The sequence below is a fragment of the Streptococcus sp. HF-1907 genome (assembly GCF_015594605.1).
Lineage (GTDB): Bacteria > Bacillota > Bacilli > Lactobacillales > Streptococcaceae > Streptococcus.
The window spans coordinates 1-56,312 of record NZ_JADNQT010000013.1; the positions used below are offsets into that span (position 1 = coordinate 1).

The 56,312-nt window shown below is 40.6% G+C and carries 61 protein-coding genes, 2 tRNA genes and 5 pseudogenes; 63 read left to right on the forward strand and 5 right to left on the reverse strand.

Going from position 1 to position 56,312, the window contains the following annotated elements:
• From IYQ92_RS07445 to IYQ92_RS10345, 23 genes and pseudogenes are all read left to right on the forward strand, one after another.
• A pseudogene (locus IYQ92_RS07445) lies at window positions 1–118 on the forward strand (IS982 family transposase); the annotation flags it as partial.
• Between the two features lie 217 nt (window positions 119–335).
• The gene (locus tag IYQ92_RS07450) at window positions 336–1,850 is read left to right on the forward strand and encodes a CHAP domain-containing protein (RefSeq protein ID WP_195676078.1); all 1,515 of its coding nucleotides are present in this window, start codon (window positions 336–338) and stop codon (window positions 1,848–1,850) included.
• Between the two features lie 145 nt (window positions 1,851–1,995).
• Entirely contained in the window at window positions 1,996–2,964 is a 969-nt protein-coding gene (locus tag IYQ92_RS07455; RefSeq protein WP_195676079.1) for a ribose-phosphate diphosphokinase, read from the forward strand.
• Window positions 2,965–3,100: 136 nt separating this feature from the next.
• The gene (locus IYQ92_RS07460; protein WP_195676080.1) at window positions 3,101–4,276 is read left to right on the forward strand and encodes a pyridoxal phosphate-dependent aminotransferase; all 1,176 of its coding nucleotides are present in this window, start codon (window positions 3,101–3,103) and stop codon (window positions 4,274–4,276) included.
• Window positions 4,266–5,033, forward strand: a complete 768-nt coding sequence (recO, locus tag IYQ92_RS07465; RefSeq protein WP_195676081.1) for a DNA repair protein RecO — start codon at window positions 4,266–4,268, stop codon at window positions 5,031–5,033. The genes IYQ92_RS07460 and recO overlap by 11 nt, the downstream gene beginning before the upstream one ends.
• A 97-nt stretch (window positions 5,034–5,130) precedes the next feature.
• Window positions 5,131–5,994, forward strand: coding sequence for a CPBP family intramembrane glutamic endopeptidase (locus IYQ92_RS07470; protein WP_195676082.1), 864 nt, complete (start codon window positions 5,131–5,133; stop codon window positions 5,992–5,994).
• 105 nt (window positions 5,995–6,099) lie between these two features.
• Complete coding sequence (gene plsX / locus IYQ92_RS07475; protein WP_195676083.1) at window positions 6,100–7,092, forward strand: phosphate acyltransferase PlsX; 993 nt, start codon at window positions 6,100–6,102, stop codon at window positions 7,090–7,092.
• Between the two features lie 12 nt (window positions 7,093–7,104).
• Window positions 7,105–7,350 (forward strand): acyl carrier protein, encoded by a 246-nt coding sequence (locus IYQ92_RS07480; protein WP_195676084.1) that lies wholly within the window; start codon window positions 7,105–7,107, stop codon window positions 7,348–7,350.
• A 125-nt stretch (window positions 7,351–7,475) separates the two neighbouring features.
• Window positions 7,476–8,183, forward strand: coding sequence for a phosphoribosylaminoimidazolesuccinocarboxamide synthase (gene purC, locus IYQ92_RS07485; RefSeq protein ID WP_195676085.1), 708 nt, complete (start codon window positions 7,476–7,478; stop codon window positions 8,181–8,183).
• 119 nt (window positions 8,184–8,302) lie between these two features.
• On the forward strand, window positions 8,303–12,049 hold the full coding sequence (locus IYQ92_RS07490) for a phosphoribosylformylglycinamidine synthase (RefSeq protein WP_195676086.1): 3,747 nt from the start codon (window positions 8,303–8,305) through the stop codon (window positions 12,047–12,049).
• Between the two features lie 118 nt (window positions 12,050–12,167).
• On the forward strand, window positions 12,168–13,625 hold the full coding sequence (gene purF, locus IYQ92_RS07495) for an amidophosphoribosyltransferase (protein ID WP_195676087.1): 1,458 nt from the start codon (window positions 12,168–12,170) through the stop codon (window positions 13,623–13,625).
• A gap of 43 nt (window positions 13,626–13,668) precedes the next feature.
• Window positions 13,669–14,691 carry a phosphoribosylformylglycinamidine cyclo-ligase gene (gene purM, locus IYQ92_RS07500; RefSeq protein ID WP_195676088.1) on the forward strand — a complete coding sequence of 341 codons (1,023 nt, stop codon included), beginning with the start codon at window positions 13,669–13,671 and terminating at the stop codon, window positions 14,689–14,691.
• A 183-nt stretch (window positions 14,692–14,874) separates the two neighbouring features.
• On the forward strand, window positions 14,875–15,429 hold the full coding sequence (gene purN, locus IYQ92_RS07505) for a phosphoribosylglycinamide formyltransferase (protein WP_195676089.1): 555 nt from the start codon (window positions 14,875–14,877) through the stop codon (window positions 15,427–15,429).
• Window positions 15,430–15,486: 57 nt separating this feature from the next.
• The gene (purH, locus tag IYQ92_RS07510) at window positions 15,487–17,037 is read left to right on the forward strand and encodes a bifunctional phosphoribosylaminoimidazolecarboxamide formyltransferase/IMP cyclohydrolase (protein WP_195676090.1); all 1,551 of its coding nucleotides are present in this window, start codon (window positions 15,487–15,489) and stop codon (window positions 17,035–17,037) included.
• A 127-nt stretch (window positions 17,038–17,164) separates the two neighbouring features.
• On the forward strand, window positions 17,165–18,058 hold the full coding sequence (locus tag IYQ92_RS07515; RefSeq protein WP_195676127.1) for a lytic exoenzyme target recognition domain-containing protein: 894 nt from the start codon (window positions 17,165–17,167) through the stop codon (window positions 18,056–18,058).
• A gap of 144 nt (window positions 18,059–18,202) precedes the next feature.
• A complete protein-coding gene (locus tag IYQ92_RS07520) occupies window positions 18,203–19,555 on the forward strand; it encodes a LysM peptidoglycan-binding domain-containing protein (protein WP_195676091.1) in 1,353 nt (450 codons plus the stop codon).
• 373 nt (window positions 19,556–19,928) lie between these two features.
• Window positions 19,929–21,194: a phosphoribosylamine--glycine ligase gene (gene purD, locus IYQ92_RS07525; protein ID WP_195676092.1), complete on the forward strand. Its 1,266-nt coding sequence runs from the start codon at window positions 19,929–19,931 to the stop codon at window positions 21,192–21,194.
• 205 nt (window positions 21,195–21,399) lie between these two features.
• The gene (gene purE, locus IYQ92_RS07530) at window positions 21,400–21,888 is read left to right on the forward strand and encodes a 5-(carboxyamino)imidazole ribonucleotide mutase (protein WP_195676093.1); all 489 of its coding nucleotides are present in this window, start codon (window positions 21,400–21,402) and stop codon (window positions 21,886–21,888) included.
• On the forward strand, window positions 21,875–22,966 hold the full coding sequence (gene purK / locus IYQ92_RS07535; RefSeq protein WP_195676094.1) for a 5-(carboxyamino)imidazole ribonucleotide synthase: 1,092 nt from the start codon (window positions 21,875–21,877) through the stop codon (window positions 22,964–22,966). The genes purE and purK overlap by 14 nt, the downstream gene beginning before the upstream one ends.
• A gap of 15 nt (window positions 22,967–22,981) precedes the next feature.
• Window positions 22,982–24,415 carry a hypothetical protein gene (locus tag IYQ92_RS07540; protein ID WP_195676095.1) on the forward strand — a complete coding sequence of 478 codons (1,434 nt, stop codon included), beginning with the start codon at window positions 22,982–22,984 and terminating at the stop codon, window positions 24,413–24,415.
• Window positions 24,416–24,505: 90 nt separating this feature from the next.
• The gene (purB, locus tag IYQ92_RS07545; RefSeq protein ID WP_195676096.1) at window positions 24,506–25,801 is read left to right on the forward strand and encodes an adenylosuccinate lyase; all 1,296 of its coding nucleotides are present in this window, start codon (window positions 24,506–24,508) and stop codon (window positions 25,799–25,801) included.
• A gap of 165 nt (window positions 25,802–25,966) precedes the next feature.
• Window positions 25,967–26,872 (forward strand): helix-turn-helix domain-containing protein, encoded by a 906-nt coding sequence (locus IYQ92_RS07550; RefSeq protein ID WP_195676097.1) that lies wholly within the window; start codon window positions 25,967–25,969, stop codon window positions 26,870–26,872.
• Between the two features lie 64 nt (window positions 26,873–26,936).
• A pseudogene (locus IYQ92_RS10345) lies at window positions 26,937–27,062 on the forward strand (IS30 family transposase); the annotation flags it as partial.
• A gap of 313 nt (window positions 27,063–27,375) precedes the next feature.
• Here IYQ92_RS10345 and IYQ92_RS07555 read toward each other — a convergent pair.
• Window positions 27,376–28,038 (reverse strand): YoaK family protein, encoded by a 663-nt coding sequence (locus IYQ92_RS07555; RefSeq protein ID WP_195676098.1) that lies wholly within the window; start codon window positions 28,036–28,038, stop codon window positions 27,376–27,378.
• 108 nt (window positions 28,039–28,146) lie between these two features.
• On the opposite strand from IYQ92_RS07555, the gene ruvB reads away from it, so the two are divergent.
• The 35 genes from ruvB to rplQ all read left to right on the forward strand — a co-directional run bounded on the left by ruvB (window position 28,147) and on the right by rplQ (window position 49,638).
• Window positions 28,147–29,148: a Holliday junction branch migration DNA helicase RuvB gene (gene ruvB / locus IYQ92_RS07560; protein WP_195676099.1), complete on the forward strand. Its 1,002-nt coding sequence runs from the start codon at window positions 28,147–28,149 to the stop codon at window positions 29,146–29,148.
• 135 nt (window positions 29,149–29,283) lie between these two features.
• On the forward strand, window positions 29,284–29,715 hold the full coding sequence (locus tag IYQ92_RS07565) for a low molecular weight protein-tyrosine-phosphatase (protein ID WP_195676100.1): 432 nt from the start codon (window positions 29,284–29,286) through the stop codon (window positions 29,713–29,715).
• Between the two features lie 27 nt (window positions 29,716–29,742).
• The gene (locus tag IYQ92_RS07570; RefSeq protein WP_195676101.1) at window positions 29,743–30,108 is read left to right on the forward strand and encodes a hypothetical protein; all 366 of its coding nucleotides are present in this window, start codon (window positions 29,743–29,745) and stop codon (window positions 30,106–30,108) included.
• Entirely contained in the window at window positions 30,105–31,883 is a 1,779-nt protein-coding gene (locus IYQ92_RS07575) for an acyltransferase family protein (protein ID WP_195676102.1), read from the forward strand. Before IYQ92_RS07570 ends, IYQ92_RS07575 begins: the two co-directional genes overlap by 4 nt.
• Before the next feature lie 445 nt (window positions 31,884–32,328).
• Window positions 32,329–33,813, forward strand: a complete 1,485-nt coding sequence (gene thrC / locus IYQ92_RS07580; RefSeq protein ID WP_195676103.1) for a threonine synthase — start codon at window positions 32,329–32,331, stop codon at window positions 33,811–33,813.
• 77 nt (window positions 33,814–33,890) lie between these two features.
• Window positions 33,891–35,171, forward strand: coding sequence for an MATE family efflux transporter (locus tag IYQ92_RS07585; RefSeq protein WP_195676104.1), 1,281 nt, complete (start codon window positions 33,891–33,893; stop codon window positions 35,169–35,171).
• A 218-nt stretch (window positions 35,172–35,389) separates the two neighbouring features.
• Window positions 35,390–35,698 (forward strand): 30S ribosomal protein S10, encoded by a 309-nt coding sequence (rpsJ, locus tag IYQ92_RS07590; RefSeq protein ID WP_002885653.1) that lies wholly within the window; start codon window positions 35,390–35,392, stop codon window positions 35,696–35,698.
• A 106-nt stretch (window positions 35,699–35,804) separates the two neighbouring features.
• The gene (gene rplC / locus IYQ92_RS07595) at window positions 35,805–36,431 is read left to right on the forward strand and encodes a 50S ribosomal protein L3 (RefSeq protein ID WP_195676105.1); all 627 of its coding nucleotides are present in this window, start codon (window positions 35,805–35,807) and stop codon (window positions 36,429–36,431) included.
• 23 nt (window positions 36,432–36,454) lie between these two features.
• Entirely contained in the window at window positions 36,455–37,078 is a 624-nt protein-coding gene (gene rplD, locus IYQ92_RS07600) for a 50S ribosomal protein L4 (protein ID WP_195676106.1), read from the forward strand.
• Entirely contained in the window at window positions 37,078–37,374 is a 297-nt protein-coding gene (locus tag IYQ92_RS07605) for a 50S ribosomal protein L23 (protein WP_195676107.1), read from the forward strand. The genes rplD and IYQ92_RS07605 overlap by 1 nt, the downstream gene beginning before the upstream one ends.
• Window positions 37,375–37,391: 17 nt before the next feature.
• Window positions 37,392–38,225, forward strand: a complete 834-nt coding sequence (gene rplB, locus IYQ92_RS07610) for a 50S ribosomal protein L2 (protein WP_195676108.1) — start codon at window positions 37,392–37,394, stop codon at window positions 38,223–38,225.
• Window positions 38,226–38,317: 92 nt separating this feature from the next.
• Window positions 38,318–38,596 carry a 30S ribosomal protein S19 gene (rpsS, locus tag IYQ92_RS07615; protein WP_000533765.1) on the forward strand — a complete coding sequence of 93 codons (279 nt, stop codon included), beginning with the start codon at window positions 38,318–38,320 and terminating at the stop codon, window positions 38,594–38,596.
• A gap of 15 nt (window positions 38,597–38,611) precedes the next feature.
• Window positions 38,612–38,956: a 50S ribosomal protein L22 gene (gene rplV / locus IYQ92_RS07620; RefSeq protein ID WP_000818141.1), complete on the forward strand. Its 345-nt coding sequence runs from the start codon at window positions 38,612–38,614 to the stop codon at window positions 38,954–38,956.
• A 12-nt stretch (window positions 38,957–38,968) separates the two neighbouring features.
• A complete protein-coding gene (rpsC, locus tag IYQ92_RS07625; protein WP_195676109.1) occupies window positions 38,969–39,622 on the forward strand; it encodes a 30S ribosomal protein S3 in 654 nt (217 codons plus the stop codon).
• 3 nt (window positions 39,623–39,625) lie between these two features.
• On the forward strand, window positions 39,626–40,039 hold the full coding sequence (gene rplP, locus IYQ92_RS07630) for a 50S ribosomal protein L16 (protein WP_003062852.1): 414 nt from the start codon (window positions 39,626–39,628) through the stop codon (window positions 40,037–40,039).
• Window positions 40,040–40,048: 9 nt separating this feature from the next.
• Window positions 40,049–40,255, forward strand: a complete 207-nt coding sequence (gene rpmC / locus IYQ92_RS07635; protein WP_195676110.1) for a 50S ribosomal protein L29 — start codon at window positions 40,049–40,051, stop codon at window positions 40,253–40,255.
• A 27-nt stretch (window positions 40,256–40,282) separates the two neighbouring features.
• Window positions 40,283–40,543, forward strand: coding sequence for a 30S ribosomal protein S17 (gene rpsQ / locus IYQ92_RS07640; protein WP_195676111.1), 261 nt, complete (start codon window positions 40,283–40,285; stop codon window positions 40,541–40,543).
• Window positions 40,544–40,567: 24 nt separating this feature from the next.
• Window positions 40,568–40,936 carry a 50S ribosomal protein L14 gene (gene rplN / locus IYQ92_RS07645; RefSeq protein ID WP_000615920.1) on the forward strand — a complete coding sequence of 123 codons (369 nt, stop codon included), beginning with the start codon at window positions 40,568–40,570 and terminating at the stop codon, window positions 40,934–40,936.
• A 79-nt stretch (window positions 40,937–41,015) separates the two neighbouring features.
• Complete coding sequence (rplX, locus tag IYQ92_RS07650) at window positions 41,016–41,321, forward strand: 50S ribosomal protein L24 (RefSeq protein WP_195676112.1); 306 nt, start codon at window positions 41,016–41,018, stop codon at window positions 41,319–41,321.
• A gap of 26 nt (window positions 41,322–41,347) precedes the next feature.
• On the forward strand, window positions 41,348–41,890 hold the full coding sequence (gene rplE, locus IYQ92_RS07655; protein WP_195676113.1) for a 50S ribosomal protein L5: 543 nt from the start codon (window positions 41,348–41,350) through the stop codon (window positions 41,888–41,890).
• Between the two features lie 17 nt (window positions 41,891–41,907).
• Window positions 41,908–42,093, forward strand: coding sequence for a type Z 30S ribosomal protein S14 (locus tag IYQ92_RS07660; protein WP_001085697.1), 186 nt, complete (start codon window positions 41,908–41,910; stop codon window positions 42,091–42,093).
• A gap of 61 nt (window positions 42,094–42,154) precedes the next feature.
• Window positions 42,155–42,553, forward strand: a complete 399-nt coding sequence (rpsH, locus tag IYQ92_RS07665) for a 30S ribosomal protein S8 (protein ID WP_195676114.1) — start codon at window positions 42,155–42,157, stop codon at window positions 42,551–42,553.
• Window positions 42,554–42,667: 114 nt separating this feature from the next.
• Complete coding sequence (gene rplF, locus IYQ92_RS07670; RefSeq protein ID WP_195676115.1) at window positions 42,668–43,204, forward strand: 50S ribosomal protein L6; 537 nt, start codon at window positions 42,668–42,670, stop codon at window positions 43,202–43,204.
• A gap of 97 nt (window positions 43,205–43,301) precedes the next feature.
• Window positions 43,302–43,658 carry a 50S ribosomal protein L18 gene (gene rplR / locus IYQ92_RS07675; protein ID WP_079866051.1) on the forward strand — a complete coding sequence of 119 codons (357 nt, stop codon included), beginning with the start codon at window positions 43,302–43,304 and terminating at the stop codon, window positions 43,656–43,658.
• A 17-nt stretch (window positions 43,659–43,675) separates the two neighbouring features.
• On the forward strand, window positions 43,676–44,170 hold the full coding sequence (gene rpsE / locus IYQ92_RS07680) for a 30S ribosomal protein S5 (RefSeq protein ID WP_195676116.1): 495 nt from the start codon (window positions 43,676–43,678) through the stop codon (window positions 44,168–44,170).
• Between the two features lie 14 nt (window positions 44,171–44,184).
• Window positions 44,185–44,364: a 50S ribosomal protein L30 gene (gene rpmD / locus IYQ92_RS07685; protein WP_195676117.1), complete on the forward strand. Its 180-nt coding sequence runs from the start codon at window positions 44,185–44,187 to the stop codon at window positions 44,362–44,364.
• A gap of 124 nt (window positions 44,365–44,488) precedes the next feature.
• Window positions 44,489–44,929 carry a 50S ribosomal protein L15 gene (rplO, locus tag IYQ92_RS07690; RefSeq protein ID WP_195676118.1) on the forward strand — a complete coding sequence of 147 codons (441 nt, stop codon included), beginning with the start codon at window positions 44,489–44,491 and terminating at the stop codon, window positions 44,927–44,929.
• 20 nt (window positions 44,930–44,949) lie between these two features.
• Window positions 44,950–46,254: a preprotein translocase subunit SecY gene (secY, locus tag IYQ92_RS07695; RefSeq protein ID WP_195676119.1), complete on the forward strand. Its 1,305-nt coding sequence runs from the start codon at window positions 44,950–44,952 to the stop codon at window positions 46,252–46,254.
• 97 nt (window positions 46,255–46,351) lie between these two features.
• Window positions 46,352–46,990: an adenylate kinase gene (locus IYQ92_RS07700; RefSeq protein WP_195676120.1), complete on the forward strand. Its 639-nt coding sequence runs from the start codon at window positions 46,352–46,354 to the stop codon at window positions 46,988–46,990.
• 115 nt (window positions 46,991–47,105) lie between these two features.
• A complete protein-coding gene (gene infA / locus IYQ92_RS07705) occupies window positions 47,106–47,324 on the forward strand; it encodes a translation initiation factor IF-1 (protein WP_001040189.1) in 219 nt (72 codons plus the stop codon).
• 25 nt (window positions 47,325–47,349) lie between these two features.
• A complete protein-coding gene (gene rpmJ, locus IYQ92_RS07710) occupies window positions 47,350–47,466 on the forward strand; it encodes a 50S ribosomal protein L36 (RefSeq protein ID WP_002959355.1) in 117 nt (38 codons plus the stop codon).
• Window positions 47,467–47,483: 17 nt separating this feature from the next.
• The gene (gene rpsM, locus IYQ92_RS07715) at window positions 47,484–47,849 is read left to right on the forward strand and encodes a 30S ribosomal protein S13 (protein WP_027972207.1); all 366 of its coding nucleotides are present in this window, start codon (window positions 47,484–47,486) and stop codon (window positions 47,847–47,849) included.
• 17 nt (window positions 47,850–47,866) lie between these two features.
• The gene (rpsK, locus tag IYQ92_RS07720; protein ID WP_001118387.1) at window positions 47,867–48,250 is read left to right on the forward strand and encodes a 30S ribosomal protein S11; all 384 of its coding nucleotides are present in this window, start codon (window positions 47,867–47,869) and stop codon (window positions 48,248–48,250) included.
• A gap of 48 nt (window positions 48,251–48,298) precedes the next feature.
• Window positions 48,299–49,237 carry a DNA-directed RNA polymerase subunit alpha gene (locus tag IYQ92_RS07725; RefSeq protein WP_195676121.1) on the forward strand — a complete coding sequence of 313 codons (939 nt, stop codon included), beginning with the start codon at window positions 48,299–48,301 and terminating at the stop codon, window positions 49,235–49,237.
• A gap of 14 nt (window positions 49,238–49,251) precedes the next feature.
• Window positions 49,252–49,638, forward strand: a complete 387-nt coding sequence (gene rplQ / locus IYQ92_RS07730) for a 50S ribosomal protein L17 (protein ID WP_195676122.1) — start codon at window positions 49,252–49,254, stop codon at window positions 49,636–49,638.
• 207 nt (window positions 49,639–49,845) lie between these two features.
• Here rplQ and IYQ92_RS07735 read toward each other — a convergent pair.
• Window positions 49,846–50,301, reverse strand: a pseudogene (locus IYQ92_RS07735) (transposase); the annotation flags it as partial.
• Window positions 50,302–50,650: 349 nt separating this feature from the next.
• Window positions 50,651–51,130, reverse strand: a complete 480-nt coding sequence (locus IYQ92_RS07740) for a sigma-70 family RNA polymerase sigma factor (RefSeq protein WP_195676123.1) — start codon at window positions 51,128–51,130, stop codon at window positions 50,651–50,653.
• A gap of 425 nt (window positions 51,131–51,555) precedes the next feature.
• Here IYQ92_RS07740 and IYQ92_RS07745 point away from each other — a divergent pair.
• From IYQ92_RS07745 to IYQ92_RS07755, 3 genes are all read left to right on the forward strand, one after another.
• Window positions 51,556–51,627, forward strand: a tRNA-Gln gene (locus tag IYQ92_RS07745).
• A 10-nt stretch (window positions 51,628–51,637) separates the two neighbouring features.
• Window positions 51,638–51,721, forward strand: a tRNA-Leu gene (locus tag IYQ92_RS07750).
• Window positions 51,722–51,852: 131 nt separating this feature from the next.
• The gene (locus tag IYQ92_RS07755; protein ID WP_195676124.1) at window positions 51,853–52,635 is read left to right on the forward strand and encodes a DUF2971 domain-containing protein; all 783 of its coding nucleotides are present in this window, start codon (window positions 51,853–51,855) and stop codon (window positions 52,633–52,635) included.
• Here the strand turns inward: IYQ92_RS07755 and IYQ92_RS07760 are convergent.
• A pseudogene (locus IYQ92_RS07760) lies at window positions 52,632–53,474 on the reverse strand (tyrosine-type recombinase/integrase); the annotation flags it as partial. The gene IYQ92_RS07755 and the pseudogene IYQ92_RS07760 sit on opposite strands and share 4 nt — an antisense overlap.
• Window positions 53,475–53,512: 38 nt before the next feature.
• Window positions 53,513–53,986: pseudogene (locus tag IYQ92_RS10640) on the reverse strand (replication initiation factor domain-containing protein); the annotation flags it as partial.
• Between the two features lie 477 nt (window positions 53,987–54,463).
• Between IYQ92_RS10640 and IYQ92_RS07770 the strand changes: the two are divergent.
• Window positions 54,464–55,120, forward strand: coding sequence for a hypothetical protein (locus IYQ92_RS07770; RefSeq protein ID WP_195676128.1), 657 nt, complete (start codon window positions 54,464–54,466; stop codon window positions 55,118–55,120).
• Window positions 55,117–55,926 (forward strand): hypothetical protein, encoded by an 810-nt coding sequence (locus IYQ92_RS07775; protein ID WP_195676126.1) that lies wholly within the window; start codon window positions 55,117–55,119, stop codon window positions 55,924–55,926. The genes IYQ92_RS07770 and IYQ92_RS07775 overlap by 4 nt, the downstream gene beginning before the upstream one ends.
• Window positions 55,927–56,312 lie beyond the last annotated feature (386 nt).

Here is a 56,312-nt window from a genome sequence, read left to right on the forward strand (position 1 = left end):
AGAACTTTGTACGCTTTTCGATATGGAACAAACACTAGCTAGAGCAAAAACAGGATTGCAATTGAGGATAGAGCAAATCGTATTAGCTTATAATTTAAGATATTTTGAAATTAACTAGCACCACGGGTATATCTTGATATTATTTTTGAAAAGTTGTGATTCTAATGCTCTTACAATTAAAGGTTTTTAAAATTAGCAAAAAACCAATTTCAGTTTTATTTAGTATACAGACTATAAAAATTTCAAATAAAACTGTAACAGTCGCGTAATATACAAAGGGAGATTTTTTGGTACAATAGTATATGTCTTATCGTAAAGGAGTAGTTTTAATAATTATGAAAAAAAGAATTTTATCAGCTGTTCTTGTAAGTGGAGTTACTTTGGGAACTGCTACAGCTGTACATGCTGACGATTTTGATACTCAAATCGCTGCACAGGATGCTGTCATCAATAATTTGTCAAGTGAACAAGCTAAAGCCCAAGAACAAGTTTCAACTATTCAAGGGCAAGTAAGTAGTCTTGAATCACAACAAGCAGAGTTAGAAGCTCAAAACCAAGAACTTCAAGCTAAATCACAACAACTTGGTGCAGAGATTCAAACATTATCAGACAAAATTGTTGCTCGTAACGAATCTTTGAAAAAACAAGCTCGTACAGCACAAAAAGGTCACATGACAAGCTACATCAATACTGTTTTGAATTCAAAATCTGTATCTGATGCCATTAACCGTATTGTTGCTATCCGTGAAGTTGTTACTGCTAATGAAAAAATGTTGGCACAACAAGAATCAGATAAAGCAGCTCTTGAAGCTAAACAAGCTGAAAATCAAGAAGCTATTAATACTGTAAATGAAAACCAAGCAACAATTGAAAGTAATAAGAATGCCTTGGCTACGCAACAAGCTCAACTTGAAGCAGCTCAACTTGAATTGTCAGCTCAATTAGCGACAGCTCAAGATCAGAAAGCAAGCTTGCAAGAGCAAAAAGCTGCTGCTGAAGAAGCAGCACGTCAAGCCGCAGCCGCAGAGGCAGCCGCTAAAGCTAAAGCAGAAGAAGAAGCTAAACAACAAGCGGCATCTGTTGAAGCAGCAAAAGCTGCACTTGAACAATCTACAGTTGCAACAAGTGAGACTGCTCAATCAGAAACTCAAGCTGAATCAACAACATTTACAGCAGATTCAACAGCAACAAGTGAAGTAGCTCAATCAGAAACTCAAGCTGAATCAACAACATCTACAGCAGATTCAACAGCAACAAGTGAAGTAGCTCAATCAGAAACTGTTCAGTCAGAAGCAACAAGTGAAAATGCACAGTCTGAGACTGCGCAATCAGAAGCAGTTGCAACTGATGTTACATCAGAGGCAGCACAGTCAGAAACGACGAATAGTACGTCAGTTGTAGAGCAAACAACAGCGACATCAGAAGCAACAAGTGAAGTAGCCCAATCGACAGCTACAGCTATATCTGAGGCTACTGTAACAACTAAAACAAATCCAATCAACGATACAAGTAACACTTACCCAATCGGTCAATGTACTTGGGGGGTTAAATCTCTTGCATCATGGGTTGGTAACAACTGGGGTAATGCTAATCAATGGGGTTCTAGTGCACAAGCAGCTGGTTACTCAATCGGTTATACACCAGTAGCTGGTGCGGTTGCAGTTTGGCCAAACGATGGTGGTGGCTATGGTCACGTTGCTTTGGTAACATCTGTATCAAGCTCAAATGCTATCCAAGTTATGGAATCTAACTATGCTGGTAATATGAGTATCAGTAACTATCGTGGTACTTTTGATCCAACAGCTTCAACTTGGGGTGGATCAGTCTACTACATTTATCCAAATGCATAATCAGGAAAGGAGGGTGTTTCCCTCTTTTTCTATTGATTCATTTCGATTAGGTGTATAGGCTTTTTAAGGCTCAAGCCGTACTTTTCATTGAAATATTATGCAAAAAACGATAGAATAGTATAGGATTAAAACTTTGGAGGAAATCATGTCTTATTCTAATTTGAAATTGTTTGCACTGTCTTCAAACAAGGAATTAGCAGAAAAAGTTGCTGATACTATTGGAATCCCTCTTGGGAAATCGACAGTTCGTCAATTTTCTGATGGAGAGATTCAAGTTAACATTGAGGAGTCTATTCGTGGACATCACGTGTTTATTTTGCAATCAACAAGCTCACCGGTCAATGATAACTTGATGGAAATTTTGATTATGGTTGATGCTTTGAAACGTGCTAGCGCTGAGTCTGTTAGCGTTGTGATGCCTTACTACGGGTATGCACGTCAAGACCGTAAAGCACGTTCTCGTGAACCAATTACGTCTAAATTGGTTGCTAATATGTTGGAAGTTGCTGGGGTTGATCGTCTTTTGACTGTTGACTTGCATGCTGCTCAAATTCAAGGTTTCTTTGATATTCCTGTTGATCACTTGATGGGGGCACCACTGATTGCTGATTACTTTGATCGTCAAGGTCTTGTCGGTGATGATGTTGTTGTTGTCAGTCCTGACCATGGTGGTGTGACACGTGCTCGTAAATTGGCACAATGCCTTAAAACACCGATTGCTATTATTGATAAACGTCGTAGTGTGACTAAAATGAACACTTCTGAGGTTATGAATATTATCGGTAATGTTAAAGGTAAAAAATGTATCTTGATTGATGACATGATCGATACTGCGGGTACAATTTGCCATGCTGCAGATGCTCTTGCTGAAGCGGGGGCAACTGCGGTTTATGCTTCATGTACTCACCCAGTTCTTTCAGGACCAGCCCTTGATAACATTCAAAATTCAGCTATTGAAGAATTGATTGTTCTTGATACGATTTTCCTCCCAGAAGAGCGTTTGATTGATAAAATTGAGCAAATTTCAATTGCAGATTTGATTGCGGAAGCGATTATCCGTATTCATGAAAAACGTCCATTGTCTCCATTGTTTGAAATGGGTCATATGAAATAAGAATGAAAACCTAACTTCGGTTGGGTTTTTATTTAGTTAGGGGCTCTGCGATTTTCTTTGGCACAAGGAGAAATAGGGTGAAAATTTTCTGAATTTTATGTATAATAGATGTACTATTTGTTTGAGGAGTATGATTATGGATTTGACTAAGCGTTTTAATAAAAATTTAGATAAGATTGAAGTGTCTTTGATTCGTCAGTTTGACCAATCAATCTCTGATGTGCCAGGCATTATGAAATTGACTTTGGGAGAGCCTGATTTTACGACGCCTGAACATGTGAAGGAGGCTGCCAAGGCAGCCATTGATGCCAATCAGTCTCACTATACTGGAATGGCTGGTTTGCTTGGTTTACGTCAAGCGGCAGCCGATTTTGTCAAGACTAAATACAATCTGTCTTACAATCCAGATAATGAAATTCTGGTGACAATCGGAGCAACGGAAGCCCTGTCTGCCACACTGACAGCCATTTTAGAGCCAGGAGACACGGTCTTGTTACCAGCGCCAGCTTATCCAGGCTATGAACCTATCGCAAATCTTGTGGGAGCTGAGATTGTCGAAATTGATACAACGGCTAATGATTTTGTTTTGACGCCTGAGATGCTGGAAGAAGCTATCTTGGCGCAGGGAGACAAGCTCAAGGCGGTCTTGCTCAACTACCCAACCAATCCAACTGGCGTCACTTACTCACGTGAACAAATCAAGGCTTTTGCATATGTCCTCAAAAAATATGACATCTTCGTGGTGTCTGACGAAGTTTATTCTGAATTGACCTACAATGAAGAACCGCATGTGTCCATTGCAGAGTATCTGCCTGAACAGACCATTCTCATTAATGGTTTGTCTAAATCGCATGCCATGACGGGCTGGCGTATCGGGCTGATTTTTGCTCCAGCTGTTTTGGTAGCCCAACTCATCAAGAGTCACCAGTATTTGGTAACAGCGGCAGCAACCATGGCACAATTTGCGGCCATTGAAGCCCTATCAGTAGGAAAAGATGATGCGCTGCCAATGAAAAAGGAATATATCAAACGTCGTGACTATATCATTGACAAGATGACGGCACTTGGTTTCAAGATTATCAAGCCAGACGGAGCCTTCTATATCTTTGCCAAGATTCCTGCTGGTTACGAGCAGGATTCTTTCAAATTTTGTCAAGACTTTGCTCGCCAGCAAGCGGTAGCCTTTATTCCAGGTGTGGCTTTTGGGAAATACGGAGAAGGTTACGTGCGCTTGTCTTACGCGGCTAGCATGGAAGTTATCAAGACAGCCATGGAACGCTTGAAAGTCTTCTTGAAGTCTTATGCGAACTAGTCAGTCTTACGGCTTAGTCTTGTATAATCGCAACTACAAAGAGGATGACAAGCTGGTTAAGATTTTCACGGAGACTGAAGGAAAGCGAATGTTTTTCGTGAAACATGCTGGAAAGTCTAAACTGAATGCTGTCATTCAACCTTTGACAGTGGCAGATTTTATCATGAATATCAATGATAATGGTCTGTCCTACATTGCTGATTATCGGGGAGCCGATGTTTATCAGCACATTAACGAAGATATTTTTTGCCTCTCTTACGCTTCTTATGTCACAGCATTAGCGGATGCAGCGATAGCTGATAATGAAGTCGATGCTCAGCTGTTTGCTTTTCTAAGGAAGACCTTGGAATTGATGAATCAGGGGCTAGACTATGAAATTTTGACCAATATTTTTGAGGTTCAGATTTTGGAGCGATTTGGGGTGGCTCTTAATTTTCACGAGTGTGTCTTTTGTCATCGGGTTGGGCTACCTTTTGATTTTTCTCACCAGTATTCGGGGTTGCTCTGTCCTGACCATTACCATCAGGATGAGCATCGAAGTCACTTGGACCCAAATGTGCCTTATCTTTTGGACCGTTTTCAATCAATTCGATTTGATGATTTGCAGACGATTTCGGTTAAAGCGGATATGAAGCAGAAGATTCGTGCTTTTTTGGATGAGCTTTATGATGATTATGTAGGGGTTCATTTGAAGAGTAAAAAATTTATTGATGATTTGGGTAAATGGGGCGATATTATGAAGCCTAGGTCAGAGTAATTGAATCATAAAAAAGCAACAGGACAAAAATGTCATGTTGTTTTTTTGTGGAATGAGTTACTATTAAAGCAGATAAAATGAGTTGAGGGGAATGGCAATGAGACGTAGCTTGGTATTAACACGTGCCATTGAGGGCGATTTTTGGTTTAGCCCTGCTATTTGGGCAGTTATCATTCAATTATTGGGGCTTAGGCTGGTTCAGGCTGGAGTAAGCTCTATTGTGACGGTTGGGGATTTTTATCGTCTTCATGTGGCTTTATTCTGCTTTGTACCTGTCTTACTCTTTGCTTTTTGGTTTACGGCAACTTACCATGCGCGCTCGCTGGCCTCTTTAGGCCTGTCTTGGCGACGAGGAAGTAAAATGCTGAAGCTTGGTCTGGAGCTTGGTTTGGGATTTATGGTTGTGATTGTTAGCTTGAATATGTTATTCCAAACGGTGGTTATTTCCTGGTCTGGCTCTTTTAAATTGGGTAGTTTTATGGTTTTACTGCTTGCTTATGGCTTACAGAGCTTGACAGAGGAGGTATTATTTCGAGGCTTTGCTATGAATGGTATTGCCAAGCGAAAGGGGCATGTGATAGGGGCGTTGCTAAGTTCGCTTGCATTTTCCTTTATTCACTATCGTAATGCAGAGGTATCTTGGCTGGCTCTATTTAATCTGTTTTTGATTGGACTTGTTTTATCCCTGTTATTCTATCTTTCTGATAGTTTGTTATTGGTGACGGGGGTTCATACTATGTGGAATTTTTCTATGGGGTGTTTTTTTGGCAATAAGGTGAGTGGTGGTTATTCACCAGTTTCTGTCTTTCGAATGCAAGCACATCCTGAGAAAATTTGGCTAAACGGTGGTGGATTTGGCTTTGAAGGTGGGTTTATTTGCAGTTTTGTCATGATTGGACTAACAGTTCTTTTCTATTGTGTAGCACAGCAGAAGGCTAAACGAGAACGAGGAAACTTGTAACAAACGAGAACAGAGCTTCTTGTCAGCGCGGCTATTGCTCCTATATGAAAAATTCAGAATTCATGCTATAATATAGCCACAATCGTTTTTGTGAGGAGTTATACAATGAAGAAAATTGCTGTTGATGCTATGGGGGGCGATAATGCCCCTCAAGCTATTGTGGAAGGTGTAAACCGAGCAATTGCTGATTTTAAAGATATAGAGATTCAACTTTACGGGGATGAAGCTAAGATTAAAAAATATTTGACGGCTTCTGAGCGCGTGACGATTATCCATACGGATGAAAAGATTAATTCAGATGATGAGCCAGCTAAGGCGGTTCGTCGTAAGAAAAAAGCATCAATGATTTTGGGAGCACAGGCTGTCAAGGATGGGCAGGCAGATGCGATTGTTTCTGCTGGGAACACTGGTGCTCTTTTGGCTGCTGGTCTGTTTGTGGTTGGTCGTATTAAAGGTGTTGAACGTCCTGGTTTGATGTCAACCTTGCCAAGTATGAGCGGTAAAGGATTTGATATGCTTGACTTGGGTGCTAACGCTGAAAATTCGGCTTCTCATCTTCATCAGTACGGTATTCTTGGTTCTTTTTATGCTAAGAATGTACGTGGCATTGCTAATCCACGTGTTGGTCTCTTGAATAACGGTACGGAAGATACCAAGGGTGACCCGACTCACAAGGAAGCCTATCAATTACTTGCTAATGAAGCGTCAATCAATTTTATCGGTAATGTTGAGGCGCGTGAGTTGATGAATGATGCCGCGGATGTCGTCGTTACTGATGGCTTTACGGGAAATGCTGTGCTTAAAACTATGGAAGGTACTGGGATATCTATTCTCGGTAGTCTGAAATCGGCCATTAAAAATGGCAGCTTGAAGGCTAAGTTGGGTGCTTGGTTGCTTAAGGACAGTTTGTATAGCTTGAAAGATAGTATGGATTATTCTGGTGTAGGTGGAGCTGTTCTTTTTGGCTTGAAGGCGCCAGTGGTGAAATGCCATGGGTCAAGCGATGCTACCGCTGTTTATTCAACTTTGAAGCAAGTGCGTACGATGCTAGATACCAAGGTTGTTGACCAATTAGTTGAGGCTTTCACGAAAGAATAGGATGGGGATTATATGACAAAGGAAGAAATTTTTGACAGAATTGCGACTCTAATCAAGGAACAGTTGGGAAAGGTGGACTTGGTTGTGACACCTGAGACAAGTCTGAAAGACGATTTGGGTGTTGACTCGATTGCCTTAACAGAGTTTGTCATCACCTTGGAAGATGATTTTAATTTGGAAATTCCTGATGAGGATGTGGAAGATATGACTTCCATGGGAGATATGTTAGATTATCTAGCCTTGCGATTAGCAAAATAAGATAAAAACGTTCGTAAATTGCGGACGTTTTTATTTTTGATTGATTAAAAAGTATGTTTTATGTTGAATTTAAAAAATACTTGTGTTAGAATCTATTTAAATAAAAGCGAAAGGCGAACATAATTATGAAACAAGAGCTGATTTATTCAGGTAAGGCTAAAGATATTTATAGTACAGAGGATGAGCATTTGATTATTTCGGTCTACAAAGACCAAGCAACTATGCTTAATGGAGCTCGTAAGGAGACCATTGAGGGGAAAGCGGTGCTAAATAATCAAATCTCATCTCTTATTTTTGAGAAATTAAACGCTGCTGGCGTGGCAACACATTTTGTTGAAAAATTATCAGAAACCGAACAATTGAATAAAAAAGTTGATATTATTCCTTTGGAAGTTGTCCTTCGTAACGTGACAGCAGGTTCATTTTCAAAACGTTTTGGTGTAGAAGAAGGAATCGCTCTTGAAGCACCAATTGTGGAATTCTACTATAAAAATGATGACTTGGACGACCCTTTCATCAACGACGAACATGTCAAATTCTTGGGAATTGCTTCTGATGACGATATTGCCTACATCAAGGCTGAAACACGTCGTATCAATGAGCTTTTGAAGGACTGGTTTAATCAAATTGGTCTTCGCTTGATTGACTTCAAATTGGAATTTGGTAAAGATGTCAATGGCAAGATTATCTTGGCTGATGAGTTTTCTCCTGATAACTGCCGACTTTGGGATGCTGAGGGCCATCACATGGACAAAGATGTCTTCCGTCGTGACCTTGGTAGCTTGACAGATGTTTACAAGGTTGTGCTTGAAAAATTGCAGGGATTGAAATAAGAAGGGGAAGGAATTGAACCCGTCTGGGAAGTTCGGAAAAAAGATAGACCTTACTGAAAGCAAGATTTCAGAACTTCTTCTATTTTTCGGTCGCTTCCTTGTCGGACTTGGTATCTTTTATGGATAAACGTATTTTCGTTGAGAAAAAAGCTAATTTTCAAATTAAATCGGAATCTTTGGTTAAGGAATTGCAACACAATTTGCAATTGAAAACTTTGAAAGATATTCGTATCATTCAAGTTTATGATGTGTTTAACTTGGCAGAGGATTTGTTTGCGCGTGCTGAGAAACACGTTTTTTCTGAGCAGGTAACAGATACTATTTTGGATGAGGCTACTGTACAGGCTGATTTAGAAAAGGCAGCCTTTTTTGCCATTGAGTCTCTTCCAGGTCAATTTGACCAACGTGCAGCAAGCTCGCAAGAAGCTTTGCTCTTGCTTGGAAGCTCAAGTGATGTGGTTGTCAATACGGCTCAATTGTATTTAGTTAATGCAGATGTGGCTGCAGATGAACTAGCGGCTGTGAAACATTATTTGTTGAATCCTGTCGATTCACGTTTTAAAGATATTACGGTTGCTATTCGTCCGCAAGAATTTTCAAATTCTGATAAGACTATTCCAAATCTTGATTTCTTTGCAACCTACACAGCAGAAGATTTTACAGCTTACAAGGCTCAAGAAGGTTTGGCCATGGAAGTGGATGACCTTCTCTTCATTCAAGACTACTTCAAATCAATTGGTCGTGTACCAACTGAAACAGAATTGAAAGTCTTGGATACTTACTGGTCAGACCACTGTCGTCACACCACTTTTGAAACAGAGTTGAAATCAATTGATTTTTCTGAGTCTAAATTCCAAGCGCAATTGCAAGCGACTTATGACAAGTACATCGCTATGCGTAATGAACTTGGTCGTTCTGAAAAACCAGAAACGCTTATGGACATGGCGACAATCTTTGGTCGTTATGAACGTGCCAACGGCCGTTTGGATGACATGGAAGTATCTGATGAAATCAATGCCTGCTCAGTTGAAATTGAAGTAGGTGTCAATGGCGTCAAAGAGCCTTGGCTCCTTATGTTCAAAAATGAAACCCACAACCACCCAACAGAAATCGAACCATTTGGTGGGGCTGCGACTTGTATCGGTGGTGCCATTCGTGACCCATTGTCAGGTCGTTCTTATGTTTACCAAGCCATGCGTATTTCAGGGGCCGGGGACATCACAACTCCAATCGCTCAAACGCGTGCTGGTAAATTGCCACAACAAATTATTTCTAAAACTGCGGCGCACGGCTATTCTTCATATGGGAATCAAATCGGTCTTGCCACAACTTACGTGCGTGAGTATTTCCACCCAGGTTTTGTCGCTAAACGTATGGAGCTTGGTGCCGTAGTGGGTGCTGCTCCAAAAGGTAATGTCGTTCGTGAAAAACCTCAAGCTGGTGATGTGGTCATCCTCCTCGGCGGTAAAACAGGTCGTGACGGTGTCGGTGGTGCGACTGGTTCTTCTAAGGTTCAAACGGTTGAGTCTGTGGAGACAGCTGGCGCAGAGGTTCAAAAAGGGAATGCCATCGAAGAACGTAAAATTCAACGTCTTTTCCGTAATGGTGATGTGACACGTCTCATCAAAAAATCAAATGACTTCGGTGCAGGTGGAGTCTGTGTCGCTATTGGTGAATTGGCTGATGGTCTTGAAATTGATTTGGATAAGGTACCTCTTAAATACGCTGGTCTTAATGGAACAGAAATTGCCATCTCGGAATCCCAAGAACGTATGTCAGTTGTCGTTCGTCCGAGTGATGTGGACCAATTTATCGCAGAATGTGCTAAGGAAAATATCGATGCTGTTGTTGTGGCGACTGTCACTGAAAAACCAAATCTTGTCTTGACTTGGAATGGTCAAAAAATTGTTGACTTGGAGCGCAGCTTCCTTGATACAAACGGTGTGCGCGTGGTGGTTGATGCCAAGGTCGTTGATAAAGATGTTGCGCTTCCAGGACAAATTGACACGTCAGCTGAGATGCTTGAAGCCGATGCGCTAGCCATGCTTTCAGACCTCAATCATGCTAGCCAAAAAGGCCTTCAAACCATCTTTGACTCATCTGTCGGTCGTTCAACGGTCAACCATCCAATTGGTGGTCGTTATCAAATCACACCGACAGAGGCTTCTGTACAGAAATTGCCAGTTCAACACGGTGTGACTAAGACAGCCTCTGTCATGGCACAAGGGTTCAACCCATATCTTGCTGAGTGGTCACCTTATCATGGTGCGGCTTACGCAGTTGTTGAAGCGACAGCTCGCTTGGTAGCGACTGGCGCCAACTGGTCTAAGGCTCGCTTCTCATATCAAGAGTACTTCGAGCGCATGGATAAACAGGCAGAGCGTTTTGGACAGCCTGTTTCAGCCCTTCTTGGTTCTATCGAGGCTCAAATCCAGCTTGGTTTGCCATCAATCGGTGGTAAAGACTCTATGTCTGGTACTTTTGAAGAATTGACCGTGCCACCAACCTTGGTAGCCTTTGGTGTGACAACAGCGGACAGCGATAAGGTGCTTTCTCCTGAGTTCAAGGCTGCAGGTCAAAATATTTACTACCTAGCAGGTCCTGCTCTTGGTCAAGATATCGACTTTGATACTATCAAGGCTAACTTCACAGCCTTTGAAAAGATTCAGGCTGAGCATACTGTTACATCAGCGTCAGCCATTAAATACGGCGGTCTTCTTGAAAGTCTTGCCCTCATGACCTTTGGTAACCGTATCGGTGCTTCTGTCAATGTGGCAGAGCTTAACAAGGTCTTGACAGCGCAACTTGGTGGTTTTGTCTTTACATCAGATGAAGAAATCGCTGACGCTGTTAAAATCGGTCAAACAACCGCTGACTTTACAGTAACTGTCAACGATGTGGCTCTTTCAGGCGGCAAGCTCCTCTCAGCCTTTGAAGGAAAATTAGAAGACGTTTACCCAACAGAATTTGAGCAAAACACCGCACTTGAAGAAGTGCCAGCAGTAGCTTCAGAAGCTGTGATTAAAGCCAAAGAAACTGTTGAAATACCTTTAGTTTATATTCCGGTCTTCCCAGGAACCAACTCTGAATACGACTCAGCCAAAGCCTTTGAACAAGCTGGTGCAGCGGTCAACTTGGTGCCATTTGTAACCTTGAACGAAGCAGCTATTGCCAATTCAGTTGACACCATGGTTGCTAACATTGAAAAAGCCAATATCATCTTCTTTGCAGGTGGCTTCTCAGCAGCTGATGAACCAGATGGTTCTGCTAAATTTATCGTCAATATCTTGCTCAACGAGAAAGTTCGCGCAGCTATTGACGCCTTTATCGAAAAAGGCGGTCTCATCATCGGTATCTGTAATGGATTCCAAGCCCTTGTCAAATCAGGTCTGCTTCCTTACGGTAACTTTGAGGAAGCTGATGCGACTAGTCCAACCCTCTTCTATAACGATGCTAACCAACACGTTGCCAAAATGGTAGAAACACGCATTGCTAATACTAATTCACCATGGCTTGCGGGCGTGCAAGTCGGCGACATTCATGCTATCCCAGTCTCGCACGGTGAAGGAAAATTTGTCGTGACAGCAGAAGAATTTGCAGAGCTTCGCGATAATGGTCAAATCTGGAGCCAGTATGTTGATTTTAATGGTCAACCAAGCATGGATTCTAAATACAATCCAAACGGTTCTGTCAACGCCATCGAAGGGATTACTAGCAAGAACGGCCAAATCATTGGTAAAATGGGACACTCAGAACGCTGGGAAGACGGTCTCTTCCAAAATATCCCAGGAAATAAAGATCAACACTTGTTTGAGTCAGCTGTACGTTACTTTACAGGCAATAAGGCGAACGAAGAGAGCCACTAGTCGATACTTTTCGCCATGGAACTACTTGGATTTAAGAAATCATCTCCCAGATAATTTCTTCTCACGTCCTCACCAATTCAGAAAAGTGTCAAAAAAGATAAATTAGGAAAAACAAAAAATGACATACGAAGTGAAATCTCTCAATGAAGAGTGTGGGGTCTTCGGTATCTGGGGACATCCACAAGCAGCCCAAGTGACTTACTTTGGTCTGCACAGCCTGCAACACCGTGGTCAAGAAGGAGCAGGTATTTTAACCAACGATGAAGGAAAATTGAAACGTCATCGGTCAACAGGGCTTTTGTCAGAAGTCTTTAAAAATCCAGCTGATTTAGAAAAATTGACTGGGACAGCGGCTATCGGACATGTTCGTTATGCGACAGCTGGTGAAGCTTCTATTGACAATATTCAGCCTTTCCATTTCAAATTTTATGATAATAGTTTCGGTTTGGTTCACAATGGGAATTTGACTAACGCCCAAACTTTGCGTCGTGAGTTGGAAAGTCAAGGAGCGATTTTCTCATCAACATCAGATTCTGAGATTTTGGCACACTTGATTCGTCGTAGCCATCACCCAGAATTTCTCGGGAAGGTCAAGGAGGCTCTTAACACGGTTAAGGGAGGCTTTGCTTATCTTTTGATGCTTGAGGACAAGCTCATCGCTGCGCTGGACCCCAATGGTTTCCGTCCTTTATCTATCGGACGTATGAAAAATGGTTCATGGGTTGTTTCTAGTGAAACATGTGCCTTTGAAGTTATCGGTGCTGAGTGGGTTCGTGATGTGAATCCAGGTGAAATTGTCATTATTGATGATGATGGTATCACCTACGATACTTACACAACAGATACGCAATTAGCTATTTGTTCGATGGAGTATATCTATTTTGCTCGCCCTGACTCAACGATTCATGGAGTCAATGTCCACACGGCTCGTAAAAATGCAGGGCGTCTTTTGGCGCAAGAATTTGCACATGAAGCTGACATTGTTGTCGGAGTGCCAAATTCCTCACTTTCAGCAGCTATGGGGTTTGCAGAAGAATCAGGTCTTCCAAATGAAATGGGCTTGGTCAAGAACCAGTATACGCAGCGTACTTTCATCCAACCTACTCAAGAATTACGTGAGCAAGGGGTTCGTATGAAATTGTCTGCGGTGTCTGGCGTTGTCAAAGATAAGCGCGTGGTCATGATTGATGACTCCATCGTTCGTGGAACGACTTCTCGTCGTATCGTTCAGCTTTTGAAAGAAGCTGGCGCTGCAGAGGTTCACGTTGCCATTGCCAGCCCACCGCTCAAATACCCATGCTTCTATGGGATTGATATCCAAAGTCGTCGCGAATTGATTGCGGCCAATCATTCGGTGGATGAAATCTGCGACATTATCGGTGCAGATAGTCTCACTTATTTGTCCATTGATGGATTGATTGAATCGGTTGGACTTGAGACAGATGCTCCAAATGGTGGTCTTTGTGTGGCATATTTTGACGGGGACTACCCAACGCCACTTTATGATTACGAAGAACGCTACTTGCAAAGTTTGAAAGAGAAAACAAGCTTTTATTCCATTAAAGATAAGAAATAAGCGCAGCTATTTCCCCCAAAAAAATCAAGAAAAGGTAAATGAAATGACAGAAAAAAATGCATACGCTCAATCTGGTGTTGACGTTGAAGCTGGATATGAAGTGGTTGCTCGCATTAAAAAACACGTGGCGCGCACGGAGCGTCTTGGGGTCATGGGTGCCCTAGGTGGTTTCGGTGGCATGTTTGACTTGACAGCGACTGGCATCAAGGAGCCTGTACTCATCTCTGGAACTGATGGTGTCGGTACTAAGCTCATGCTGGCTATCAAATACGACAAGCACGATACGATTGGTCAGGACTGTGTGGCTATGTGTGTCAACGACATCATCGCGGCTGGTGCTGAGCCCCTTTACTTCCTTGACTACATCGCGACTGGTAAAAACGAACCTGCTAAACTCGAGCAAGTGGTAGCCGGTGTAGCTGAAGGTTGTGTGCAATCTGGCGCAGCCCTTATTGGTGGTGAGACGGCTGAAATGCCTGGTATGTATGGCGAAGACGATTATGACTTGGCTGGTTTTGCGGTCGGTATCGCTGAAAAATCTCAAATCATTGACGGTTCAAAAGTCAAGGCAGGCGATGTACTGCTTGGTCTTGCTTCATCTGGTATCCATTCAAACGGTTATTCACTTGTCCGCCGTGTCTTTGCGGACTACACAGGTGAAGAAGAACTGCCAGAATTAGAAGGCAAAAAACTTAAAGATGTCCTTCTTGAACCAACTCGCATTTATGTCAAAGCAGCTCTGCCATTGATTAAAGAAGAGTTGGTCAACGGCATAGCCCACATCACAGGTGGCGGTTTTGTCGAAAATGTACCTCGTATGTTTGCGGACAATTTGGCAGCTGAAATCGAAGAAAACAAGATTCCAGTTCTCCCAATCTTCAAAGCCCTTGAAAAATACGGCGACATCAAGCACGAAGAAATGTTTGAAATCTTCAATATGGGTATTGGTCTCATGCTGGCTGTTAGTCCTGAAAATGTTGACCGCGTTAAGGAAATCTTGGACGAACCTGTTTATGAGCTCGGCCGTATCGTGGAAAAAGCTGACGCTAGCGTGGTGATTAAGTAATTGTCTCTATCAATAGTTATTGTTAAAAAATGAAGAAAGGAAGTTCAGTTTGCAAGCCGAACTGAACACGGGACTAATTTTCTAGGAAAAAAGATAAATTTCCTTGTATGCGAGCATACATCGGCAATTTCCTATTTTTCTACGAAAATTTTCGGCAAGCCGAATCGTCCCTTTGTATCGAATATGAAAATCGCAGTTTTTGCTTCTGGCAACGGCTCTAATTTTCAAGTCATTGCAGAGCAATTTCCAGTAGAATTTGTCTTTGCGGACCACCGAGATGCCTATGTGCTAAAGCGCGCCAAAAATCTGGGAGTGCAGACTTACGCCTTTGAACTCAAAGAATTTGACAGTAAGCAAGCCTACGAAGAGGCTATCATTGCCCTGCTGAACAAGCACGCCATTGATCTTGTTGTCCTAGCTGGCTACATGAAAATTGTAGGTCCGCCTTTGCTAGCTGCCTATGAAGGTCGCATCATCAATATTCACCCAGCTTATTTGCCAGAATTTCCAGGCGCTCACGGTATCGAAGACGCTTGGAAGGCAGGCGTCGCAGAAAGCGGCGTCACCGTTCATTGGGTGGACTCTGGCGTTGATACCGGACAAGTCATCAAACAAGTCCGCGTGCCGCGCCTAGCAGAAGACACCATCGAAAGCTTTGAAGCTCGTATTCATGACAATGAATACCAACTCTACCCAGCAGTGCTGGAAAATTTGGGAGTGGAGAGGAAAGTAGATTAAGCAGCACAGTGCTGGTCTGCCCTAAAAGACTATCGAAAGACCATTTAAGGAGAATAAATGACTACTAAACGCGCACTGATTAGTGTTTCTGATAAAGCGGGCATTGTTGATTTTGCCCAAGAATTGAAAGCCCTCGGCTGGGATATTATCTCAACTGGTGGGACTAAGAAAGCCCTTGATGAGGCTGGACTTGACACCATCGCTATTGATGATGTGACTGGTTTTCCTGAGATGATGGACGGCCGTGTCAAGACTCTTCATCCAAATATCCACGGCGGTCTTTTGGCTCGTCGTGACCTCGACAGCCACTTGCAGGCTGCCAGAGATAACAAGATTGAACTCATCGACCTTGTGGTGGTTAACCTTTATCCCTTCAAGGAAACCATTTTGAAACCAGACGTGACTTATGCCGAAGCTGTGGAAAATATTGACATCGGTGGACCTTCTATGTTGCGTTCTGCGGCTAAAAATCATGCCAGCGTGACTGTTATAGTTGACCCAACTGACTACGCTGTCGTTCTTGACGAGCTCAAGGCTTCTGGTGAAACAACTTACGAAACTCGCCAACGTTTGGCGGCCAAGGTTTACCGCCACACAGCGGCCTACGATGCCTTGATTGCGGACTACTTCACAACGCAGGTCGGCGAGACCAAACCTGAAAAGTTGACCATCACCTATGACCTCAAACAACCTATGCGTTATGGGGAAAATCCTCAGCAGGATGCCGACTTCTACCAATCTGCCATTCCGACGGATTATTCGATTGCGTCAGCTAAGCAGCTCAACGGTAAGGAGCTATCCTTCAACAACATTCGTGATGCTGATGCAGCCATTCGCATCATCCGCGATTTCACCAACAAGCCAACCGTCGTTGCCCTCAAGCACATGAACCCTTGCGGTATCGGGCAGGCTGACACGATTGAAGGGGCTTGGGACAATGCTTACGCTGCTGACCCAGTTTCTATTTTTGGTGGTATCGTCGTTCTTAACCATGAGGTGGATGCGGCTACCGCTGAGAAAATGCACGCCATCTTCTTAGAAATCATCATTGCACCGTCTTATTCAGACGAAGCGCTAGCTATTCTTACAACCAAAAAGAAAAATCTTCGTATCTTGGAATTGCCATTTGACGCCCAAGCAGAGAGCGAAGTTGAAAAAGAATACACTGGCGTGGTCGGCGGACTTTTGGTGCAAAACCAAGACGTGGTCAAGGAAAATCCAGCTGACTGGAAGACCGTAACTAAACGCCAACCAAACGAGACAGAATTCACAGCCCTTGAATTTGCCTGGAAGGCTATCAAGTACGTCAAATCAAACGGTATCTTGGTGGCTAACGACCGCATGACACTTGGTGTCGGACCTGGTCAGACCAACCGTGTCGGTGCTGTTAAGATCGCTCTTGAACACGCAGCTGGTCGCCTTGATGGCGCAGTTCTTGCCAGCGATGCCTTCTTCCCGTTTGCGGACAACATCGAAGAAATCGCAGCCGCAGGTATCAAGGCTATTGTCCAACCCGGTGGCTCTGTCCGTGACCAAGAAGTCATCGAAGCAGCCGACAAGTATGGCATTGCCATGGTCTTTACAGGCGTTCGTCACTTTAGACACTAATACAAAAAATCAAATTAAATCATAAAAAATTCTCCCAGTTACGAATAATAAATTGTAGGCACTCAGTAGCTTGCAAGTATTCGTTATGATGGAGGATTTTTTATTGAATAAAAGCTTTGCGAAAGTGATGTCAGTTGCAGTTTTAGGTGGACTTTCTCTAGCGATGAGTCAATCTGTTTTAGCAGCGACCTATACCAAACCAATCGACAACGGTCGAATCACAACTGGTTTCAATGGCTATGCAGGACATAGTGGTGTTGATTATGCTGTACCGACTGGAACACCAATTCGAGCGGTAGCAGATGGGACTGTGAAATTTGCTGGTCCAGGTGCTCAGCACTCTTGGATGACTTGGTTGGCTGGAAATTGTGTCCTCATCCAGCATGCTGACGGCATGCACAGCGGTTACGCCCACATGTCTCGCATCGCGACATCGACAGGCGCACGCATCAAGCAAGGAGATATTATCGGCTATGTTGGCGCGACTGGACAAGTGACTGGACCTCACCTTCATTTCGAGTTTCTCCCTTCATCGCCTAATTTTCAAAATGGCAGAGCGGGGCGCATTGACCCGACTAGCATGATTTCGCAAGCACCAAACTTCACAGGACAATCAGCTGTACCATCACCAGTTGCCACGCCCGTTTCAAACCCAGTCATTTCAAATAATCAACCTTCCAATCAGCAGAGCGGCCTCAAACGTTACCGCGTTGATGACCTTCAAAAGATTAACGGAACCTGGCTAGTCAAGAATAACGAGCTTGTTCCTGTTGGTTTTGAATGGCAGGATAATGGTATTCCAGCTTCAGAGATTGATGAAGTGGATGCCAATGGTAACCTGACCGCAGACCAAGTCTTACAAAACGGCAGCTACTTTGTCTTTAATCCAAAAACAACCGTCTCTGTGGGCAATCCCATTCAAGGAACTGCTGGTTACCGCTGGGCAAAAACACAGTTTACCAATGGGCGGACATCATGGCTGCGCGTGGATAACCTCAATCATTTGTTGAGTGGAAATTAGTCCTTCTTTCAAACAATACGAAATATTACAAAAATGACAGCTCTAACACATTTCTTTAAATGACTCGCATTCATGTTGTTCTTGATAAAAATTATGGTAGTATAGGAAGTACTTAAAATTTGAATAAAGGATTTATGATAGATTATGACGACAACAACTAAAAAACTTTTACTGTCGACCGTAGCCCTTGTGGCCTTTGCGGCAACTCATGCTAGTGCAGATGATTGGTCACCTCGTACGGTGGATCAAATCAAGTCAGAACTTGTCAGTCAAGATAACAAAGTGACTTATACCATCAAGTATGGCGATACGCTCAGCACTATTGCAGAAGCTATGAATATCGATGTGGATGTTTTGGCTAAACTCAATTCGATTACTGATATTAACTTGATTTTCCCAGATACGGTTCTCACAGCAACTTATAACAGCAATCAAGAAGCGACTAGCCTGCAGATTGAAACACCAACGACAGCTAGCGATGACAACCAAGTGGTAGCGTCAGCCGATTTGACAACTAATGAAGTGACATTTAAGGACCAGACGGTGAATTTGGACCAAGTCCAAACGCCAGTGGCTAGCAGTGTGGTGGCATCTGAGCCTGCAAGTTCAGAAGTAACAGCAGATACAACCAGCGCGACCAACGTCCAAGCTCAAACCGCAGCAATCTTGGAGCAAAAAGCAGCCGCCGAAGCCGCAGTTGCTAACGCACAAAGCACAGAAGCAAGCTCTGAAGTAGCCTCAGAGGTCAGTGGTCAAGAGGCTAGCGCAACTTCTGAGCAAGCCTCAAGCGAAGTTTCTAGTGAAGCAGCAACAAGTGGAGTGTCAAGCGAAGCAAGTAGTTCAGAAGCAAGCAGTGAAGCGGCATCAGAAGAGGCTCAAGCATTAGAAACCGCTACGGATGCAAGCTCAGAAACTAGCGAGTCAAGCACTGCTGATATTGCCAGCATGACAGCTGAAATCTTAGCACAAAAAGCATCTGCGGAAGCTGCACAATCCGAACAGGCAAGTAGCGAGGCTCCAACAAGTGAAACAGCCAGTTCAGAAGTCAGCAGCGAATCTGCTACTCAAACGACAGCTAGCTCAGAAGCAAGTTCAGAAATTATTTCAGAAGCCCCAGCAGCATCAGAAACCGCGCAGACGGTTGTTCCAACAACACCAAATACAGGTTTAACAGCTCACGGTATCGAAGTGAAAAATCAAATCGCTAACGCGACAGGTATCACAAATATCGGTGGCTACCGTGCTGGCGACCAAGACCACGGAACAGGTACAGCCCTTGATATCATGGTCTCATCATCTGCTGAAGGTGCAGCCGTAGCTCAATACGTTATTGATAACTACGCTTCTCTTGGTGTAAGCTACATCATTTGGGAACAACAATTCTATTCAACACAAAACAACATCTACGGCGCAGCTAACACATGGGGCGCAATGCCGGACCGTGGTAGCGCAACAGCTAACCACTATGATCATGTGCACGTGTCATTGACCTACTAAAACTTTAGTTAAGATTTGAGTTTAGCTTCGTTACCTCTCGCTGTAATGGACTAAAGTTCAAACAGTAAATGTATCTTTTTCGTAGCAGTGGCCACGACTCATCTTCTCACGGCTCCGCTCCTCAATCTGACAGTAGCTGTTATGGTAAAGCTATATCGACTAGATTAAAATAATCTCCTAGAACAACATTTGAGTAGTAGCTCAGGTTGTTCTTTTTTGATTTAAAAGTGATTTTTAGAAAAGGGAAATTTGATATTAACTAACGACAGTTATAAAAAGTAAGTTGATTCGGATTACTTTTTGGGTTGTTTTTACATTTTACCGAACAAATGTGTTATAATGTAAAAGAATAATTCGTAAAACGAGGTATATCATGAAAATCTTGGTTGTTGGTTCAGGCGGTCGTGAACATGCGATTGCTAAGAAGTTGTTGGAGTCTGATGGTGTTGAACAGGTCTTTGTGGCACCTGGGAATGATGGCATGACCTTGGATGATTTGGATTTGGTAGATATCGCTATTTCCGAACATTCTAAAATGATTGATTTTGCTAAAGAAAATGATATCGCTTGGAGCTTTATTGGTCCTGATGATGCGCTAGCGGCTGGTATCGTTGATGATTTCAACCAAGCTGGGCTTAAAGCCTTCGGTCCGACTCGTTTGGCAGCGGAGCTTGAGTGGTCAAAAGACTTTGCCAAGGAAATCATGGTCAAATACGGCGTTCCGACAGCAGCCTATGGCACATTTTCCGACTTTGAAAAAGCTAAGGCCTACATCGAGGCGCAGGGTGCGCCTATCGTGGTCAAGGCGGATGGGCTAGCGCTGGGTAAGGGGGTGGTCGTGGCAGAGACCGTGGAGCAAGCGGTAGAAGCAGCTCACGAGATGCTGCTGGACAATAAGTTCGGGGATTCTGGTGCGCGCGTGGTCATCGAAGAATTTTTGGATGGGGAAGAATTCTCCCTCTTTGCCTTCGTCAACGGCGATAAGTTCTACATCATGCCGACAGCCCAAGACCACAAGCGAGCTTATGATGGCGACAAGGGACCAAACACAGGCGGCATGGGTGCCTATGCGCCAGTACCTCAACTTTCTCAGTCAGTAGTGGACACAGCAGTTGAAGCCATCGTCAAACCTGTCCTTAAGGGTATGATTGCTGAAGGACGCCCTTATCTTGGGATTCTCTACTGCGGTCTCATCTTGACAGCGGACGGACCTAAGGTTATCGAGTTCAACGCCCGCTTTGGTGACCCTGAAACTCAGATTATCCTCCCTCGCCTGACTTCAAACTTCGCTCAAAACATCAGCGATATCCTTGATGGCAAGGATCCAAGCATCACATGGACGGACGGAGGCGTGACCCTAGGCGTGGTCGTTGCCTCAAACGGCTACCCACTCGCTTATGACAAAGGTGTGAAACTGCCAGCCAAAACTGACGGCGACATCATCACCTACTACGCAGGCGCTAAGTTTGCAGAAAATGGCAGAGCCCTGCTATCAAACGGCGGACGCGTTTACATGCTCGTCACCACAGCAGACACCGTCCAAGCTGCGCAAGACATCATCTACAACCAACTCAAAACCCAAAACACAGAAGGCCTCTTCTACCGAACAGACATCGGAAGCAAAGCCTTGAAAGATTAAGAATAGACAAAAAAGCTTATCAGCTCTGCTATTGCGAGCGAAGCGAGCCACACCGATAATGGTCGCCGTGGTGAAAAAGACCGTAACTGAAAGTTACGGTCGAGGGAAACCTTGAGACCCTAGGCTCAAGGTTTAGGAATGAAACCGAAGGTTTGTTTCCGACCTCACCACATAAGACCATTATTAAAAAGAAAAGGATATTCATATGCAACCAGTCATTTCCATCATCATGGGCTCAAAATCCGATTGGGCAACCATGCAAAAAACAGCTGAGGTCTTGGATCAGTTCCAAGTTCCTTACGAGAAAAAAGTCGTCTCTGCCCACCGCACCCCTGACCTTATGTTCAAACATGCCGAAGAAGCACGCGGTCGTGGTATCAAAATCATTATCGCAGGCGCGGGTGGCGCTGCCCACCTTCCAGGTATGGTCGCAGCCAAGACAACCCTCCCTGTCATCGGTGTTCCCGTCAAATCGCGCGCCCTCAGCGGTGTCGATTCCCTCTATTCGATTGTTCAGATGCCTGGTGGGGTGCCTGTGGCAACCATGGCTATTGGTGAGGCGGGAGCTACCAACGCTGCCCTCACAGCTCTCCGAATCCTTGCCATTGAGGACCAAAACTTGGCGGAGGCGCTAGCCCATTTTGCAGAGGAACAAGGAAAAATCGCGGAGGCTTCAACGGATGAACTCATCTAAAATCATCGGCATTATCGGAGGCGGGCAGCTGGGTCAGATGATGGCAATCTCTGCTATCTACATGGGTCACAAGGTGGTGACCCTGGACCCAGCGGTCGACTGCCCAGCATCGCGCGTGTCGGACATGATTGTAGCTGACTACGACGACGTTGAGGCTTTGGCACAATTGGCTGCGCGTTGTGACGTGCTGACCTACGAGTTTGAAAACGTGGACGCAGATGCTTTGGACAAGGTCATCAAGCTAGGACAATTGCCACAGGGAACGGACTTACTCCGCATCTCTCAAAACCGTATCTTTGAAAAGGACTTCCTGTCAAACAAGGCAGGCATTACTGTGGCACCTTACAAGGTAGTCACATCAAGCCTAGACTTGGAAAACCTAGACCTGTCTAAGAACTACGTCCTCAAAACCGCAACAGGTGGCTACGATGGTCATGGGCAAGTGGTTATCAAATCAGAAGAAAATCTGGCTGACGCTATGGAATTGGCAAACCATGCGGAGTGCGTCTTGGAAGAGTTTGTGACCTTCGACCTTGAAATTTCTGTCATTGTGTCTGGTAATGGTAAGGACGTGACGGTTTTCCCAGTTCAGGAAAATATCCACCGCAATAACATTCTTTCGAAAACCATCGTGCCAGCCCGCATTTCAGAAAGTCTGGCTGATAAGGCCAAAGCTATGGCAGTGCGAATCGCTGAACAGCTTAACTTATCTGGAACTCTCTGCGTGGAAATGTTTGCGACAGCTGATGACATCGTTGTCAATGAGATTGCCCCACGCCCACATAACTCAGGACACTACTCAATCGAAGCCTGCGACTTCTCTCAGTTTGACACCCATATCTTGGGTGTTCTCGGAGCACCATTGCCAGCTATCAAACTGCATGCCCCAGCTGTTATGCTCAATGTCCTCGGACAACACGTCGAGGCCGCTGAAACATATGTCACAGAAAATCCAAGCGCTCACCTCCACATGTATGGTAAAATAGAAGCGAAGCACAACCGCAAAATGGGACATGTGACTTTGTTTAGTGATGAACCGGATAGTGTGGATGAGTTTGGGGAAGGGATTGATTTTTAGGAGAGAGTTATAAACATGACTAATAATGAATTTATTCTGTGTTCTACTTGTAATAAATGCGTTAACTTAAGAATTCAGATGGGGAATTTTCCTGTTGATTTTGTTCTAAATTGTCCAGAGTGTAAAACGGAAATTACTGGGAGAGTTGAATTTGAACCGTTCGGTATATCTTTAACAAATGCACAAATTCTTGATATAAACGATCCTAACTATGATAAATTAACGAATTTTCCTATATGGTGTTTAGAAATTTCTGCAGAGTTTCCAACTCGAAAATTGTATTTAAGAGAAAGTCAATTTGATGGATTAGCTCCATTTATGGCTCAAATGGCTAGGATGGGTAAAAAAAATGATTTAACTGATATTAAAAAATTTCAGAACACGAGAATATTCGCAGACTTTATCAGGGATGGAAAGCTAGATAATTTTAAACGTTTATATAATCTATATTGGAATCAAAAAGATAAATATTTATATCCAGAATTAAACCGGCTATTAAGTGATTACAAAGGATTAACACCAATAACGGAAGTGAAGAACTTTTCGGATGCCACCATGGCCTTACATCAGTTATTTTTGACTACCTCTGGTATAAATTTTATTCTTGGAGAAAACTCCTTGTCTGAATATACCGAATTAAGCAATCGTATTTATAGTTCAGAGCAACACAGAGATGAGTTACTTAAATACAGCAATCATATTACAAGTAGTTTTGATATGATTGAGAAAACCGCTTTTGATAAAATTACAGCTTTCGCTAAAATTTATCATATCTTGATTCCTGCAGTTACCTTGATGAATGTTGGAAATTATGAAGATTTAAATCAGAATGAAGATGGAATTTCTGCGGCAAACTGTAAAGAATTAAATGAATTTTATGCTTCAAGTTATGAGTGGATTCTTGATAATATTAATCTCGTTATAGCACTTAATAATATTTTTGAGAGGAATAGCTACAATGAATGCTACAATGGAAAAACATATTTAAATGACCTTGAAAAAATCACCAATAAGTTTCAGAAAATTAATCAAAATAATCCAGAACAATCTTATTTGAACATTTCGGAACGGTTTAGCAAACCAGTGAGTAGCCTTAATAATAAAATCAGAAATGCAATTCAACATTATAGCTCTCATGTGGATGTTGATAATCAAGAAATTATTTTTGAGGATAAATACGGTGGTAGAGTTAGAACTGAAAAATATTCTATTATAGACTTTGCTAAGTTATGTATTGTCAACTTATCCCTAATTTTTTATATACTAGAAATAATCTATACATTTCGTAAATTGAAATTAATCACAGACGGAGTTACACCAACAATTTATTGGATAAAGCGTGAAGAGATTTCTAAACTAATGTCAAGTAATAAAGCTAGTAGCAATAGAGAAAAGAAACTGAAAAAAAGAATAAGGAAAAAGAGAAAGGTAGCAAAAAGAAAACAATAAGAATTTACTATTCTGACATTTTAACTCATATAAAAAGAACTATAGACTTTAATAAAAAATTAGGAAACAGTAAAAATAGGAGAAACAACCATGATCAACCGTTACTCTCGCCCTGAGATGGCGAACATTTGGAGTGAAGAAAATAAATACCGTGCTTGGCTTGAGGTGGAAATCTTGGCTGACGAGGCATGGGCTGAGTTGGGGGAAATCCCTAAGGAAGATGTGGCTTTGATTCGTGAAAAAGCGGACTTTGACATCGACCGTATTTTGGAAATTGAGCAGCAAACTCGTCATGATGTAGTGGCCTTCACACGTGCTGTTTCTGAGACTCTTGGTGAAGAGCGCAAGTGGGTTCACTATGGCTTGACATCTACTGACGTGGTCGATACTGCCTATGGTTACCTCTACAAACAAGCCAACGATATCATTCGCAAGGATCTTGAGAACTTCACTAAAATCGTGGCAGACAAGGCTAAAGAACACAAGTTCACTATCATGATGGGTCGTACCCACGGTGTGCACGCTGAGCCGACAACTTTTGGGCTTAAATTGGCAACTTGGTACAGCGAAATGAAACGTAACATTGAGCGTTTCGAGCATGCGGCTGCTGGTGTGGAAGCCGGTAAGATTTCTGGTGCGGTTGGTAACTTTGCCAACATCCCACCATTCGTTGAAAAATACGTCTGCGACAAATTGGGTATCCGTGCTCAAGAAATTTCAACACAAGTCCTTCCTCGTGACCTTCACGCTGAGTACTTTGCGGTTCTTGCCAGCATCGCAACTTCTATCGAGCGTATGGCAACTGAAATTCGTGGTCTTCAAAAATCAGAACAACGTGAAGTGGAAGAGTTCTTTGCTAAAGGGCAAAAAGGTTCATCTGCTATGCCTCACAAACGCAACCCTATCGGTTCTGAAAACATGACAGGTCTTGCGCGTGTTATCCGTGGTCACATGGTAACAGCTTATGAAAATGTGTCCCTTTGGCATGAACGTGATATCTCTCACTCATCAGCTGAGCGTATCATCACACCAGATACAACCATCTTGATTGACTACATGCTCAACCGTTTTGGAAACATCGTTAAGAACTTGACGGTCTTCCCAGAAAACATGATCCGCAACATGAACTCAACCTTTGGTCTTATTTTCAGCCAGCGGGCTATGTTGACCTTGATTGAAAAAGGCATGACCCGTGAACAAGCTTACGACCTTGTTCAACCAAAAACAGCCTACTCTTGGGACAACCAAGTAGACTTCAAGCCACTGCTCGAAGCGGATCCAGAAGTCACTTCACGTCTCACTCAAGAAGAAATCGATGAAATCTTCAACCCAGTTTACTACACCAAGTGCGTGGATGAAATTTTCAAGCGCGTGGGGTTGGATTAATAATAAAACAGCAGGCTATGTGTTGTAGCCTGTTTTTGTGTACTTTAAACATCAGACCTGTAAATTTTGCACTAATACAGGTAAGTGAAAGTTTTTTCTAGTTTTGGGAGTTTATGATAAAATAGACTCTATACCAAATTTATTTACTAGACAAAGGAGATGGTTATGGAAGAGACATTTGGAGCAAAGGTTGGGAGAATACGGAAAGAATATGGCATGACCCGCGAGGAACTTTGTGGAGATGAATCAGAATTATCTGTAAGGCAGTTGGCACGTATTGAGGGAGACCAGTCGACGCCTAGTTTATCGAAAGTAACCTATATAGCGAAGTGCTTGGAGTTGACTGTTGGGGAGTTGGTTGATGAGGACCGGTTAAAATTGCCCAATCGTTATGTAACAATGAAAAATCAACTTTTAAGAATACCTACTTATAGTGATAGTTCTCGTGTGAAAGCAAGGAGAGAACTGCTAGAAACGATTTATAATGAATTTTATCGTCAAATACCAGAAGAAGAGTGTGTTGTTATCGACTGTTTGATGTTTAAGCTAGATACTCATGATGAAGAGGATATTGACTTTGAAGATGATGTGTTAAAGGATTACTTTGAACAAGTGGTGGCAAAGAGAACTTATAAGGTTAATGACTTGATATTGCTGGATTTATATTTGACTTATCTTTCATATGAAAAAGATACTAGTCATTATTTTTATAATGATAATAATTATTATCGAGTAATTACAAAGTTGTTGAATTGGGAGCCACATGATTTAGCAGAAAAATTTCAATTAAATAATATGCTTTTAGGAAATATATTACTAGCTTTTGAGAGAGGTCGTGGGGACATAGTTCAGAAGGTTATTGAAAAGAGTAGCCAGCTAATGGAGGAGATGAATGATTTCCAAAAACGCCCAATTTTAAATTTAGTAGAGTGGAAATATTATCTAATAATGCTAAATGACAATGTTAAGGCAGAGGAGCATTATCAAAAAGCAGTCTTATTTGCCGATTTGATTGGTGATCATTATCTAAAAAATAAGTTAACTGAGGAATGGGAAAAAGACCAAGTATAATATACATTGGTCAAAGTGCAGACAGCTTTAGTTTTAAAGCACATAGATTAAGTAATTGCTATAATTGTCTCTTAAAGACCTTACTCTAAGTGATTTGGAGAGTTACACACAAGCCATCAATGATAGACCAAGGAGACTAATTGGTTATCAATCAGCTAAAAAACGGTTTAAGCTAGCTCAAACCGCATAACATAATAGGACTTTCTCAGATGGAACTTTGTTGCACTTGACTTGACAAGTGGAGGGAAAAATATCTTCAAAAAAATTTTCCAATCGGATATGACAAATTTGTCATGTTGTATTTGCTGGCAAATCTTTATAATAGCTTTATAAAGATTAAGGAGTTAAGAGAAATGAAAAAATTAGCGATATCTGTACTTACTATGGTACTATTAAACTTACTTTTGAAATTTCCTGGCTTTTTACTTTCAGGAGCTGGTTGGTGGAATCTTTAAAACACACAAACGAAGCATTGTGAACTGCTTCGTTTGTTTCTTTTTTCCTTATTCAACTCTCTCAAAGTACAGTATCACATTCACAGCAATGAGCGGTAGTAGGACTGCGTAGAGAGCATACTCGTGGTAGCTTTTTGATAGTACGGCAGCTAGGTAGACGCCGAGTGCGAAAGAGATAATGGCAAAAAAGATGTGAGAGGCTTGGGTGAGAAGGTCTTTATTTTTTTGGCTGATACCTTTGGTCAATAGCAGAGCTAGGCGTTTGAGATTACCAGTCATCATCATATTGGCATAGGCTAAGCCACGGACCTTGGTGAAGGTGCTGAGCTGGAGCGAACTAACGAAGGATAGTAGGCTAACGGTTACATTGGATGTGACATAAGGTGTACGCACCGCAGTGACAAAGGTTAGTAGTAGGATTAATAGCGCATTGAAACGATGCCAATGAATGTGGCGCTGCATCAATTCTTCTCGGAGGAAATGGTGAATAACCTGTCCTAGGAGAAAGGCAAGTATGGGAGGAAGATAGGTGCTAGCGACAGCTAATTTTCCATCAGCCAGATGAACCGTTGCCATAATCAGGTTCCCTGTCTGCATGCCAACGAAGTGGCCTCCCTGAGTCAGATAGGAGAAGCCGTCGAGGAAACCGCTGATAAAGGTGAGGAGAACAGCGACCCTACGGTGCTCAAAAATACGATAATGCTTACTCATGTTGGTCTAACTTCCTAAATAATCTTAACTTATATTGTAGTACGATTGTGGTCCAGAAACAAGCTTATGTAAAGGAATTTGTAGGGATTTTTGTGCTATAATAAGAACATGACAAGATTTTTAGATAGTGAAACAATGGGTGACGAGGAGTTCGTTGAACGTACCCTTCGTCCACAATATTTAAGAGAATATATCGGGCAGGATAAGGTCAAGGACCAGCTAAAAATTTTTATTGAGGCGGCAAAATTGCGTGATGAGTCTTTGGACCATGTGCTCTTGTTTGGGCCTCCTGGTCTTGGTAAGACGACTATGGCCTTTGTTATTGCCAATGAACTTGGCGTCAATCTCAAGCAAACTTCGGGTCCTGCCATTGAAAAAGCGGGAGACTTGGTTGCTATTCTCAATGACCTAGAACCAGGCGATGTCCTTTTCATCGATGAAATTCACCGTATGCCTATGGCGGTGGAAGAGGTGCTCTATAGCGCCATGGAAGATTTCTACATTGACATTATGATTGGTGCTGGTGATACGACGCGTAGTGTCCATCTTGATTTACCACCATTCACTTTGATTGGGGCAACCACTCGTGCGGGCATGTTGTCAAATCCATTGCGGGCGCGTTTTGGGATTACGGGACACATGGAATACTATGAAGAGGCTGATTTGACGGAAATCGTTGAGCGGACCGCTGATATTTTTGAGATGGAAATTACCCATGAAGCTGCTTTAGAATTAGCCCGCCGAAGTCGTGGAACCCCTCGTATCGCCAACCGTCTCTTGAAACGTGTGCGTGACTACGCACAGATTATGGGTGACGGGCTCATCGATGATAAGATTACGGACAAAGCATTGACCATGCTTGATGTGGACCATGAGGGTCTAGACTATGTTGACCAAAAGATTCTCCGTACCATGATTGAGATGTATGGTGGAGGTCCCGTTGGTTTGGGGACGTTGTCAGTCAATATTGCGGAAGAGCGTGATACGGTCGAGGACATGTACGAGCCCTATCTCATTCAAAAAGGCTTTATCATGAGAACTCGGACGGGGCGCGTGGCAACGGCGCGAGCCTATGAACATCTAGGTTACCAACAACCCAATCAACAATAATGACTAAGCTGACTTCATGGAGCTCAGCTTTTTTGGCTTAAAATAATGGGCATGGCTGTGAGACAAGACCGTCACAATTAAGTTAAGGTATTATAACAGAAAAAATTTTGTTATAATAAACATAAGGAGTTTCTCATGAAAAAAGTCTGTTTTGTTTGCCTTGGGAATATTTGCCGTAGCCCGATGGCGGAATTCGTCATGAAACATTTGGATAAGAAGCAAGAACTCTGGGTTGAAAGTCGTGCGACATCAACTTGGGAGCATGGTAATCCCATCCATTCAGGCACTCAAAAGATTTTTCAAAAATATGCTATCGCTTATGATAAGGGTAAGGTTTCTCAGTCAATCAGTCAGTCCGATTTTGGAACATTTGATCTTATCATCGGTATGGATGAGCAGAACGTTCGTGATTTGAGGATGTTTTCGAATGGACGTTACGATGATAAAATTGCTCTCTTTTGTGATGGCGGCGTTCCAGATCCCTGGTACACGGGCGACTTTGAAGAAACATATCACTTAGTAACCGCTGGCTGTGCCCAATGGTTAAATAAGATTTTAGGAGAATAACTCTTGAAGAAAAGTAGAAGATTTACAATGACTCGCAATCAGTTTGAAATTATCGCTGTGATTGTGATTCTTGTCCTTGGTTTATCGGTCTTGACAGTGAGTCTGCCGTCTCAAGCGACCTTGACTTATGATAAGGGAGCCTTGGTTTACAAAGGAACCGTGGTGAATCACCGCATGAATGGTAAGGGAAAATTGACCTATAGCAACGGCGATACTTATGAGGGCGATTTTGTGAATGGGACTTTCAGTGGTCAAGGAACTTTCACCTCTAAAAATGGCTGGTCTTACACCGGCGACTTTAAAAAGGGGCAACCGGATGGTCAAGGAACCTTAAATGCTAAAAATGGTAAGGTCTATAAAGGCACGTTTAAACAGGGGATTTATCAAAAATGAGAATAAAATGGTTTTCTTTGGTTAGGGTGACGGGGCTTTTATTAGTTTTACTCTACCATTTCTATACGAAGATTTTTACCGGTGGCTTCATTGGAGTAGATATTTTCTTCACCTTCTCTGGCTACCTGATTACAGCACTGCTGGTTGATGAATTCGTGCGGTCTAAGAAAATTGATATCATCGGATTTTTGAGGCGGCGATTTTATCGGATTGTCCCTCCTTTAGTCTTGATGGTCCTGGTAACTATTCCCTTCACCTTCTTGGTGCGTAGTGATTACCGTGCTGGAATTGGTGGGCAAATTGCAACAGCTCTGGGATTCACCAGCAATTTCTATGAGATTTTGACGGGGGGAAATTACGAGAGTCAGTTTATTCCTCATCTTTTTGTTCATACCTGGAGCTTGTCTATTGAGGTTCATTTTTACATTCTTTGGGGGCTCTTTGCTTGGTTATTAGCTAAGTGGTCGAAAAATCAACAGCACTATCGCGGGACCTTGTTCTTAGCTTCGGCAGTGATTTTTGCCATTAGTTTTCTGACCATGTTTGTACGAGCGTTTTTGGTAAGTAATTTCTCTACAATCTACTTCTCAACGCTATCGCACATTTTCCCATTTTTCCTAGGGGCTATGTTTGCGACTATGTCAGGGATTAAAGAAACCACCAGTCGTTTCAAGAAAAATGTTCGCCTCTGGAGTAGACCAAAGACAATTGGCATTATGGTAGGGAGCTTTGCTCTCTTGGTGATCTTGACTTTCGCTTTAAATTTCAATAATATTTTGACCTACCTCTTTGGCTTTGTTTTGGCTAGCCTTTTCGGATCGGTCATGATTTATGCGGCGCGTGTTCTCAATGACCAGACGCCTAATGCCAAGGAACCAGCAGTTATCAATTATATTGCTGATGTCAGTTATGGGATTTACCTTTTTCACTGGCCTTTCTACATCATTTTTGGGCAGTTGGCTCCCAACTGGTTAGCATCGATTCTGACGGTAATTTTCTCAATGGTTTTTGCGACGATTTCCTTCTATGTGGTTGAACCCTTCATCGCTGGGAAAAAAGCTGCGCTTTGGAGTTGGGATTTTGACCTCAAACCTTATGCCAAACTGGTTTATGCTATTTTGGGTGTGCTGACGCTGGTTACCTTGTTAACCGCCACCTTCTCACCAAGTGTTGGTAAATTTGAAACGGAGCTTTTGGTAAATTCTTTACAACAAGCAAGTACTAATACCAATCGTACCCATACTCTTGCAGCTGGTGATGCTAGTGCATTGAGTGATATTACAATTATCGGTGACTCCGTTGCCCTTCGTTCTAGCAGTGCTTTCACAAAATTGATGCCAGGGGCTCAGTTAGACGCAGCGGTCAGCCGTAATTTCAGCGAAGCTTATGATATTTTTGAAAATCATATCAAGACAAATAGTCTCTCTAAGACGATTGTTTTAGCAGTTGGTGTTAATTCACTTGATAATTATAAGCGTGACCTTAAGAAGTTTACCGATGCCCTGCCATCTGGCTATCGTCTCGTCTTGGTTAGTCCTTATAATGCTAAAAATATTACCCAGGTAGCTGAGGTTCGTGATTATGAACTCCAATTGGCTAAGAAATACAGTTACGTTGCAGTGGCTGATTGGTACCAAGTTGCAACAGACCATCCTGAAATTTGGACCGGCACAGATGGTGTTCACTACAGTGATAGTGATTCAACAGGTGCCGACCTCTACGTTCAAACGGTTCAAAAGGCTGTCCAAACAGCTGCTAAAAAAGATGCAAAATAAGGGTTAAAGGTTAGAACTTTGATGGTTCTAGCCTTTTTGCATCATCAGAGTTAAAGAGGTCAAAAAGACCGCAAATTTCCTAGTAGAAAGGGTTCAAAATTATCTTATAATAACGATAATTCAGAATGTTTACAAATTCGAAAAAACGTTTACAGATAGCCTTAAAAGCCCTATAATATAGGTGAAAAAAAGATAAGGAAAAAGGTAGGAAGAATAATGGCTGGTATGATTTACGACCTCATTGCTGACGTTTGGATTGCAATTGCAGGAATTGATTCACGTTGGGAAAGTTTAGCATAACATGGCACAGAGGGCTGGAGCAACTGCTTCAGCTTTTTTCAAACACTGATGAGTAATAGTTATAGGCTTTTAATAAAAATTTTCTCAAATATTCAGAAAATTATGTTACAATATTTAAAAGACTATCTTAATATGAGGAAAAAACATGACACTAGTATATCAATCAACGCGCGATACCAATAACAAAGTAACTGCTAGCCAGGCCATTTTGCAAGGTTTGGCAACAGATGGTGGACTCTTCACGCCAATCAGTCTTCCAGAAGTTAACCTTGATTTCAACCAATTAAAAGATGCTTCATACCAAGAAGTAGCTAAAATCGTTTTGTCAGCTTTTTTGGATGACTTTACTGAGGAAGAGTTAGATTACTGTATCACTAACGCCTACGACAGTAAGTTTGATACACCAGCTATCGCATCATTGGTGGATTTGACTGGTCAATACAATTTGGAGCTTTTTCACGGGTCAACCATCGCTTTCAAAGATATGGCTCTATCAATCTTGCCATACTTGATGACAACCTCAGCTAAAAAACAAGGCGTTGACAATAAAATTGTTATCTTGACAGCAACCTCTGGAGATACAGGTAAAGCGGCTATGGCAGGTTTTGCTGACGTGCCAGGAACAGAAATTATCGTTTTCTATCCCAAAGATGGTGTCAGCAAGATTCAAGAGCTTCAAATGACCACACAAACAGGTGCTAACACACATGTTATCGCCATTGACGGTAATTTCGACGATGCTCAAACTAATGTTAAGGCGATGTTTAATGATGAGGCGCTTCGCGTCAAATTGCTAGCGCAAAAAACACAATTCTCATCGGCCAACTCAATGAATATCGGTCGCTTGGTCCCACAAGTTGTTTACTATGTTTACGCCTATGCACAATTGATCAAATCAGGAGCTATCCAAAATGGCGATCAAGTCAACTTTACAGTTCCAACAGGAAACTTCGGTAACATCCTTGCTGCCTACTATGCTAGCCAAATCGGTGTTCCAGTTGGCAAACTTATCTGTGCTTCAAATGAAAACAATGTCTTGACAGACTTCTTTAACACAGGTGTCTACGATAAAAAACGTGAGTTCAAAGTCACAACAAGCCCATCAATGGACATCTTGGTATCTTCAAACTTAGAACGTCTCATTTTCCATTTGCTTGGAAATGATGCTGAGGCTACTAAATCATTGATGGAAGCTTTGGTAGAAACTGGTGAATACAAACTCCAAGCTGTTCGCCCAGAAATTCTTGAACTTTTCGACGCAGGCTATGCGACAGAAGAAGAAACAGCTGCAGAAATTAACCGTGTTTACAAGGCTGACAACTACATCGAAGATCCACACACTGCAGTTGCGTCAGCAGTTTACACTGCTTACAAAGCTAAAACCGGTGACCAACGTCCTACAGTTATCGCCTCTACAGCTAGCCCATATAAATTCCCTCGCGTAGCGGTCGAAGCAGTTACAGGTAAGGATAGCGGAGATGACTTCAAAGCGGTTCAAGAACTCCATGACTTGTCAGGTGTTGCTATTCCAAAAGCAGTTGATGGACTTGAAACAGCGGAAGTACGACATAAAACCGTTGTTGCAGTAGCTCAAATGCAAGACGCTGTTGAAAAATATTTAGGTGTCTAATAAATGAGACTCCAATAAATAGAATGAAGCTGAGCAAATTTGCCCAGCTTTCTTCTATTTAAGATAGGAAAGAGTAGATGAATCAGAAAAAGAAAATCATGAACCTAGCTCTGCCTGCAATGGCAGAGAACGTCCTTCAGATGCTGATGGGGATGGTTGATAACTATCTTGTTGCCCAGCTTGGTCTTGCAGCCGTCTCGGGCGTATCTGTAGCAAATAATATCATCGCCATTTACCAAGCCCTCTTTATTGCTCTTGGAGCAGCTACTTCAAGCTTATTGGCTAAAAAAAGTGGTGCGGGACAGTTAGCGGAAGCCAATCAGCTACGGTCGCAGTCAGTATTTATTACCCTTTTGGTGGGGCTAGTATTAGGCTTGTATTCAATTCTTCTTGGTCCTTGGACATTAGGAATTTTAGGGACGGCAAGTAATGTTACCGCCATGGGTGGCTTATATTTGTCTTTGATTGGTGGGACAATTGTTATATTAGGGTTACAAACAACCTTTGGAGCCATTCTTCGTGTCGAAGGAAAGCCGAGGCTACCTATGTATGTTAGCTTGCTGACAAATATTATCAATGTAATCTTGTCTGCCATCGCTATTTATGTCTTCCATTTAGGAATCGTTGGCGTCTCACTTGGAACCATTCTATCAAGGGTAATCGGAATAATCATCCTAGCCACCTACCTTCCAATAAAAAATATTTTAGGAGGTATCCGATTGAAGATTGATAGAAATTTTCTATCAATTGCCCTTCCAGCAGCTGGCGAACGCCTGATGATGCGTGCAGGAGATGTCGCCATTGTGGCTATAATTGTTGCTTTTGGAACAAAAGTTGTTGCAGGGAATGCCATCGGTGAAGTCATAACGCAGTTCAATTATATGCCGGGAATGGGAGTGGCGACAGCAACTGTCATATTAACAGGGCATTTAGTAGGTCAAGGTAATCTTCTGGAGACTAAAAAGTTGATTCAACAATCCTATTGGATAGCGTTTAGCTTAATGGCAGCCGTAGGACTGATAGTTTTTGCGCTGGGCTACCCTCTGACACATCTGTTTACAACTGATAAAACAGCAGTGGCATCTAGTATGATAGTTATCATCATGTCGGGCTTGGGAGCTCCAACTGCAGCAGGAACCATGGTTTACACAGCACTTTGGCAAGGTCTGGGACAAGCCAAACTACCATTTTATGCGACTACCATCGGCATGTGGGTGCTTCGCATTGGCTTGGGGGTTGTTTTAGGCATAGTGTCCCACCTAGGTCTATTGGGCGTTTGGTTAGCGACCATTATTGACAATAGCTTCCGCTGGATTTTCTTAAAATGGTGTTATCATCAATATATGAAAGAAATGTAAGCAGTTACTGAATTGCTTACATTATTTTTTTACAAAAAAAAGACGCCAAAATGCTTGCAAGGGGCCACCAAATTTGATATTATATACTGGTGCTGTAAATGAACAGCTTTAGCTATGATACAAGAGGTTGCGACACGCTAGGTTGCATTGCCACGCAAAGGCACGTCGGTTTTCTTGAGGAGCTAGCCTATTATCGTAAATAGACGAGAGGAGAAAAGATGGCAAACAAAAAAATCCGTATCCGTTTGAAAGCATACGAACACCGTACACTTGATACAGCGGCTGAAAAAATCGTTGAAACTGCAACACGTACAGGTGCAACAGTTGCTGGACCAGTTCCACTTCCAACTGAACGTAGCCTTTACACAATTATTCGTGCGACTCACAAATATAAAGATTCTCGCGAACAATTCGAAATGCGTACACACAAACGCTTGATCGACATCATCAACCCAACACAAAAAACTGTTGATGCTTTGATGAAACTTGATCTTCCAAGTGGTGTCAACGTAGAAATCAAACTGTAATTTTGATTTCTGAGCACAAAAAACGCTCGTAAAAAACTTTTTTGAGCATGAAAAACGCTCATTAAAAACTTTTTGAAATTAAAATAAGTAAAGGAAATATTTTCTCATGACAAAAGGAATCTTAGGGAAAAAAGTGGGAATGACTCAAGTCTTCACTGAAGCTGGTGAATTTATCCCTGTTACTGTCATCGAAGCAACTCCAAACGTTGTGCTTCAAGTTAAAACTGTTGAAACAGATGGTTACGAAGCGGTTCAAGTTGGTTTTGACGACAAACGCGAAGTATTGAGCAACAAACCTGCCAAAGGCCATGTAGCGAAAGCTAACACTGCTCCTAAGCGCTTCATCCGTGAATTCAAAAACATCGAAGGCGTTGAAGTTGGAGCAGAACTTACTGTTGAACAATTTGAAGCTGGAGATGTTGTTGATGTAACTGGTACATCTAAAGGTAAAGGTTTCCAAGGTGTTATCAAACGCCATGGTCAATCACGTGGTCCTATGGCTCACGGTTCTCGTTACCACCGTCGTCCAGGTTCGATGGGACCTGTTGCTCCTAACCGTGTTTTCAAAAACAAACACTTGGCAGGACGTATGGGTGGAAACCGTGTAACAATTCAAAACCTTGAAATTGTACAAGTTATCCCAGAGAAAAACGTTGTCCTTATCAAAGGTAACGTACCAGGTGCTAAGAAATCTCTTATCACTATCAAATCAGCAGTTAAAGCTGCTAAATAATAAGAAAGGAGAAAACAGTTAAAATGGCAAACGTAAAACTATTTGACCAAACTGGTAAAGAAGTTAGCTCAGTTGAATTGAACGACGCTATCTTCGGTATCGAACCAAACGAATCAGTTGTTTTTGATGTTGTAATCAGCCAACGCGCTAGCCTTCGCCAAGGTACTCATGCGGTTAAAAACCGTTCAGCAGTATCAGGTGGTGGACGTAAACCATGGCGTCAAAAAGGAACTGGACGTGCTCGTCAAGGTTCTATCCGCTCACCACAATGGCGTGGTGGTGGTGTTGTCTTCGGACCAACTCCACGTTCATACGGCTACAAACTTCCACAAAAAGTTCGTCGCCTTGCGTTGAAATCAGTTCTTTCAGCTAAAGTTGCTGAAGAAAAATTTGTAGCTGTAGAAAGCCTTTCATTTGCAGCTCCAAAAACTGCTGAATTTGCATCAGTTCTTTCAGCATTGAGCATTGAGTCAAAAGTACTTGTAATTCTTGAAGAAGGAAACGAATTCGCTGCACTTTCAGCTCGTAACCTTCCAAACGTTACAGTTGCTACTGCAACTACTGCAAGTGTTCTTGACATCGTTAACGCAGACAAACTTCTTGTTACTAAAGAAGCAATCTCTACAATCGAGGGGGTTCTTGCATAATGAATTTGTACGACGTAATCAAAAAACCTGTAATTACTGAGAAATCAATGATTGCTCTTGAATCAGGTAAATACACTTTTGAAGTTGACACTCGTGCACACAAATTGTTGATCAAACAAGCTGTTGAAGCAGCATTTGACGGCGTTAAAGTTGCAAGTGTTAACACTGTTAACGTTAAACCAAAAGCTAAACGCGTTGGTCGTTATACAGGTTTCTCAAGCAAAACTAAAAAAGCTATTATTACTCTTACAGCTGATTCTAAAGCAATCGAGTTGTTTGCCACTGAAGCTGAATAATCTAAGGAGGAAATAACGTGGGTATTAAAGTTTATAAACCAACGACAAATGGCCGTCGTAACATGACTTCTTTGGATTTTGCTGAAATCACAACAAACACTCCTGAGAAATCATTGCTTGTTTCACTTAAAAGCAAAGCAGGTCGCAACAACAACGGTCGTATCACTGTTCGTCACCAAGGTGGCGGTCACAAACGTCACTACCGTGTAATTGACTTCAAACGTAACAAAGATAACGTTGAAGCAGTTGTTAAAACAATCGAATACGATCCAAACCGTACTGCTAACATCGCCCTTGTACACTATACTGACGGTGTTAAAGCTTACATCATCGCACCAAAAGGTCTTGAAGTAGGTCAACGCATTGTTTCAGGCCCAGATGCAGATATCAAAGTTGGTAACGCACTTCCATTGGCAAACATTCCAGTGGGTACAGTTATCCACAACATCGAATTGCAACCTGGTAAAGGTGCTGAGTTGATCCGTGCTGCGGGTGCTTCTGCTCAAGTACTTGGTCAAGAAGGTAAATACGTTCTTGTTCGTCTTCAATCAGGCGAAGTTCGTATGATTCTTGGTACTTGCCGTGCTACAATCGGTACAGTTGGTAACGAACAACAATCATTAATTAACCTTGGTAAAGCCGGACGTAATCGTTGGAAAGGTGTTCGCCCAACAGTTCGTGGTTCTGTAATGAACCCTAACGATCACCCACACGGTGGTGGTGAAGGTAAAGCACCAGTTGGACGTAAAGCGCCATCTACTCCTTGGGGTAAACCTGCGCTTGGTCTTAAAACTCGTAACAAAAAAGCTAAATCAGACAAACTTATTGTTCGTCGTCGTAACGATAAATAATCGTTTAGTAGCTTAAAACATTCCGCCAACTCGGTAGTGCGCTAAAAGCGCACAAGCTGTTGTGGTACTAATTTAAAGGAGAAAACTACAAAATGGGACGTAGTCTTAAAAAAGGACCTTTCGTCGATGAGCATTTGATGAAAAAAGTTGAAGCTCAAGCAAATGACGAAAAGAAAAAAGTAATCAAAACTTGGTCACGTCGTTCAACGATTTTCCCAAGTTTCATCGGATACACAATCGCAGTTTATGATGGACGTAAACACGTACCAGTTTACATCCAAGAAGACATGGTAGGTCACAAACTTGGTGAATTTGCACCAACTCGTACTTACAAAGGTCACGCAGCTGACGATAAGAAAACACGTCGTTAATAGGGGGAGAACACAATGGCAGAAATTACTTCAGCTAAAGCAATGGCTCGTACAGTGCGTGTTTCACCTCGTAAAACACGTCTAGTACTTGATCTTATCCGTGGTAAGAACGTTGCTGACGCAATCGCAATCTTGAAATTTACTCCAAACAAAGCAGCTCGTGTTATTGAGAAAACTCTTAACTCAGCTATTGCTAACGCAGAAAACAACTTTGGTTTGGAAAAAGCTAACTTGGTAGTATCTGAAACATTCGCAAACGAAGGACCAACAATGAAACGTTTCCGTCCACGTGCGAAAGGTTCAGCTTCACCAATCAACAAACGTACAACTCACGTAACTGTAGTTGTATCAGAAAAATAAGGAGGTAAAATCGTGGGTCAAAAAGTACATCCAATTGGTATGCGTGTCGGTATTATTCGTGACTGGGATGCAAAATGGTATGCTGAAAAAGAATACGCGGATTACCTTCATGAAGATCTTGCAATCCGTAAATTCATCAATAAAGAATTGGCTGACGCTTCAGTTTCAACAATTGAAATCGAACGTGCAGTAAATAAAGTTATCGTTTCACTTCATACTGCTAAACCAGGTATGGTTATCGGTAAAGGTGGATCAAACGTTGACGCTCTTCGCGCTCAACTTAACAAATTGACTGGTAAGCAAGTACACATCAACATCATTGAAATCAAACAACCTGATTTGGATGCACATCTTGTTGGTGAAAACATTGCTCGTCAATTGGAACAACGTGTTGCTTTCCGTCGCGCTCAAAAACAAGCTATCCAACGTACAATGCGTGCAGGTGCTAAAGGAATTAAAACTCAAGTATCTGGTCGTTTGAACGGTGCAGATATTGCTCGTAGCGAAGGCTATTCTGAAGGGACAGTTCCGCTTCACACACTCCGCGCAGATATTGACTACGCTTGGGAAGAAGCTGACACAACTTACGGTAAACTTGGTGTTAAAGTTTGGATTTACCGTGGTGAAGTTCTTCCAGCTCGCAAAAACACTAAAGGAGGCAAATAACAAATGTTAGTACCTAAACGTGTTAAACACCGTCGCGAATTCCGTGGAAAAATGCGCGGTGAAGCTAAAGGTGGTAAAGAAGTCGCATTCGGTGAATACGGTCTTCAAGCTACAACTAGCCACTGGATCACAAACCGCCAAATCGAAGCTGCCCGTATCGCTATGACGCGTTACATGAAACGTGGTGGTAAAGTTTGGATCAAAATCTTCCCACACAAATCATACACTGCTAAAGCTATCGGTGTACGTATGGGTTCTGGTAAAGGGGCACCTGAAGGTTGGGTAGCACCAGTTAAACGTGGTAAAGTGATGTTCGAAATCGCTGGTGTATCTGAAGAAGTTGCACGTGAAGCGCTTCGTCTTGCTAGCCACAAATTGCCAGTTAAGACTAAATTCGTAAAACGTGAAGCAGAATAAGGAGAAAACATGAAACTTCAAGAAATTAAAGATTTTGTTAAAGAGCTTCGTGGTCTTTCTCAGGAAGAACTTGCTAAGAAAGAAAGCGAACTTAAAAAAGAACTTTTTGATCTTCGTTTCCAAGCTGCGGCAGGTCAACTTGAAAAAACTGCTCGCCTTGACGAAGTGAAAAAACAAATTGCACGTGTTAAAACTGTGCAATCTGAAATGAAATAATAGATTGGGAAAGGAGAAATTCTAATAATGGAACGTAATCAACGTAAAACCCTTGTTGGACGTGTTGTATCTGACAAAATGGATAAAACAATCACTGTTGTAGTTGAAACAAAACGTAACCACCCAGTCTATGGTAAGCGTATCAACTATTCAAAAAAATACAAAGCACATGATGAAAACAACGTCGCTAAAGCAGGCGATATCGTGCGTATCATGGAAACTCGTCCACTTTCAGCTACAAAACGCTTCCGTCTTGTAGAAGTTGTGGAAGAAGCTGTTATTATCTAATCAAACTAAAAGGAGAAAATTGAAATGATTCAACAAGAAACTCGCTTGAAAGTTGCTGATAATAGCGGTGCTCGTGAGATCTTGACTATCAAAGTTCTTGGTGGTTCAGGACGTAAATTCGCTAACATCGGTGACGTAATCGTTGCTTCTGTAAAACAAGCTACTCCTGGTGGAGCAGTTAAAAAAGGTGACGTGGTTAAAGCTGTTATCGTTCGTACAAAAACTGGTGCGCGCCGTCCAGACGGTTCATACATTAAATTTGACGACAATGCTGCTGTAATCATCCGTGACGATAAAACACCTCGCGGAACACGTATCTTCGGTCCTGTTGCACGTGAATTGCGTGAAGGCGGCTACATGAAGATCGTTTCACTTGCACCAGAAGTACTCTAATATTACAATAACAAACTAGTCCCCTAGGTTTTCCTAGGGTGCCCATTTGGGCGTAAGAAATAATAGGAGAAAAACTCAAATGTTTGTAAAAAAAGGCGACAAAGTTCGCGTTATTGCTGGTAAGGACAAAGGCACTGAAGCTGTAGTTCTTAAAGCTCTTCCAAAAGTAAACAAAGTTGTTGTTGAAGGCGTAGCCATCATCAAAAAACATCAAAAACCAAACAACGAAAACCCTCAAGGTGCTATCGTTGAAAAAGAAGCTGCTATCCACGTGTCAAATGTACAAGTTCTTGACAAAAATGGTGTAGCAGGTCGTGTTGGTTACAAAGTTGTTGACGGCAAAAAAGTTCGTTACAACAAAAAATCAGGCGAAGTGCTTGATTAATCACGAAGGAAAGGAGAAAGTAAATAATGGCTAATCGTCTTAAAGAAAAATACACTACTGAAGTAGTTCCTGCCTTGACAGAAAAATTCAACTACTCATCAGTTATGGCTGTGCCAAAAGTTGAGAAAATCGTTCTTAACATGGGTGTTGGTGATGCTGTATCAAACGCTAAAAACCTTGAAAAAGCTGCTGCTGAGTTGGCACTTATCTCAGGTCAAAAACCACTTATTACTAAAGCTAAGAAATCAATCGCTGGCTTCCGTCTTCGTGAAGGTGTAGCGATCGGGGCAAAAGTTACCCTTCGTGGTGAACGTATGTACGAATTCTTGGATAAATTGGTTACAGTTTCACTTCCACGTGTACGTGACTTCCACGGTGTTCCAACAAAATCATTTGATGGACGCGGAAACTACACACTCGGTGTGAAAGAACAACTTATCTTCCCAGAAATCAACTTCGACGATGTTGATAAAGTACGTGGTCTTGATATTGTTATCGTTACTACTGCTAATACTGACGAAGAATCACGTGAATTGCTTAAAGGTCTTGGAATGCCTTTTGCAAAATAATCTAGGAGGTAAATAAATTGGCTAAAAAATCTATGATTGCTAAGAACAAACGCCCAGCGAAGTTCTCTACGCAAGCTTACACTCGTTGCGAAAAATGTGGACGTCCACATTCAGTTTACCGCAAATTCAAACTTTGCCGTGTTTGCTTCCGTGAATTGGCTTACAAAGGTCAAATTCCTGGTGTTACTAAAGCTTCTTGGTAATCCAAGAATCATTAACTAGCAAGTGAACAATTCAAACTACTAGTAAGAGGAGAAATTAAAAATGGTTATGACTGACCCAATTGCAGACTTTTTGACACGTATTCGTAACGCTAACCAAGCGAAACACGAAGTGCTTGAAGTACCTGCGTCAAACATCAAAAAAGGGATTGCTGAAATCCTTAAACGCGAAGGTTTTGTAAAAAACGTTGAAGTTATCGAAGATGACAAACAAGGTATCATCCGCGTATTCTTGAAATACGGACAAAACGGTGAACGTGTTATCACTAACTTAAAACGTGTTTCAAAACCAGGTCTTCGTGTTTACACTAAACGTGAAGATATGCCTAAAGTTCTTAACGGACTTGGAATTGCAATCGTTTCAACTTCAGAAGGTCTTTTGACTGATAAAGAAGCCCGCCAAAAAAATGTTGGTGGTGAAGTGATCGCTTACGTTTGGTAAAATTTATTAGAAGTTGTGGGGTTGTCCACAATTATTCTAGTAAGCTCACCGAACACCCCGTGAAAACTCGTCGCTTTATGCGGCCTGACAATTTAACAGGAGAAAATAAAAACTATGTCACGTATTGGTAATAAAGTTATTACTTTGCCTGCTGGTGTTGAAATCACTAACAACGACCATGTTGTTACTGTAAAAGGACCTAAAGGCGAACTCACTCGTGAGTTTAACAAAAATATTGAAATCAAAGTTGAAGGAACTGAAGTTACTCTTCACCGTCCAAACGACTCAAAAGAAATGAAAACAATCCATGGTACAACTCGTGCTAACTTGAACAACATGGTTGTTGGTGTTTCTGAAGGTTTCAAAAAAGAACTTGAAATGCGCGGGGTTGGTTACCGTGCACAACTTCAAGGTTCAAAACTTGTACTTTCTGTAGGTAAATCTCACCAAGACGAAGTTGAAGCTCCAGAAGGAATTACTTTTGAAGTTCCAACTCCAACTACAATCAACGTTCTTGGTCCAAACAAAGAAGTTGTTGGTCAAACAGCTGCTTACATCCGTAGCCTTCGTTCACCAGAACCTTACAAAGGTAAAGGTATTCGCTATGTTGGTGAATTTGTACGTCGTAAAGAAGGTAAAACAGGTAAATAATAGATTAAGGGAGTTTCTTGCAGTTATTCTGCAAGACTACTTATCTATCAATCATTTTGCCTTCATGGCAAAACATTATAATTAAGAGGTGAAAATTGTGATTTCGAAACCAGATAAAAATAAAATCCGCCAAAAACGCCACCGTCGCGTTCGCGGTAAACTCTCTGGAACTGCTGATCGCCCACGTTTGAACGTATTCCGTTCTAATACAGGCATCTACGCTCAAGTAATTGATGACGTAGCGGGTGTAACGCTCGCAAGTGCATCAACTCTTGATAAAGAAGTTTCTAACGGAACTAAAACAGAACAAGCCGTTGTTGTCGGTAAACTTGTTGCTGAACGCGCAGTAGCTAAAGGTATTTCTGAAGTGGTCTTTGACCGCGGTGGATATCTCTATCACGGACGTGTGAAAGCTTTGGCTGACTCAGCTCGTGAAAACGGATTGAAATTCTAATAGGGGGATACTAAATAATGGCATTTAAAGATAATGCAGTAGAACTTGAAGAACGCGTTGTTGCGATTAACCGCGTTACAAAAGTTGTTAAAGGTGGACGTCGTCTTCGCTTTGCTGCTCTTGTAGTTGTTGGTGACCGTAACGGACGTGTTGGTTTCGGTACAGGTAAAGCTCAAGAAGTACCAGAAGCTATTCGTAAAGCTGTTGACGCTGCTAAGAAAAACATGGTTGAAGTTCCTATGGTTGGTACAACAATTCCTCACGAAGTTCGTTCAGAATTTGGTGGAGCTAAAGTATTGTTGAAACCTGCTGTTGAAGGGGCTGGAGTTGCTGCTGGTGGTGCTGTTCGTGCCGTCATCGAATTGGCTGGTGTTTCAGATGTTACATCTAAATCACTTGGTTCAAACACTCCAATCAACATCGTACGCGCAACTGTTGAAGGTTTGAAACAATTGAAACGTGCTGAAGACGTTGCTGCTCTTCGTGGTGTTTCAGTTTCTGACTTGGCATAAGAAAGGGGATTACAATGGCTCAAATTAAAATTACTTTGACTAAGTCTCCAATCGGTCGCATTCCTGCACAACGTAAAACAGTTGTTGCCCTTGGACTTGGCAAATTGAACTCTTCAGTTGTTAAAGAAGACAACGCTGCTGTTCGTGGTATGATCAACGCAGTATCTCATTTGGTAACTGTCGAAGAAGCTTAATTTAAAATGATCGCACTGATGCTTATTGGTGCGATTTATCAGAATCGTATAGGCGAGTCTTTGCGGGGAGTACCTTTCCCCTCGTAAGGGCGCTAGCATTTTACAAATAAGGAGAAAATTAATAATGAAACTTCATGAATTGAAACCTGCAGAAGGTTCACGTAAAGTTCGCAACCGTGTAGGTCGTGGTACTTCATCAGGTAATGGTAAAACATCTGGTCGCGGACAAAAAGGTCAAAAAGCTCGTAGCGGTGGCGGAGTACGTCTTGGTTTTGAAGGTGGACAAACTCCATTGTTCCGTCGTATGCCAAAACGTGGATTCTCTAACATCAACGCTAAAGAATACGCATTGGTTAACCTTGATCAATTGAACGTTTTTGAAGACGGTACAGAAGTAACACCAGTTGTTCTTAAAGAAGCTGGAATCGTTCGTGCTGAAAAATCAGGCGTTAAAATTCTTGGTAACGGCGAATTGACTAAGAAATTGACTGTTAAAGCAGCTAAATTCTCAAAATCTGCTGAAGCAGCAATTACTGCAAAAGGTGGTTCAATCGAAGTCATCTAATTAATGAGAGGTGACTCATTATGTTTTTAAGACTACTTAGAGATGCTTTGAAGGTTAAGAATGTAAGAAATAAAATTTTCTTTACCATTTTTATTCTCCTAGTATTTCGTATCGGAACACACATTACGGTGCCTGGTATCAATGCAAAGAGTCTCGAACAATTGGGTGATTTGCCATTTCTTAATATGTTGAACTTGGTTAGTGGTAATGCTATGAGAAACTTTTCAGTTTTCTCTATGGGTGTCAGCCCTTATATTACAGCTTCAATCGTTGTTCAGCTATTACAAATGGACATTTTACCTAAATTTGTCGAATGGGGAAAACAAGGTGAAGTAGGACGTCGTAAGTTGAATCAAGCGACGCGCTATATTTCACTGGTACTGGCCTTTATTCAATCAATTGGTATCACAGCTGGTTTCAATACCTTATCATCTGTTGCCCTAGTAGCGACTCCAAATGTTCAAACTTATGTTTTGATTGGTTTCTTACTAACAACTGGTAGTGTCATTGTAACTTGGTTAGGTGAGCAAATTACTGATAAAGGATTTGGTAATGGTGTATCAATGATTATCTTTGCTGGTATCATTTCATCCATCCCAGATACTATTTCAACTATTTATCAAGACTTCTTTGTCAATATCCGTGAAAATCAGATGGTTTCATCAATGATTTATGTAGCCATCTTAATTGTCGCAGTACTTGCGATTGTCTTTTTCACAACATTTGTTCAACAAGCGGAATATAAAATTCCAATTCAATATACAAAACTAACTCAGGGAGCTCCAACAAGTTCTTACTTGCCATTGAAAGTTAATCCAGCTGGCGTTATTCCCGTTATCTTTGCAAGCTCGATTACAACAATTCCAAGTACGATAATTCCTTTCTTCCAAAATGGAAAAGATGTTCCTTGGTTGACAACTCTTCAAAGCGTCTTAAACTATCAATCACCAATTGGTATGGTTGTTTACGCCGTTTTGATTATCCTCTTCTCATTCTTCTATACATTTGTTCAGGTAAATCCTGAAAAGACAGCTGAAAATCTTCAGAAGAACTCGTCCTATATTCCAAGTGTTCGACCTGGACGTGAAACAGAAGAGTATATGTCATCATTGCTTAAAAAGTTAGCCTCTGTCGGGTCAGTATTTCTAGCATTTATTTCTTTGACTCCAATTGTTGCTCAACAAGCCATGAACCTGTCATCTAGTATTGCACTAGGGGGAACAAGTTTGCTCATCTTAATTTCAACAGGAATTGAAGGGATGAAACAACTTGAAGGTTACTTATTGAAACGTAAGTATGTTGGCTTTATGAACACAGCAGAATAGAATATAGGTTGACTTGGTCAACCTTCTATTTTGTTTTTTAATAAGTTTAGCACCTCAGGGTGTTGAATTTATTTAAAAACAAAATGAGGAGACTATCATGAATTTATTAATCATGGGCTTGCCAGGTGCTGGTAAAGGTACTCAGGCTGCCAAGATCGTTGAAGAATTTGGTGTCGTACATATTTCAACAGGAGATATGTTCCGCGCAGCGATGGCTAACAAAACTGAAATGGGTGTTTTGGCTAAAAGCTTTATCGATAAGGGTGAATTGGTACCAGATGAAGTAACAAACGGTATTGTAAAAGAACGCCTTGCTCAAGCAGATATTGCTGAAAAAGGCTTTTTGCTTGATGGCTACCCACGTACAATTGAGCAAGCTCATGCATTGGATGAAACACTTGCTAACTTAGGAATTAAACTTGATGGTGTTATTAACATCTCAGTTGATCCTTCTAGCTTGGTTGAGCGTTTAAGTGGGCGCATTATTAATCGTAAAACTGGTGAAACCTACCATAAAGTGTTTAATCCACCAGCTGACTATAATGAAGAAGACTATTACCAACGTGAAGATGACAAACCTAAAACAGTGAAACGTCGTTTAGATATTAATATTGCTCAAGGTGAACCAATCCTTGAACACTATCGAAAAGCAGGTTTGGTATCAGATATTGAAGGTAATCAAGCTATCGACGCAGTATTTGCTGAAGTTGAGAAAGTGATTTCATCATTAAAATAATTAGTGATTTCTACTTGCATAAGTAAATGGCTCATGCTATACTAGAGTAGTCTGACTTATAATTGTTACCTCTTTAAAAGAGGGTATCGAATCGAAATTTAGGGGGTACTTTTGCGTGGCAAAAGAAGATGTGATTGAAATTGAAGGTAAAGTTGTTGAAACGATGCCTAACGCAATGTTTACTGTTGAGTTGGAAAATGGACACCAAATTTTAGCAACTGTATCAGGAAAAATCCGTAAAAACTACATCCGTATTTTGGTAGGTGATCGTGTTACTGTTGAAATGAGTCCATATGATTTGACACGTGGACGCATCACATACCGCTTTAAATAATCGAAATAATTGGAGGGATTAGAACATGAAGGTAAGACCATCGGTTAAACCAATTTGCGAATACTGTAAAGTAATTCGTCGTAACGGTCGTGTTATGGTAATTTGTCCATCAAATCCAAAACACAAACAACGTCAAGGATAATATAGAAAGGAGAAAAAATGGCTCGTATTGCTGGAGTTGATATTCCAAATGATAAACGTGTAGTAATTTCATTAACTTACGTATACGGAATCGGTCTTGCAACATCTAAGAAAATCTTGGCAGCAGCTGGTATCTCAGAAGATATCCGTGTTAAAGATTTGACTTCAGATCAAGAAGATGCAATCCGTCGCGAAGTTGACTCAATCAAAGTTGAGGGTGACCTTCGTCGTGAAGTTAACTTGAACATCAAACGCTTGATGGAAATCGGTTCATACCGTGGAATCCGTCACCGTCGTGGACTTCCAGTCCGTGGACAAAACACTAAAAATAACGCTCGCACTCGTAAAGGTAAAGCTGTTGCGATTGCTGGTAAGAAAAAATAAAATAGGAGGTAAAACAATTGGCTAAACCAACACGTAAACGTCGTGTGAAAAAGAACATCGAATCTGGTGTTGCGCATATTCACGCTACATTCAATAACACTATTGTTATGATTACAGATGTGCATGGTAACGCTCTTGCATGGTCATCAGCTGGTGCTCTTGGATTTAAAGGTTCTCGTAAATCTACTCCATTCGCTGCGCAAATGGCTGCTGAAGCTGCTGCTAAATCTGCACAAGAACACGGTCTTAAAACTGTTGAAGTTACTGTAAAAGGTCCTGGTTCAGGTCGTGAATCTGCTATTCGTGCCCTTGCTGCAGCTGGTCTTGAAGTAACTGCAATTCGTGATGTGACTCCTGTGCCACATAATGGTGCTCGTCCTCCAAAACGTCGTCGTGTATAATCATAACTTTAGTAGTACACAACTTTTCGTTTAAGAGGGAGTAACTAAATGATTGAGTTTGAAAAACCAACAATAACAAAAATTGATGAAAATAAAGATTACGGCAGATTTGTCATCGAGCCACTAGAACGTGGATACGGTACAACTCTAGGTAATTCTCTTCGTCGAGTACTCCTGTCTTCACTTCCAGGTGCAGCAGTAACATCAATTAAAATTGATGGCGTACTACACGAATTTGATACTATCCCAGGTGTACGTGAAGATGTGATGCAAATCATCCTTAATGTAAAAGGACTTGCTGTTAAATCTTACGTCGAAGACGAAAAGATTATCGAACTTGATGTTGAAGGACCTGCAGAAGTTACTGCTGGGGACATTTTAACTGATAGTGATATCGAAATTGTAAACCCTGATCATTATCTCTTTACTTTGGCTGAAGGACACAGTGTTAAAGCAACTATGACTGTTGCTAAGAACCGCGGTTACGTTCCTGCTGAAGGTAATAAAAAAGATGATGCTCCAGTTGGTACATTGGCTGTAGATTCTATCTACACACCAGTAAAAAAAGTTAATTATCAAGTTGAACCTGCTCGAGTAGGTAGTAATGACGGCTTTGATAAATTAACAATTGAAATCATGACAAATGGCACAATCATTCCTGAAGATGCTCTTGGTCTATCTGCACGAGTTTTAATCGAACACTTGAACTTGTTTACTGATTTAACAGAAGTAGCTAAAGCTACAGATGTTATGAAAGAAACAGAAAAAGTAAACGATGAAAAAGTGCTTGACCGTACTATCGAAGAACTTGATTTGTCAGTGCGCTCATATAACTGTTTGAAACGTGCGGGTATCAATACCGTATTTGATCTTACAGAAAAAACTGAGCCTGAAATGATGAAAGTTCGTAACCTTGGGCGTAAGAGTCTAGAAGAAGTTAAGATTAAACTTGCTGACCTTGGTCTCGGACTAAAAAACGATAAATAATATAGGAGGACACAATGGCTTACCGTAAACTAGGACGCACTAGCTCACAACGTAAGGCAATGCTTCGTGATTTGACTACAGATCTTCTTATCAACGAATCAATTGTAACAACTGAAGCACGTGCTAAAGAAATCCGTAAAACAGTTGAAAAAATGATTACACTTGGTAAACGTGGAGATTTGCATGCACGTCGTCAAGCAGCTGCTTACGTACGTAATGAAATTGCATCAGAAAACTATGATGAAGCTACTGATAAATATACATCAACTACAGCTCTTCAAAAACTTTTTGATGAAATCGCACCACGTTACGCTGAACGTAACGGTGGATACACTCGTATCCTTAAAACTGAACCACGCCGTGGTGATGCTGCCCCAATGGCTATCATCGAATTAGTTTAATTTTTATCAATTTTGTTGAGTGTTATGATGATGGAACTTTGAATAGTTCTTAGTCTAGCTCTGGTCTACCGCTGGGAAATCTCCCAGCGGGAACACTCATCATAATATTGGAAGTAACGCTTGTTTACGAAGTATTTTTATTTTTAGAAGTACTTCGTAAGCAGGCGTTTTGTTTTGGCTCATTGTCAACTGTAGTGGGACTTATCACTAACATCTAGAGAGAATCAGATTGGTTCTCTCTATTTTGATGTTCAAAGCGATGAGAATTTTTGTTTTAAAGTTTTTGAAGTTTCGAAAGCCGAAAGCTTGACGCTTAATGTCCTTGATGAGTTTGTTAGTGGCTTCTAGCTTAGCGTTAGAATAAGGGAGCTCCAGGGCGTTTGCGATGTAGGATTTGTATTTCTTGAAGGTCTTAAAGACAGCGGTAAATATAGGATTGACAAAGGGAAGGTTGTCGTCAATCAGTGCCATAAAATGGTCGGTATTCTTCTCTTGAAAATGGAATAATAAGAGTTGATACAAGTCATAATAATAGCGGAGTTCGTCCGATAAATCTAGAATTTTCTTAACAATTTCTTTCGGAGTCAAGGTTTGCCTAAAGGTTCGTGAATAAAAGCGTTTGTCAGAGAGTTTACGGCTGTCTTTTTGCAGGATTTTCCAGTGATTTGGCTGCTTTACAATGTTTTCAGAGCAACTAACTAGGGGAGCCTGAATACTTTTAATTTTCAATATACCTCGTTATGGGCGCTTACGAATTTTTATGGCGTGAAAATAATGGTTTTGATTGAGGCACTGATTTAAGTTTATTATAGATGTTTTTTCAACATAAAGAGTTTCCAGATAAAAGTAGATAGCTTAACTTCTAAATCATAAAGAAGTTAAGCTATCTACTTTTATTTTTTGGATGAAAAGATTCTCTTTACTTTGAAGATTAGATATCGGTTAAAATATTTGAAACCAATATACCTTATGCAACTTAAAAGTATAGCCGTATAAGCTCGTGATATTTGACCTAGCGTTCTTTAAAATCATCAAACAGTGTTTTTATTTTTCGCAAAAAATTAGCTTTGCCACGGAAAGATTCTCCGCAAATAACCTTTTTTAGAAGCTGTTTATCATTGAGGGACAGTTGCTGATGAACTTGCGTAATAACATCGCGATAAGCAACGTACTCATCTAGTAGTAAGCCACTATCCTTAACGCAGTGGCTGATTTCACTAATTTCTTCGTAAGCCATTTTGTCAAATTGACGTTTTTGACTTTCTTGTTTTCTTAATGTATCCTTAAGGTGATTAGAAAATTTTGTTTTGAAGTAGCAAAATAGACGCTCTTCATCATGTTTGAGCTCAGGATGCTTATCCAGTAATTTAAACAGGACAATACGACCTTCTTGGATCCAGTCATCGTGATCCCACAAATGAATAAAGAAATATCGTTTAAATTTTAGGACAATAGGTTTTACTTTTTTAAAGATAGATTCAAAATCTTTCATGATTTCCTCCAAATTATTTTTTATGACACTATTATAATTTTGTATTGCAAAAATGAACATGACAAAAGTGTCCTATATATTTTGGTGATTTTTTACGAATAATAGGAGTCTATCTGTTAAATTGATCGAAGTTGCGTAATTTGTAATCGTAACTTAGTCAGCTTCCTATGAAGCGAAGCGTTCGTTCGAGATCAAATAGTTCTAGAGTCTAAAGAAGTAAGTTCTAGGTGTCCGATTTGCAGTTAGATTCTCTACTTGTCGCTTTGAAAAACTTAGTTTGTTTTGATGTGGAGAAGCTAGCAGGTGGCATTGGTTGATATTTCCATTACAAGTTTACCGCAGTTACTGACCGAGATTGAGTATCTAAACAAAATCATTTATATTCTGTAGCGTGGGTTCGATCCCCATCACTCGCCTTTTTATTTTGGGGTATAGCCAAGCGGTAAGGCAAGGGACTTTGACTCCCTCATGCGTTGGTTCGAATCTAGCTACCCCAGTTTACTTTATGCCGGCGTGGCGGAATTGGCAGACGCGCTGGACTCAAAATCCAGTGTCCGCAAGGACGTGCCGGTTCGACCCCGGCCGCCGGTATAGTAGAAAAGACAAGGTTTCAAGGCCTTGTCTTTTTGTTTTGAGGTTATAAATTTTGAAGTTGAGTTACTAAAAATTACTTAATGTTTTGTAGTATAATAGGTTATATAAGCAAGAGGAGGAACCATTATATGAAGACACTTTATCATTATACAACAGTTGAAACATTGCTTCTGATATTAAATTATAAAACATTGAGATTCAAAAGTTTACTTTATGTTGACGACCCATTAGAACCTTCAACTTCAGACTTTGGTAATCTAGGTGGATTTAAGTATGTGTCTTGTTGGACTGATACTCCTAATAGTATTCCACAATGGACAATGTATTCTGATAATATGACAGGAGTGTGTATAGGAATTAGTTTTGACAAAGAAACTGATGTCTTTTTAACGGAAAAATTTTCTTTATCTGAATCTTCTGAACCAATTGATATGGTAAATGCATTACATCCTATAAAATCAGGTTTATTAGTTACAAATAATAAATATGTGCCATCTTTGGAAGAAATACGGTATACTGATGATGTTTCATTGATTACTCCTCGAGTAGTTTCTTCAGATGATAAATTCACAACTATTAATTTAGCTTCAAATGGTATCTATAAGACAACTGAGTGGAGTTTTCAAAATGAGCAAAGATTTTCTTTTCAGATTTTTCCATTACCAATAGATTTAGTTTTGGAATCAATGAATACAAATAAAGGAGATTTGACTGAAATAATTGATAGTTTTTTTTCTGTTAAACCTAAAGAATACTTTGATTTAGATTTAAATCCGACTATATTCAATAATATGACAATTACTTTTGGTAAAAGATGTTCTGCTGAAGATAAGTTGAAAGTATCAAAATTTTTAGAGGATAATAAATTCCATATTCCTTTATATGATAGTTCTGTAAATATAAAGCCTTAAATTAGGTCATCTAATTTATCAGCTAAATCTTTTTGCTTGCTTGGATACAAGTGAGAATAGGTATCAATTGTAGTTGTTATAGAAGCGTGTCCTAGCCTTTCTTTCACAACTAAATAATCTTCCCCCTGATTTATCAATAGAGAAGCGTGTGAGTGCCTAAAATCGTGTATGCGTATTTTTTTAAGAGTCGCATCACGTTCAAGAATTTTTTTGTACTGCTTTTCTATTGAATTTTTTGTAATCGTAATGGGACTACTTTGAAACACTTGTAGGCTCATGCTATCACTTGTAAATTGCTCTAATAGATGTTTTTGTTGCTGTTGCCAATATTGCAGTTCTTGACTTAATTTTTTATTGATGATAATTCTTCTAGTTCCTGCTTTAGTTTTAGTTGCACTGATATGGTTTATACCTTTATTAACGTATACAGACTTTGTGATATGAATTGTATTGCTCGAAAAGTCGATGTCTTGCCATGTTAGTGCGAGTGCTTTTCCAAGTCTTAGACCTGTAAAGAATAGAACTGTAAAGAGTAGTTTGATATTATATTCATCTTTCTCAAATAGAGAAAGGAAATGCTTAAATTCTTTCACTGTCCAGAAATTCATTTTACTTTTTTCTATTGGTAGTTTTTTAAGTAGTCTAACGGGATTATCGCTATAATACCCTTTTCTTAATCCTACATCTAATATTTTTTTCAATAAGACCATTATTTTATTGATCGTGTTCGGACTCAAATACTTATCAGAGTTTTTGGCATTCTTTTCTCTTAAATTTTCTCGAAATTGATAGATATCTTCATAAGTGAGTTTTGAAACATCATAAACTTTTGAGAAGTAATCATTATCAACTAATGGTTCAGGATTGTCAACGGATACTTAGAAGCTCGTTCTAAGCGTTTATCATATATTCTAAGTCTTTCATCATCATTAGGTTTTCTTAAATACAAGGTTTGTCCCGTTTTCTCATCTCCGTACGTAATATAGTAGTTACTTTTACCATATAGGAAACGGTTTTTTCTACAAATTTTAGAAAGTTGATTTGGAGTGAAGTAAGGAACTTCATTAAAATCGTCTATTGCGATATCAATTCTTCTTACGGAAAATGACTTATAATTGGAATATAGATTATCCAAGAAGTGACGTTCAGAAAGTCCCTTTGGGGTTAAAACCATATCTCGATAGAATTCTAATGCTTGTCCTGACATGACAAGCATGAAAGAATTTTCTTCATTACCATAGTAGATACGGATATTACCATAGTTTATTTGAGAGTCATATTCATAGTATTTAAGACTGCCTTTATCTATAATAAATAGCTCTGTATCAAGAAGTAAGATATCTTCAAAGATTCGTTAATCGAAAAATTCAAGCTTGAAAAGAATGATATAGATATTCTGAATAAAATCTTTCAAGAAGTTATAGCTAACTATGAATATGTAGAAAATAGTTTATAATGTAATAAAAAATAGCCTTATCTTTTTGATAAGGCTATTTTTCTTTTACTCAACTTAATAGTTCACTAGAATTTAGTATCACTTATAAGAGTATTTTAAAGTTGTATAGTACTCCAATTCATCATTGATTCTCATCACATAAAAAATGACAATCTGAAGTAACTCTAAATAATTTTGTAAATGTTCTCCTTCTTTTTTATATCCAAATTTACCATGAGAAAATTTATTTCTTATCTTTAATCCGTTACCATATTTTTATCATCTAAAATATAAGATAAATTTTTGATATACTATATTTAATTATAATACAAAAAATTTTGGAGATAAGGAGATAAAAAAGTGGATAAACAAACCATTTTTTACTGCTATAGAATGACTCATGATTATGGTATCAATCCTTGTGTTTTTACAGAAAATTATGATACAACTCCCCATCTTCTTACCGAAGGAGGGTGTATGCTTCAGTTAAGAAGGAATATCAAAAAGAATTGGGCTGATAAAATAAACTCGAAGTCTGTAGATGCTTACATAATGGCTGTAGCAGGGCATTCAAACGATGGGAACCAATGGAGAGATGAGCAAGGAATGTTTATCACTCCAAAATATAATCATCTAATTTTTGTTGCTAAAATTAGTGAAATTTTAACAATGAAAGAATATTTACTATCTCCAAAATCTAATAATAGAAGAGATGCTTATACTTATCAATGGCTGATTGAAAAGAATGGATTAAACCAATCAAGTTTTATGAATGAAGTAGTGATTCTTGCAGACCGTTTTAATTATTTTGGTAAGTCTCCACTTAAAATTCCTAAAGAAATATTAGATTTTTTTCCGATGGGAGAACGAGCGAGAATAAATGGGAAACCATTCCCAAGATGGAATGCCAAAAATGGATTTTATAACTCGGAAGAGAGATTTACTGATGTATTAGAATTAATGGAATTTGCTGAGACTATACTTGGTTCACAAAACAAAGTAATGGATTTGCCTTATCACCCATTCTTTATACGAGGAAAAGAATTTTGAAAATAATTTTATCAAGAAAAGGATTTGATTCATCTAATGGTGGTATCCCTAGTCCTATACTACCTGATGGAACCCTACTTTCATTACCAATACCTGCTAAATTTGACACCATATCTTTTGACGATTTAAACTATAATGGGGTATTATATTCAGATATATTAAAACAATTAAAAGGGAAGGAAGATAAAACAAACCATTTTAATTGTCATCTTGACCCGGACATAAGAGAAAATGTTAGGAATAATTCTGTTTCTAATTGGAGACCAGCATTTGGCCAAATTAAAAGTTCTCAGGGGATATTAAGAAATCATAATGTTTCTATCGGTGACCTTTTTCTATTTTTTGGATGGTTTAGACAAACTGAAGGGGATATTTACAATGGAACATTGTGTTTTAAGAAAGATGCACCTGATTTAAATATCATTTATGGTTATTTGCAAATTGGTGACATGACGAATGATAAAGAATGTTTGCAGAATATGTATCCATTTCATCCTCATTCCTTAGAACATATGAGTGGTTTGAAATCTAATATGCTATATATACCAAGTGAAAACTTATCGTTTTTACCTCAAAAAAAAGGTTATGGTACTTTTAATTTTCATGATAGGAGAGTATTAACAATGAGTGGTAAATCAAGAAGCATCTGGAAAGAAATACCGGCACTTATGCCTGAGAATATAAATGGTAATCATAAAAATTCTGCTAAAGATTGTGGTTTAAAATATTCTGGTATATGGCAAGAAAAAGTTTTGTTAGAAAATGAATTATCTTCTACTTGGGCAAAAGAGTTGTTTTTGTTTTAATAATTTAAAAAGTTGATTTTTTATATAGGAGAAGACACAATTTTACATTAACTGTGGAAAAGGTATGAAGTGTTACCAAAAAGTTACTAAAATTTGAAAAATTGCTCTATTTTGTGAAAACTAAAGACTTTAAAGCCTTATTAAATCAAGGTTTAGATATTCAAAAAATGTAAACATGGAACTCAAAATCCAGTGTCCTCACGGACGTGCCGGTTCGACCCCGGCCGCCGGTATAGCATTGAGTAAATGCCATTCTAGCAAAAAAGTAGTTGACAAGTAGTTGATTATTTGCTAGAATATAGAGGTTGTCTCTTGAGAGGCAAAGACCTTTGAAAACTGAACAAGACGAACCAAAAGTGCAGGGGTGAGGTAGTAAAACTACTTCG

Excerpts from the sequence above, each read along its gene's own strand:
- rpmD (WP_195676117.1), top strand. The coding sequence starts at position 44,185 with ATGGCTCAAATTAAAATTACTTTGACTAAGTCTCCAATCGGTCGCATT.
- rpsM (WP_027972207.1), top strand. The coding sequence starts at position 47,484 with ATGGCTCGTATTGCTGGAGTTGATATTCCAAATGATAAACGTGTAGTA.
- rplV (WP_000818141.1), top strand. The coding sequence starts at position 38,612 with ATGGCAGAAATTACTTCAGCTAAAGCAATGGCTCGTACAGTGCGTGTT.
- purN (WP_195676089.1), top strand. The coding sequence starts at position 14,875 with ATGAAAATCGCAGTTTTTGCTTCTGGCAACGGCTCTAATTTTCAAGTC.
- rpsQ (WP_195676111.1), top strand. The coding sequence starts at position 40,283 with ATGGAACGTAATCAACGTAAAACCCTTGTTGGACGTGTTGTATCTGAC.
- IYQ92_RS07470 (WP_195676082.1), top strand. The coding sequence starts at position 5,131 with ATGAGACGTAGCTTGGTATTAACACGTGCCATTGAGGGCGATTTTTGG.
- rpmJ (WP_002959355.1), top strand. The coding sequence starts at position 47,350 with ATGAAGGTAAGACCATCGGTTAAACCAATTTGCGAATACTGTAAAGTA.
- rplN (WP_000615920.1), top strand. The coding sequence starts at position 40,568 with ATGATTCAACAAGAAACTCGCTTGAAAGTTGCTGATAATAGCGGTGCT.
- IYQ92_RS07460 (WP_195676080.1), top strand. The coding sequence starts at position 3,101 with ATGGATTTGACTAAGCGTTTTAATAAAAATTTAGATAAGATTGAAGTG.
- IYQ92_RS07555 (WP_195676098.1), bottom strand. The coding sequence starts at position 28,038 with ATGAGTAAGCATTATCGTATTTTTGAGCACCGTAGGGTCGCTGTTCTC.
- IYQ92_RS07565 (WP_195676100.1), top strand. The coding sequence starts at position 29,284 with ATGAAAAAAGTCTGTTTTGTTTGCCTTGGGAATATTTGCCGTAGCCCG.
- thrC (WP_195676103.1), top strand. The coding sequence starts at position 32,329 with ATGACACTAGTATATCAATCAACGCGCGATACCAATAACAAAGTAACT.
- recO (WP_195676081.1), top strand. The coding sequence starts at position 4,266 with ATGCGAACTAGTCAGTCTTACGGCTTAGTCTTGTATAATCGCAACTAC.
- rpsS (WP_000533765.1), top strand. The coding sequence starts at position 38,318 with ATGGGACGTAGTCTTAAAAAAGGACCTTTCGTCGATGAGCATTTGATG.
- IYQ92_RS07700 (WP_195676120.1), top strand. The coding sequence starts at position 46,352 with ATGAATTTATTAATCATGGGCTTGCCAGGTGCTGGTAAAGGTACTCAG.
- IYQ92_RS07515 (WP_195676127.1), top strand. The coding sequence starts at position 17,165 with ATGTCAGTTGCAGTTTTAGGTGGACTTTCTCTAGCGATGAGTCAATCT.
- rplO (WP_195676118.1), top strand. The coding sequence starts at position 44,489 with ATGAAACTTCATGAATTGAAACCTGCAGAAGGTTCACGTAAAGTTCGC.
- IYQ92_RS07520 (WP_195676091.1), top strand. The coding sequence starts at position 18,203 with ATGACGACAACAACTAAAAAACTTTTACTGTCGACCGTAGCCCTTGTG.
- IYQ92_RS07455 (WP_195676079.1), top strand. The coding sequence starts at position 1,996 with ATGTCTTATTCTAATTTGAAATTGTTTGCACTGTCTTCAAACAAGGAA.
- rplP (WP_003062852.1), top strand. The coding sequence starts at position 39,626 with ATGTTAGTACCTAAACGTGTTAAACACCGTCGCGAATTCCGTGGAAAA.
- IYQ92_RS07490 (WP_195676086.1), top strand. The coding sequence starts at position 8,303 with ATGGATAAACGTATTTTCGTTGAGAAAAAAGCTAATTTTCAAATTAAA.
- rpmC (WP_195676110.1), top strand. The coding sequence starts at position 40,049 with ATGAAACTTCAAGAAATTAAAGATTTTGTTAAAGAGCTTCGTGGTCTT.
- IYQ92_RS07540 (WP_195676095.1), top strand. The coding sequence starts at position 22,982 with ATGACTAATAATGAATTTATTCTGTGTTCTACTTGTAATAAATGCGTT.
- IYQ92_RS07550 (WP_195676097.1), top strand. The coding sequence starts at position 25,967 with ATGGAAGAGACATTTGGAGCAAAGGTTGGGAGAATACGGAAAGAATAT.
- purH (WP_195676090.1), top strand. The coding sequence starts at position 15,487 with ATGACTACTAAACGCGCACTGATTAGTGTTTCTGATAAAGCGGGCATT.
- rplX (WP_195676112.1), top strand. The coding sequence starts at position 41,016 with ATGTTTGTAAAAAAAGGCGACAAAGTTCGCGTTATTGCTGGTAAGGAC.
- IYQ92_RS07755 (WP_195676124.1), top strand. The coding sequence starts at position 51,853 with ATGAAGACACTTTATCATTATACAACAGTTGAAACATTGCTTCTGATA.
- rplF (WP_195676115.1), top strand. The coding sequence starts at position 42,668 with ATGTCACGTATTGGTAATAAAGTTATTACTTTGCCTGCTGGTGTTGAA.
- purC (WP_195676085.1), top strand. The coding sequence starts at position 7,476 with ATGAAACAAGAGCTGATTTATTCAGGTAAGGCTAAAGATATTTATAGT.
- rpsJ (WP_002885653.1), top strand. The coding sequence starts at position 35,390 with ATGGCAAACAAAAAAATCCGTATCCGTTTGAAAGCATACGAACACCGT.
- purE (WP_195676093.1), top strand. The coding sequence starts at position 21,400 with ATGCAACCAGTCATTTCCATCATCATGGGCTCAAAATCCGATTGGGCA.
- ruvB (WP_195676099.1), top strand. The coding sequence starts at position 28,147 with ATGACAAGATTTTTAGATAGTGAAACAATGGGTGACGAGGAGTTCGTT.
- IYQ92_RS07450 (WP_195676078.1), top strand. The coding sequence starts at position 336 with ATGAAAAAAAGAATTTTATCAGCTGTTCTTGTAAGTGGAGTTACTTTG.
- rplD (WP_195676106.1), top strand. The coding sequence starts at position 36,455 with ATGGCAAACGTAAAACTATTTGACCAAACTGGTAAAGAAGTTAGCTCA.
- rplE (WP_195676113.1), top strand. The coding sequence starts at position 41,348 with ATGGCTAATCGTCTTAAAGAAAAATACACTACTGAAGTAGTTCCTGCC.
- purM (WP_195676088.1), top strand. The coding sequence starts at position 13,669 with ATGACAGAAAAAAATGCATACGCTCAATCTGGTGTTGACGTTGAAGCT.
- purF (WP_195676087.1), top strand. The coding sequence starts at position 12,168 with ATGACATACGAAGTGAAATCTCTCAATGAAGAGTGTGGGGTCTTCGGT.
- purD (WP_195676092.1), top strand. The coding sequence starts at position 19,929 with ATGAAAATCTTGGTTGTTGGTTCAGGCGGTCGTGAACATGCGATTGCT.
- IYQ92_RS07585 (WP_195676104.1), top strand. The coding sequence starts at position 33,891 with ATGAATCAGAAAAAGAAAATCATGAACCTAGCTCTGCCTGCAATGGCA.
- rpsH (WP_195676114.1), top strand. The coding sequence starts at position 42,155 with ATGGTTATGACTGACCCAATTGCAGACTTTTTGACACGTATTCGTAAC.
- IYQ92_RS07480 (WP_195676084.1), top strand. The coding sequence starts at position 7,105 with ATGACAAAGGAAGAAATTTTTGACAGAATTGCGACTCTAATCAAGGAA.
- rpsE (WP_195676116.1), top strand. The coding sequence starts at position 43,676 with ATGGCATTTAAAGATAATGCAGTAGAACTTGAAGAACGCGTTGTTGCG.
- rplQ (WP_195676122.1), top strand. The coding sequence starts at position 49,252 with ATGGCTTACCGTAAACTAGGACGCACTAGCTCACAACGTAAGGCAATG.
- IYQ92_RS07725 (WP_195676121.1), top strand. The coding sequence starts at position 48,299 with ATGATTGAGTTTGAAAAACCAACAATAACAAAAATTGATGAAAATAAA.
- IYQ92_RS07770 (WP_195676128.1), top strand. The coding sequence starts at position 54,464 with ATGACTCATGATTATGGTATCAATCCTTGTGTTTTTACAGAAAATTAT.
- IYQ92_RS07605 (WP_195676107.1), top strand. The coding sequence starts at position 37,078 with ATGAATTTGTACGACGTAATCAAAAAACCTGTAATTACTGAGAAATCA.
- purB (WP_195676096.1), top strand. The coding sequence starts at position 24,506 with ATGATCAACCGTTACTCTCGCCCTGAGATGGCGAACATTTGGAGTGAA.
- rplC (WP_195676105.1), top strand. The coding sequence starts at position 35,805 with ATGACAAAAGGAATCTTAGGGAAAAAAGTGGGAATGACTCAAGTCTTC.
- plsX (WP_195676083.1), top strand. The coding sequence starts at position 6,100 with ATGAAGAAAATTGCTGTTGATGCTATGGGGGGCGATAATGCCCCTCAA.
- IYQ92_RS07740 (WP_195676123.1), bottom strand. The coding sequence starts at position 51,130 with ATGAAAGATTTTGAATCTATCTTTAAAAAAGTAAAACCTATTGTCCTA.
- secY (WP_195676119.1), top strand. The coding sequence starts at position 44,950 with ATGTTTTTAAGACTACTTAGAGATGCTTTGAAGGTTAAGAATGTAAGA.
- IYQ92_RS07570 (WP_195676101.1), top strand. The coding sequence starts at position 29,743 with ATGACTCGCAATCAGTTTGAAATTATCGCTGTGATTGTGATTCTTGTC.
- purK (WP_195676094.1), top strand. The coding sequence starts at position 21,875 with ATGAACTCATCTAAAATCATCGGCATTATCGGAGGCGGGCAGCTGGGT.
- IYQ92_RS07575 (WP_195676102.1), top strand. The coding sequence starts at position 30,105 with ATGAGAATAAAATGGTTTTCTTTGGTTAGGGTGACGGGGCTTTTATTA.